The organism is Runella sp. MFBS21 (assembly GCF_029433105.1).
In the GTDB taxonomy this organism is placed as follows: Bacteria; Bacteroidota; Bacteroidia; order Cytophagales; family Spirosomataceae; genus Runella.
In genome coordinates this window covers 1-57,671 of sequence record NZ_JARNTW010000026.1, presented here as the reverse complement: position 1 = coordinate 57,671, position 57,671 = coordinate 1, and the positions used below count along the sequence as shown (strand labels likewise).

Annotated in this window: 44 protein-coding genes and 3 tRNA genes (1 of these 47 running past the window's edge); 24 read left to right on the top strand and 23 right to left on the bottom strand. The window is 40.1% G+C overall.

Going from position 1 to position 57,671, the window contains the following annotated elements; translation table 11 throughout:
- Positions 1-257 carry the final stretch of an aspartate carbamoyltransferase catalytic subunit gene (locus P1X15_RS29080; RefSeq protein ID WP_277341643.1) on the top strand. It extends 664 nt beyond the left edge of the window, so 257 of the gene's 921 nt are visible here — the last part of the coding sequence; the start codon falls outside the window, past its left edge; its stop codon occupies positions 255-257.
- 61 nt (positions 258-318) lie between these two features.
- On the opposite strand, the gene P1X15_RS29075 is transcribed toward P1X15_RS29080, so the two are convergent.
- Positions 319-2,892, bottom strand: a complete 2,574-nt coding sequence (locus tag P1X15_RS29075) for a phosphoenolpyruvate carboxylase (protein WP_277341642.1) — start codon at positions 2,890-2,892, stop codon at positions 319-321.
- 209 nt (positions 2,893-3,101) lie between these two features.
- Between P1X15_RS29075 and P1X15_RS29070 the strand changes: the two genes are divergently transcribed.
- The 3 genes from P1X15_RS29070 to mraY all read left to right on the top strand — a co-directional run bounded on the left by P1X15_RS29070 (position 3,102) and on the right by mraY (position 7,160).
- Positions 3,102-5,207 carry a helix-hairpin-helix domain-containing protein gene (locus tag P1X15_RS29070; protein ID WP_277341641.1) on the top strand — a complete coding sequence of 702 codons (2,106 nt, stop codon included), beginning with the start codon at positions 3,102-3,104 and terminating at the stop codon, positions 5,205-5,207.
- A gap of 117 nt (positions 5,208-5,324) precedes the next feature.
- Positions 5,325-5,840, top strand: coding sequence for a hypothetical protein (locus P1X15_RS29065; RefSeq protein ID WP_277341640.1), 516 nt, complete (start codon positions 5,325-5,327; stop codon positions 5,838-5,840).
- 105 nt (positions 5,841-5,945) lie between these two features.
- On the top strand, positions 5,946-7,160 hold the full coding sequence (gene mraY / locus P1X15_RS29060) for a phospho-N-acetylmuramoyl-pentapeptide-transferase (RefSeq protein ID WP_277341639.1): 1,215 nt from the start codon (positions 5,946-5,948) through the stop codon (positions 7,158-7,160).
- A gap of 1 nt (position 7,161) precedes the next feature.
- On the opposite strand, the gene P1X15_RS29055 is transcribed toward mraY, so the two are convergent.
- From P1X15_RS29055 to murD, 15 genes are all read right to left on the bottom strand, one after another.
- Complete coding sequence (locus tag P1X15_RS29055) at positions 7,162-7,686, bottom strand: phosphoglycerate mutase family protein (protein ID WP_277341638.1); 525 nt, start codon at positions 7,684-7,686, stop codon at positions 7,162-7,164.
- Positions 7,687-7,694: 8 nt separating this feature from the next.
- Positions 7,695-9,533: a tetratricopeptide repeat protein gene (locus tag P1X15_RS29050; RefSeq protein WP_277341637.1), complete on the bottom strand. Its 1,839-nt coding sequence runs from the start codon at positions 9,531-9,533 to the stop codon at positions 7,695-7,697.
- Positions 9,534-10,093: 560 nt separating this feature from the next.
- Entirely contained in the window at positions 10,094-11,761 is a 1,668-nt protein-coding gene (locus P1X15_RS29045; RefSeq protein ID WP_277341636.1) for an Ig-like domain-containing domain, read from the bottom strand.
- Positions 11,762-11,959: 198 nt separating this feature from the next.
- On the bottom strand, positions 11,960-13,822 hold the full coding sequence (mnmG, locus tag P1X15_RS29040) for a tRNA uridine-5-carboxymethylaminomethyl(34) synthesis enzyme MnmG (RefSeq protein ID WP_277341635.1): 1,863 nt from the start codon (positions 13,820-13,822) through the stop codon (positions 11,960-11,962).
- 99 nt (positions 13,823-13,921) lie between these two features.
- Complete coding sequence (gene ybeY / locus P1X15_RS29035) at positions 13,922-14,335, bottom strand: rRNA maturation RNase YbeY (protein ID WP_277341634.1); 414 nt, start codon at positions 14,333-14,335, stop codon at positions 13,922-13,924.
- A gap of 130 nt (positions 14,336-14,465) precedes the next feature.
- Positions 14,466-15,437: a radical SAM protein gene (locus tag P1X15_RS29030; protein WP_277341633.1), complete on the bottom strand. Its 972-nt coding sequence runs from the start codon at positions 15,435-15,437 to the stop codon at positions 14,466-14,468.
- A gap of 70 nt (positions 15,438-15,507) precedes the next feature.
- Positions 15,508-16,350 (bottom strand): acetyl-CoA carboxylase, carboxyltransferase subunit beta, encoded by an 843-nt coding sequence (gene accD, locus P1X15_RS29025; RefSeq protein WP_277341632.1) that lies wholly within the window; start codon positions 16,348-16,350, stop codon positions 15,508-15,510.
- A 123-nt stretch (positions 16,351-16,473) separates the two neighbouring features.
- Positions 16,474-17,178, bottom strand: coding sequence for a DNA alkylation repair protein (locus tag P1X15_RS29020; protein WP_277341631.1), 705 nt, complete (start codon positions 17,176-17,178; stop codon positions 16,474-16,476).
- Positions 17,179-17,181: 3 nt separating this feature from the next.
- Positions 17,182-18,639 carry a cell division protein FtsZ gene (gene ftsZ / locus P1X15_RS29015; protein WP_277341630.1) on the bottom strand — a complete coding sequence of 486 codons (1,458 nt, stop codon included), beginning with the start codon at positions 18,637-18,639 and terminating at the stop codon, positions 17,182-17,184.
- A 98-nt stretch (positions 18,640-18,737) separates the two neighbouring features.
- Positions 18,738-20,099: a cell division protein FtsA gene (gene ftsA, locus P1X15_RS29010; RefSeq protein WP_277341629.1), complete on the bottom strand. Its 1,362-nt coding sequence runs from the start codon at positions 20,097-20,099 to the stop codon at positions 18,738-18,740.
- Between the two features lie 75 nt (positions 20,100-20,174).
- The gene (locus tag P1X15_RS29005) at positions 20,175-20,939 is read right to left on the bottom strand and encodes a cell division protein FtsQ/DivIB (protein WP_277341628.1); all 765 of its coding nucleotides are present in this window, start codon (positions 20,937-20,939) and stop codon (positions 20,175-20,177) included.
- A 13-nt stretch (positions 20,940-20,952) separates the two neighbouring features.
- Positions 20,953-22,368, bottom strand: coding sequence for a UDP-N-acetylmuramate--L-alanine ligase (gene murC / locus P1X15_RS29000; protein WP_277341627.1), 1,416 nt, complete (start codon positions 22,366-22,368; stop codon positions 20,953-20,955).
- A 69-nt stretch (positions 22,369-22,437) separates the two neighbouring features.
- Positions 22,438-23,529, bottom strand: coding sequence for an undecaprenyldiphospho-muramoylpentapeptide beta-N-acetylglucosaminyltransferase (gene murG, locus P1X15_RS28995; protein ID WP_277341626.1), 1,092 nt, complete (start codon positions 23,527-23,529; stop codon positions 22,438-22,440).
- Complete coding sequence (locus P1X15_RS28990; protein ID WP_277341625.1) at positions 23,526-24,701, bottom strand: FtsW/RodA/SpoVE family cell cycle protein; 1,176 nt, start codon at positions 24,699-24,701, stop codon at positions 23,526-23,528. The genes murG and P1X15_RS28990 overlap by 4 nt, the downstream gene beginning before the upstream one ends.
- A 21-nt stretch (positions 24,702-24,722) precedes the next feature.
- Complete coding sequence (gene murD, locus P1X15_RS28985; protein ID WP_277341624.1) at positions 24,723-26,075, bottom strand: UDP-N-acetylmuramoyl-L-alanine--D-glutamate ligase; 1,353 nt, start codon at positions 26,073-26,075, stop codon at positions 24,723-24,725.
- A 240-nt stretch (positions 26,076-26,315) separates the two neighbouring features.
- Here murD and P1X15_RS28980 point away from each other — a divergent pair, with 240 nt between their 5' ends.
- Positions 26,316-27,083 carry a cyclase family protein gene (locus P1X15_RS28980; protein WP_277341623.1) on the top strand — a complete coding sequence of 256 codons (768 nt, stop codon included), beginning with the start codon at positions 26,316-26,318 and terminating at the stop codon, positions 27,081-27,083.
- A gap of 1 nt (position 27,084) precedes the next feature.
- Here P1X15_RS28980 and P1X15_RS28975 read toward each other — a convergent pair whose 3' ends face one another.
- Together P1X15_RS28975 and P1X15_RS28970 are read right to left on the bottom strand one after the other, a co-directional pair.
- Positions 27,085-28,599, bottom strand: coding sequence for a c-type cytochrome domain-containing protein (locus tag P1X15_RS28975; RefSeq protein ID WP_277341622.1), 1,515 nt, complete (start codon positions 28,597-28,599; stop codon positions 27,085-27,087).
- Positions 28,596-30,584: an alpha-L-fucosidase gene (locus P1X15_RS28970; protein ID WP_277341621.1), complete on the bottom strand. Its 1,989-nt coding sequence runs from the start codon at positions 30,582-30,584 to the stop codon at positions 28,596-28,598. Before P1X15_RS28970 ends, P1X15_RS28975 begins: the two co-directional genes overlap by 4 nt.
- 187 nt (positions 30,585-30,771) lie before the next feature.
- Here P1X15_RS28970 and gcvH point away from each other — a divergent pair, with 187 nt between their 5' ends.
- The 5 genes from gcvH to prfB all read left to right on the top strand — a co-directional run bounded on the left by gcvH (position 30,772) and on the right by prfB (position 34,776).
- On the top strand, positions 30,772-31,149 hold the full coding sequence (gene gcvH / locus P1X15_RS28965) for a glycine cleavage system protein GcvH (protein WP_277341620.1): 378 nt from the start codon (positions 30,772-30,774) through the stop codon (positions 31,147-31,149).
- Positions 31,150-31,234: 85 nt separating this feature from the next.
- Complete coding sequence (locus P1X15_RS28960) at positions 31,235-32,506, top strand: dihydroorotase family protein (protein WP_277341619.1); 1,272 nt, start codon at positions 31,235-31,237, stop codon at positions 32,504-32,506.
- Positions 32,507-32,521: 15 nt separating this feature from the next.
- On the top strand, positions 32,522-33,067 hold the full coding sequence (locus P1X15_RS28955; RefSeq protein WP_277341618.1) for a DUF4199 domain-containing protein: 546 nt from the start codon (positions 32,522-32,524) through the stop codon (positions 33,065-33,067).
- A gap of 63 nt (positions 33,068-33,130) precedes the next feature.
- The gene (locus P1X15_RS28950; RefSeq protein ID WP_277341617.1) at positions 33,131-33,583 is read left to right on the top strand and encodes a DUF4920 domain-containing protein; all 453 of its coding nucleotides are present in this window, start codon (positions 33,131-33,133) and stop codon (positions 33,581-33,583) included.
- 112 nt (positions 33,584-33,695) lie between these two features.
- A protein-coding gene (gene prfB / locus P1X15_RS28945; protein ID WP_277341616.1) for a peptide chain release factor 2 occupies positions 33,696-34,776 on the top strand; the annotation gives its coding sequence in 2 pieces (ribosomal slippage) (positions 33,696-33,755 and positions 33,757-34,776; 1,080 coding nt in all).
- A gap of 141 nt (positions 34,777-34,917) precedes the next feature.
- On the opposite strand, the gene P1X15_RS28940 is transcribed toward prfB, so the two are convergent.
- Both P1X15_RS28940 and P1X15_RS28935 read right to left on the bottom strand, forming a co-directional pair.
- The gene (locus P1X15_RS28940; RefSeq protein ID WP_277341615.1) at positions 34,918-36,243 is read right to left on the bottom strand and encodes a RagB/SusD family nutrient uptake outer membrane protein; all 1,326 of its coding nucleotides are present in this window, start codon (positions 36,241-36,243) and stop codon (positions 34,918-34,920) included.
- Between the two features lie 19 nt (positions 36,244-36,262).
- Positions 36,263-39,442 carry a SusC/RagA family TonB-linked outer membrane protein gene (locus P1X15_RS28935; protein WP_277341614.1) on the bottom strand — a complete coding sequence of 1,060 codons (3,180 nt, stop codon included), beginning with the start codon at positions 39,440-39,442 and terminating at the stop codon, positions 36,263-36,265.
- Positions 39,443-39,654: 212 nt separating this feature from the next.
- Between P1X15_RS28935 and P1X15_RS28930 the strand changes: the two genes are divergently transcribed.
- Positions 39,655-40,422: a DeoR/GlpR family DNA-binding transcription regulator gene (locus P1X15_RS28930; RefSeq protein WP_277341613.1), complete on the top strand. Its 768-nt coding sequence runs from the start codon at positions 39,655-39,657 to the stop codon at positions 40,420-40,422.
- Between the two features lie 39 nt (positions 40,423-40,461).
- On the opposite strand, the gene P1X15_RS28925 is transcribed toward P1X15_RS28930, so the two are convergent.
- Positions 40,462-41,700: a tetratricopeptide repeat protein gene (locus tag P1X15_RS28925; RefSeq protein ID WP_277341612.1), complete on the bottom strand. Its 1,239-nt coding sequence runs from the start codon at positions 41,698-41,700 to the stop codon at positions 40,462-40,464.
- A 97-nt stretch (positions 41,701-41,797) separates the two neighbouring features.
- Between P1X15_RS28925 and hpt the strand changes: the two genes are divergently transcribed.
- The 4 genes from hpt to P1X15_RS28905 all read left to right on the top strand — a co-directional run bounded on the left by hpt (position 41,798) and on the right by P1X15_RS28905 (position 46,941).
- Complete coding sequence (gene hpt, locus P1X15_RS28920; RefSeq protein ID WP_277341611.1) at positions 41,798-42,328, top strand: hypoxanthine phosphoribosyltransferase; 531 nt, start codon at positions 41,798-41,800, stop codon at positions 42,326-42,328.
- Positions 42,329-42,382: 54 nt separating this feature from the next.
- Positions 42,383-42,991 (top strand): HupE/UreJ family protein, encoded by a 609-nt coding sequence (locus tag P1X15_RS28915; RefSeq protein ID WP_277341610.1) that lies wholly within the window; start codon positions 42,383-42,385, stop codon positions 42,989-42,991.
- Positions 42,992-43,082: 91 nt separating this feature from the next.
- Positions 43,083-45,467 (top strand): M1 family metallopeptidase, encoded by a 2,385-nt coding sequence (locus P1X15_RS28910; protein WP_277341609.1) that lies wholly within the window; start codon positions 43,083-43,085, stop codon positions 45,465-45,467.
- A gap of 103 nt (positions 45,468-45,570) precedes the next feature.
- Positions 45,571-46,941, top strand: a complete 1,371-nt coding sequence (locus P1X15_RS28905; protein WP_277341608.1) for a thioredoxin-like domain-containing protein — start codon at positions 45,571-45,573, stop codon at positions 46,939-46,941.
- Here the strand turns inward: P1X15_RS28905 and P1X15_RS28900 are convergent.
- Positions 46,926-47,597: a hypothetical protein gene (locus P1X15_RS28900; RefSeq protein WP_277341607.1), complete on the bottom strand. Its 672-nt coding sequence runs from the start codon at positions 47,595-47,597 to the stop codon at positions 46,926-46,928. The two genes, P1X15_RS28905 and P1X15_RS28900, sit on opposite strands and share 16 nt — an antisense overlap.
- 120 nt (positions 47,598-47,717) lie before the next feature.
- Between P1X15_RS28900 and P1X15_RS28895 the strand changes: the two genes are divergently transcribed.
- The gene (locus P1X15_RS28895; RefSeq protein ID WP_277341606.1) at positions 47,718-49,739 is read left to right on the top strand and encodes an FAD-dependent oxidoreductase; all 2,022 of its coding nucleotides are present in this window, start codon (positions 47,718-47,720) and stop codon (positions 49,737-49,739) included.
- Between the two features lie 57 nt (positions 49,740-49,796).
- Here the strand turns inward: P1X15_RS28895 and P1X15_RS28890 are convergent, their stop codons facing one another.
- A complete protein-coding gene (locus P1X15_RS28890) occupies positions 49,797-51,014 on the bottom strand; it encodes a serpin family protein (protein WP_277341605.1) in 1,218 nt (405 codons plus the stop codon).
- Between the two features lie 166 nt (positions 51,015-51,180).
- On the opposite strand from P1X15_RS28890, the gene P1X15_RS28885 reads away from it, so the two are divergent.
- The 8 genes from P1X15_RS28885 to P1X15_RS28850 all read left to right on the top strand — a co-directional run bounded on the left by P1X15_RS28885 (position 51,181) and on the right by P1X15_RS28850 (position 57,525).
- Positions 51,181-51,774, top strand: a complete 594-nt coding sequence (locus P1X15_RS28885; protein ID WP_277341604.1) for an RNA polymerase sigma factor — start codon at positions 51,181-51,183, stop codon at positions 51,772-51,774.
- 6 nt (positions 51,775-51,780) lie between these two features.
- Entirely contained in the window at positions 51,781-52,650 is an 870-nt protein-coding gene (locus tag P1X15_RS28880) for a hypothetical protein (protein ID WP_277341603.1), read from the top strand.
- Between the two features lie 39 nt (positions 52,651-52,689).
- A complete protein-coding gene (locus P1X15_RS28875; RefSeq protein ID WP_277341602.1) occupies positions 52,690-53,718 on the top strand; it encodes an outer membrane beta-barrel protein in 1,029 nt (342 codons plus the stop codon).
- Between the two features lie 180 nt (positions 53,719-53,898).
- Positions 53,899-53,981 (top strand) — tRNA-Tyr (locus P1X15_RS28870).
- Between the two features lie 71 nt (positions 53,982-54,052).
- Positions 54,053-54,125: transfer RNA gene (locus P1X15_RS28865), tRNA-Gly, on the top strand.
- Between the two features lie 99 nt (positions 54,126-54,224).
- A tRNA-Thr gene (locus tag P1X15_RS28860) sits at positions 54,225-54,296 on the top strand.
- A gap of 67 nt (positions 54,297-54,363) precedes the next feature.
- Complete coding sequence (gene tuf, locus P1X15_RS28855) at positions 54,364-55,551, top strand: elongation factor Tu (RefSeq protein ID WP_028664239.1); 1,188 nt, start codon at positions 54,364-54,366, stop codon at positions 55,549-55,551.
- 96 nt (positions 55,552-55,647) lie between these two features.
- Complete coding sequence (locus tag P1X15_RS28850) at positions 55,648-57,525, top strand: 7TM diverse intracellular signaling domain-containing protein (protein ID WP_277341601.1); 1,878 nt, start codon at positions 55,648-55,650, stop codon at positions 57,523-57,525.
- The last annotated feature ends 146 nt before the right edge of the window (positions 57,526-57,671 follow it).

Here is a 57,671-nt window from a genome sequence, read left to right as displayed (position 1 = left end):
TACTTCGTATTCAGCTTGAACGCCTCCAAGTCAAATACTTCCCAAGCCTAAGGGAGTATTCGCTGTACTTTGGAATCAATAAAAAAATGCTAGATGAGATAGACCACGATATTGTATTGATGCATCCGGGGCCTATCAATCGTGGAGTAGAACTTACTTCAGATGCCGCCGATTCTCGTCAGAGTATCATTCTCAACCAAGTAGAAAATGGCGTAGCAGTGCGTATGGCTGTACTTTATTTATTGGCTCAACAATAATCAGTAATTTTTCTTTAAACAAAAAAGGTAGAGGCTAATCCTCTACCTTTTTTGTGAGGTATTAGGCCGAATTTCGGGCGGCATTAATGATACCAAACATAGCTCGTATCACCAGCTTGCTATATATATCTGCATCTGAAGCCGACAGTTCTCCGCTTTGAAGCTTTTGTAAAGCGTATTGTTGGATTGTCATCAATGGTAATACGATTCGCTCCCGCACTTTGATAGAATCTTTCGTAACAGGATTTTGATTCATTAATTCTTGCTCTCCCGAAAACTCTAGCATGAGCTTAATACTACGCTCGTACTCTTCATACATCATCGTCCAGAGCGTACTAAACTCTGAATTTTCTTTCAAGTACATCGTAGCAGGATAATAGGCTTTCATCAATGATTGCATGGAATTTTCGACAAGGGTACGCACAAATAGCGACCGCTTGTAGAGTTTACGCAATGTTTCCATTTTACCCTCAGCCTTGAGCTTTTCTAGGGCTGAACCAAATCCATAAAATCCCGGAACATTTTGCTTCATTTGTGCCCATGAACCTACAAACGGAATGGCTCGCAAATCTTCAAATCTGAGGCCTCCGCCACTACCTCTTTTATCAGGACGACTTCCGATTTTTGTTTGTCCATAAAAACGCAAAGGGGTGATTTTTTCGAGATAAGGTACAAAGGTAGGGTGATTTTTAAGGCCTAAATAAGCTTCATAAGCCACATCAGCAAGTTCTTCCATAAGAGCCTTGTCAGAATCAGACAGCTGGTCTTTAGCACTTTTAGAAGTAAAGAGGTGATTTTCTAGCCCTGCCGTAAAAAGTCTTTCTAGGTTGTACATCGCCGTCGGAACAGTACCATAGTTTGAGCTGATGGTTTGTCCTTGTACCGTAAGCTGTATTTCTTTATCTTCTATATCCTTCCCTAAGGATGCATAAAAAGCGTGATTGTTTCCACCTCCACGACCTGGAGGCCCTCCACGACCGTCAAAAAACGTAACCTTAACGTCGTATTGTCTTGATATTTTTGTGAGTTGTTCTTTGGCTGTAAAAATAGACCAATTGGCTCTTAGGTACCCGCCGTCTTTTGTACCATCCGAAAAGCCAACCATGATAGTCTGCTGATTGCCTCTTCGCGCCAGATGTTTTCGATAATGAGGATTGTCGTAGAGCTGCTGCATTACTTCAGCTGAGCCTGCTAAATCGTCTACGGTTTCGAACAACGGCACTATATCCACATCAATATCGGCAGTTTTCCACACATTTTTTAGCAAAGCCAACACTTCTATCACGTTCAAAGCACTTGCACAGTTACTAATCACATATCTATGAGCACCTGCTTCGCCATTGCGGCGTTGAATTTCTCTGATAGCCAACATCGACCCATAAATATCCTGAGCAATAGGGTCTTGGAAATCATTTGCATTGATTTCTACTTGGAGCGACAATAGAAAATCTATTTTCTTTTTCTCGTCCCAATTCACATAATCATCATAAGTGAAAACGGGGATTTGTTTCTCTATTTTGGTTAAAACTTCCTGCCAAGCCAAAGTATGCTTGGGGCTTACTTGACGTATATCTAAGCTGGCGAAGAAAAAACCAAATAATTTGATTTTGAGGATAGTATCATCCAAGGAATCGACAAAGAAACTATCGTGATGCTCAACCAATACAGCTCTTGCTTGTTGAAGATCTTCTAAAAGCTCCTCAGCAGAGGCATAATGCTCTTGATCTGGATAATAAATAGCATTATTGGTTTTTAGCTCGGCTCTTGCAATAATCTCCTCTACACCCTCAAAAGTTAAACGTCGTTTAAGATATTTTATATCTCGCCAGTAGCACTTGAGTAGAATTTGCCGAAGGCGGTCAGCTACTTGAAGAGTCACTTCAGAAGTCACAAAGGGATTACCGTCTCTATCTCCTCCAGGCCAAAAACCCAAACGGAAAAGCTGCGTATGAGGCCATTCATTGATAGGGATATTAAGGCCTCTCAGCAATTTTTGTAAGATAGCAGGGATTGCTTGATAAAATACATTTTCGAGAAACCAACCAAGGGTCAATGCTTCATCAAAGGGAGTAGGTTTGTTTTTGTTGATAAAACCTGTCTTTCCAAGTTGTAATAGTAGATTGTTGACCGCTATAAAATCATTATCTCTAATAGCTTCCTCCAAATCAGTGATAATTCCCAGTACTTTCCCAGGATAAAACTGCGTAGGGTGTGCAGTGAGGACAATTCTGACGCAAAAATCATTCAATTTCTTTAATAATTTTTGACGCAAATCTTCACTATCTACTCGGTTGAGAAGCTGTGTGATAGATCCTTCCCCATTCAAATCATGGGTCTGATTAAATCCTGCATCCTCTACAGAATCAAACAAAACGACCTGGCGTTCAATAAATTTAATAAAATGAAAGAGTAAGTCTCTTCTTGCGGGTTCGGTAGCGTGCTCGATATATTCTTCGAAAAAAGACTCAATAATCTGCTGAGGGCTTTTCCCTGCTTCAAATCCCTCTTCACTAGCTTGGGTTAGCAGTGGTAATAAAGTACCAGTCCGAAAAATGTCCTGAAACGGCAGACTCAAAAATAGGCTGTTGAAGATATTGTATTTCGTCACAACAGCATCTTGATATACGTTGGGCATTGTGGGTTGTTAATTTAAAGGTGGGTAATGAAAAGCGAAGAAAAACAAAAAATTGTACATTTTCAAGAAATATCACCAATCATAGTGCATTTTTTTTGATAAAAATTCTAGCCTACATGTGACTTTTTATCCAAAATACATTCCAAATAGAGTTTATCTTCTATTCGTCAAACTTAAGGATGTTTAATGGTTTTCAAACAACTTAGCACATGTGTATACATCCAATTAAATCTCTGGTCATTAATGCTTTATGCCTCACCCTATGTATAGTATTGACTTACACGAAGGGCTATAATCAAGATTTTATTCGCCGTGAAATTGATGTCAATAGCTTTATTCAAAACCTATTACCGATTCAAGGAGATGATATTAACTATAACGAAGTAGCCGAAAATTTAATCCAACTTTACTCTACACCCCTCGACCTAAACACTTGTACTCGCGAAGAGCTTTCGGCGACATTTTTACTCAATGAAAGGCAACTTAATCATTTTTTTGAGTATCGCAGTCAAATTGGCCCATTTATATCAATCTATGAATTACAAGCTATTTCGGATTTTGACTTACCTACTATTTATAAAATATTGCCTTTTGTAGGAATTTCTTCCCCCAATCAAAAAATTTGGAAAGGGATCAACAACCCTTCAGATCATTATTTTTTGTTTCGTACGGAGCAGCTACTCGAAACCAAAAGGGGCTCAACCCTCAATGCGCCCAAGTCTCGCGATGGTACTTTGCAGAAATTTGAAGGAAGTAGTTTACAATGGTATGCACGCTACCGATATAGTCGATCACGAGATTTTAGTTTTGGATTTACATTTGAAAAAGATGAAGGAGAAGCCTTCGAATGGAACCCTTCAAAATACAAATATGGTGCTGACTTTGTTTCGATACATGCCCAAATCCAAAATAGAGGCAAGCTCAAAAATTTAATTATTGGTGATTATCAATTACAGGTTGGCCAAGGGCTAATTTTTGCCGCTGGGTTTTCTCTAGGAAAAGGGATGGAAACAGTATATACCGTTCGACGGCCAACTGTGGGTGCTAAACCCTACACTTCTGTTACAGAAGCAGGGTATTTGAGAGGCATTTCTGCTACTTATGCGCTGCACAAAAAATTCTCTCTCACTTTGGTATATTCTCGTACAAGGCGTAGTGGTAATCTTAGTGCGGTGCAAGACGATTCTACTGTTCAAACTGTTGTCAGTTCTTTACAAATAGATGGTCTTCACCGAATTCCTAATGAATTACAATACCGTGCCAATACAGTAGAACAAAATACGGGTGCCCATTTGTGGTACAACTCTACCCGTGGACAATTAGGGGTTAGCTTTTTGTATACTCACTTTGATATCCCCCTTAAAAGAGCCTCTGCTATTCGTAATGACTATGAATTTTCTGGAAAAGACAACCTTGTAGTAGGGTGCCATGGAAATTATTTATGGCAAAATTTTAATTTTTTTGGCGAAATAGCACGTTCAAAAAGCAGTGGTATTGGGGCTGTAGCGGGAATGCTTGCAAGTCTGAGCAAACGTTGGGACGCAACAACTGTATTTAGGCACTATGATAAGAATTTTCATAGCTTTTATGCCAATAGTTTTGGTGAAAATAGTCGCAATATCAATGAGACAGGTCTCTATGTAGGACTAAAATATACTATTCACAAAAAACTAAAAATAGGTACGTATATAGATATTTACAAGTTCAGTTGGTATAAATATTTGGTTGATAAACAAAACAGTAGCGGATATGATGTACTTTTTCAAACCACTTGGACGCCTTCTAAAAAATGGACCTTATATGGGATAATTAGACATGAAAGAAAAGAAAAAAATATACCATCTAGTCTATCCAAACAAAGATTTGTCAGTCATACTCTTCGCCAAAATCTTATTTTAAATGCCGAATATACCCCCCATAAAATAATATCGCTTCGCACTCGCATCCAAGGGAGCTTATTTAGCTATCAAGACTTTCCTGTTGATAAGGGATGGCTTATTTTTCAAGAGGTTGCTATAACTTGGCGTAAGATTTCGATTAGTAGTAGGGTTTCATCTTACAATACCGATAGTTATGATGCTCGGCAGTACGCCGTAGAGAAAGATGTGCTCTATGCAATTTCCATGCCTGTTTATTACGAACGTGGTTTTAGAAATTATATACTATTACGATATACGCCTTACCGCAAGTTAGATTTATGGTTAAGGATAGCACGTACAACCATGCCCGAAAGAGACAAAATAGGCTCATACGTAGACGAAATAGACAGTTCTCATCGTACAGAGTTAAAATTCCAATTGAGATATAAATTATAAAAAAGTATATTATTTCTCACTTATTATCAATGATTTATCTCTATTATCATTTTGGCATAAATTTTGTAAATATGAACCCTAGTACCCCGTTATAGGTCAATATTACATTGTGTGCTTATGAGAAGATTTTACTCCTTTGGATTATTAAGTGTAGTAGTGTTTTTTCTTTTGGGCTGGATGCTCAATTGTACAGGCTTAGCCGTTCCTAAAACCTCTCAGCCATTTCTAGATTTAAATACTACGGATGTGGTTGCTTCTGACTGGATTCCTGTAGAGCACTGGGTAAGTACTAGTGTGTTTGGATTGCCGGCTCGTTCTTACGAAATCAATCAAATCAAAATTAATAGTAATACGCTAGAAAACAATCAACTTTATGTTTACTCAAAAATTGATAACGATATACATACCCTTCCATTTACATTAAATACGGATAGCTCCGAACAGCGTTTTGATTATACATTACCCAACTCTTCCTCTCTGCGAATCGTGACGATAGGTTTGAAAGGTAGGTTTAATCCTACCAAAAAACAGCAGTATCGTTATATACTGATTCCTAATTCGTTAGTAAAAAAATCACCCGTCAATATGAGTGATTACGAGGAAGTAAAGATGGCATTCCATTTGGCTGAGTAATTCCTTTACATAGATTTTTCTGAATTTTACTAAAAATGCCTATACTTGCCCCCTTGTGTGCAAAGTATAGGCGTTTTTTAGTTTAGCCTAACCTCATCTTTCATTATGCTTTACTACTTATTTTCATTTCTTGACAAAGAATTCAACTTTCCTGGTGCAGGAGTATTTCAATATATTTCTTTCAGGGCTTTAGGTGCTACTGTTACGTCTCTTCTTATTGCAGCAATATTTGGTAGTCGCATCATTGATTTTCTCCGTCGTCAACAAATCGGCGAAACTATTCGTGATTTGGGATTACAGGGGCAAATGGAGAAAAAAGGGACTCCAACTATGGGGGGATTTATTATCATAGCGTCTTTACTCATTCCAGTACTTCTTTTTGCAAAATTATCCAATGTCTATATCGTCTTATTGATTATTACGACTGTTTGGACGGGATTAATTGGATTTATAGATGATTATATAAAGAAGTTTAAAAATAATAAAGAAGGGCTCCAAGGTAAGTTTAAGATTGTGGGGCAAGTAGGTTTGGGACTGATTGTGGGGCTTACATTGTCTTTTAACCAGCACGTTAAGATTCGGGTATATGACAAACCTATCATCAGCACTGCCATTGGGGAAATTCAAAGATATAGCGATGTCATTAACCCTACTACTACCACAGTTCCTTTTATTAAAAACAACGAATTCGATTATTCCAATCTACTTTTTGGATTATTACCAGATAGTTATACATGGATAATTTACACCATAATGGCTGTGTTTATCATTACAGCTGTCTCTAATGGTGCCAATATCACCGACGGCATAGACGGCTTAGCGGCTGGGACATCCATTATTATAGCTCTTACACTGGGTGTATTGGCTTATATATCAGGTAATACTCGCTTTTCACAATATCTCAACGTCATGTATATTCCTAATTCGGGCGAATTAGTAATATTTATTGCTGCTTTTGTAGGAGCTTGTATTGGATTTTTATGGTATAATTCTTACCCTGCTCAGGTTTTTATGGGAGATACAGGAAGTCTAATGCTAGGAGGGGTGATTGCGGTTATCTCTTTGGCTATCAGAAAAGAACTCCTCATCCCTATCATGTGTGGTATTTTCTTTGCCGAACTTCTCTCGGTAATTATGCAGGTCAGCTACTTCAAATACACAAAACGAAAATATGGCGAAGGAAAACGTATTTTTTTGATGTCACCTCTACACCACCATTTCCAAAAGAAAGGCTATCACGAAGCCAAAATAGTAGCTCGTTTCTGGATTATTGGGATTATTTTAGCGATAGCCACTTTAGTTACCCTCAAATTACGATAGTTTATGGCAATGTTTTTTGGCCATAAGTAGTTTCAGTGAGGCTTACTCTTTCCCAAAAAAACCGTCTTTTTATCTTGACTATCAAAAGATTGTCATAATCAGTATGCTCAATGCTCTTAAGGGTAGGTTTTGCCCCTAATGCTACTGCGGTTTCGATGACATTGTTGTTATGTCCCACCATCAGTGCATTTTTACCTTTCAGTTTTTTTAAACGATTTGCGATTATCGTGACTGGTTTGGTTTCATAAACGCCCGTTTTTTGGTTTAGCTCATTAAGCAGTGGCTGTGCCGTTTGTAAGGTTCTTTGGTATTTACTCACAAAAACGGAATCAATCTGTTTATCTTTTAATAGTAGCGCTAAGTCTTCTCCTCTTTTTTTTCCTGCTTCGGAGAGGGGTGTATCTTCAGTTTGATCTAGCCGCTCTGCGTGGCGTACTAGATAGAAAGTAGAGCTATAGCAACTACTTATTAGTATCTGTGCTGATATAAGTATAGAAAGATGGAGTTTTAAAGTTTTTTTAGTCATAACGAATTTTATAAAGAATCTCCTCTCAAAAGTCGGAACTGTTTTCTGGCTTCCGCCCCATAAATACTCGCAGGATGTTTTTCAAGGATAGTTTGGTAAAGTTCCATTGCTTTTTCTTTATCCTTAAAACGATTTTGGTAAAGCTCGGCCATCATAAACAAGGCATCATCCGCTAATATATCAGCAGAGAACTTTTCCACAATTTGCTGTAAGTTATCCACCGCCTTCTGATGATCACCCATTTTGGCATAGGTCCGTGCTTTGAGCCACAATATTTCGTCGGCTAAGGAATGATCTTTATATTTTTTAAAGAGCTCGTCTAAGGCCGCTAACGCCTCCGTAGTTTGATTTTGATAAAGTAATAGGTCTATTGCTGCGTATTCTCTCATCGCAGCTTCTGACGTATCTAAACCCGTATTATCTTGAATCAACAAACTCAATGAGCCGGCATCATTGGCAATTTCCCGAGAAGTTGCCATTTTTAGAATATCTAAGATGTCTTTTGCCAACGCAAAATCACCTTTATAATAGTTGAGTCGGGCATTTCTTAACTTAGCTTCGTAGCCTAGTGGGGTTTCTTTTTGAGACTTTTCGACTTGAGAGTATAATAGTGTCGATTCCCAAGGTTCGTTTTTAAGCAAAAAGATATCCCCCAAATCCAATTTGCACTTATCTATAAAGTCACTTTCTGCTCTGCCAATTTTTATCGCATTTTGTAAGATGACTGTGGCCGTATCTTTTTCGTTGAGATAAAAAGCGTATAGATTGGCCATACTTCTCATTGCATCAAGGGTACGATTATTTTGACCCAATTCTCCCAATAGTTTTTTGTAATCTTCTATCAGTTTTCTTACAGCGGCTTGCTCAATAGGAAAAGTATTTTTGACTTGTTCTTCTCTTGCCACGATGACCATGCGCCTTGCATAAGGATATAGCTGTCCTTGCGGATACTCTTTGATGATGTACTCAAACGATTGTATAGAAGCTCCATAGTCTTTATTTTGTAAAGCTAGATTTCCAAGATCAAATATTTTTGCGCCGTTATATTTGAGTCGTCTATCTAGCGCTCTTTCTTGTATAAATGCTTTACTGAACTGCTTCTTTTGGGTCAAAAACCAAATGAGCATTTCAGCATAGAAAGTTTCATTAGGTTGTCTTTGAATTTTTTCATAAAGAATTTTTTCAAACTTGGCTTGGTCTTTTTCTTCCCGCAAAAAATCCTGAAAATAGTTTTGAATCACTTCTTTGCTCTGAATAACTACACCTAGGCTTAAAAGCTCCTCAATCATCTGCTCGGTTTTTCCGGTTTGCGCATACAAAGCCGCCAATTCCATTTTAAAGAGATTATCGTTTCCTGCCATGTCTCTGCCTTTGAGCAAGGCATTGATAGCTGCTTCCGTATTGTCTATTTCTCTAAATTCTTCCGAGAGATCTTTATAGGCATTGATATCTTTGGGTGGAGCTTGAGCGATACTTTCTTGGTATTTGAGAGTAGCTGCAGGCACTTGTCCCATTTGCTCAAGCATTCGTCCCCAATACAGTGTGTATAAGTATCCAAACTTTTCGTCAGCTTTCTGCTGACGTTTAAAGAATTTCTCTGCTTCTTCAAAGTTTTTCAATTTGATCATGCAGTTCACATATCTCCTCAAATAAATTTTATTGAAGTCTTTACGCAGCACTTTTTGATAAAGCGTCACCACTTTGTCACATTCTCCTTTTTGGAAATAAGCATCAGCCAAATCTGCATCACTTTGGGCAAGACAACTTGTATAACTCCAAAGTGAAAAAATTCCTAATAAGTACGCTGAGCGATAGAGCGAGGTTATACACACTTTTCTTGCACCCATTTTAATAACTTAAATATTTAATTTTTAAAACTATTAAAGTTCATTACCGCCGTGGATATGTGGACAATAAAGTTATCAACTAGTTTTCCACGTTACTCTAAAACGAACATGTGAATAAATGAGAGGTTTATCCACAGTATTTTATTTTTATCCACAACTGAAATTACTGTTTTTCAGGAATATATGCAAATATTCACAATTACTGGTGGATTGTGGATATTTTTATCAACGATGTGGAAGGTTGTTTATCCACGGTTTTTACTGTTTAAAACACCTTGAAAATATGTGTAAAAAGGGGATGATTACAAACAGTCTGGATGTGTATAACTTTTTATCCACACTTTTGGAAGGTTATCTACAAGTTATGCGAGTACTTATCCACCAACTTACCCACTGCTATGATAGTTATCCACATTATTATTCACATTTTTTCCGCAACTTTTGATTTTTTGTGAAAATGTAGTTTCACAGCCTTATATTAACATTGCTCTTTTTAAACAGTTCACAAATAATGAGCCAAAACCCTAAATAGCTTATCCACACAATGTGATAATTGTGAATTATTTTGTGGATAAGTCTATATCTATACCACTCATTACAAAATTTTTCTTCACTTTGACCTCATCAGGGTGAAAGATGATGGGTTCAGCTAAGGTTTTTTGCTTAATGTCTCCTGAATCCCAACGACCATTGTTGTTTTTATCCACAATGACGCGCAGATAGTATGAGGCGGGTTTTAAATAGGTGAAGCTATAAGACTTTTGCCCTGTGATTGTTTTGACTACTTCATACTTATCATCTAGAAGTTCCACAATAAGATTATCATCGCTTCCTTTTATTTCGCCTTCTAGTGTTCCGTAGTCTTCTTCGTCCATGATAGGTAGTTTGTATGTTTTAGCCGGGATAGTATCGTTTTCAACACTGATAAAGGTGTTTTTTGGAATGATAATTTTAAATTCTCTTCGTGCGCTAATAGGCCTTGAAAGCGAAAGAATAGTATTATTATTTTCCCATTTATAGTCGGTAAGTGCTACTTTTTCAGTTCTGGTGCTATCACTATAAAACTCTAGTTGCTCTGGTTTTGCTATTTGAAGGGGCTTCGTAAATGTAAACTTTAGATTTACCAAACGTGGTTCTATTTCTTCACCTTCTTTAAAATTCGTTTTCATTTCGAAGGGGTCTCGGTTACTGTCTGCATTTTTACCTCCTCCCCTACTCTCTCTGAATTTGATTTTTTGGACATGTTCAAACGGGATACCGAGAGAGTCTTTAATGATTATCTTGGTAAGTATAGTGTCCTTCTTATTTTTGGTATTATAGAACTTTAGTTCATTGGTTCCTGCCTGAAAATGCGGAATAGAGTCTTCTGGATTGTCAAATTTTACTTTGTAATCCACAAATCCTTTATCATAATTGATGGAGTAATAATTGGCTCTAGGCTGCGTATTTCGCACTTTTGAGGGGGTCGTATTGGCTAAAAATAGCTTCATTGAAACGTCTGAGATTTGCGTAGAATCAAAAACTCTGATACTATCCCTTAAATATGCTATTCTCTCAGCCTTAGAATTGTAGGTCAAAGAGCGGTTTTTGTCATCGATAGCGATTAGTTTATAAAAATTGGGGTGTATGTTTTCAATACTAAACCTACCCGAACTATCAGAGCGAGTAAAGTAGTTGGGTTTCATTTTCTCAATATTGAGCGTGTCGGTATTGGGGTAAAGGCCTACCAAAACATCCAACATGGGTTTATTAGTAAACAAATCCTTGACGGTTCCTGAGACCGAAGCGGAATCTAATATCGGACCTGTACTAAAAACAAGTCGGAGATTTTTGGCTGGATTTTTTTCGCTAAAATCTTTGACAGCATCGCCAAATGCCAAAGAATAGGTAGTAGCAGAATCGAGGGGTTGCTTAAATGTAATTCGCAATCCAGTGGGTTTTACTTTGGAGTTGTACTCTCCTGCATCTGGAGTAATGAGAAGTTTTTGTTGTAAATTCTCCACCACTATATATTCATCAAACTCCAGTTCTACGGTTTGTTGGCGGTAGTTGGTTTGTTTATGGATAGGATTACTTTTTATAAGACTAGGAGGAATTATATCTTTTTTACCGCCCGTAGGAGAAACCGATTGGGCACAAGATTGAAGTAGAAAGTAGAGAGCCGTATATGTAAAAAAAGTTCTTAGGTAAGATAGACAAGAATTTGGACGGTTGTATGGTGCTATCATAAGATATGAATGGCTTGATTTTTTTTGACAAAAATAAAAGGGGCTTCGTAAAGCCCCTGCAAATTAACATCTTTTAAAGACGGATTATTATAATCGCTTTTTCTCCTTTGGTATACTTAACTTTATAGAGTGTGGTTTTGTCTAATCTTAAAGTATGTAAAAGCTAAACATGCGACGAGATTATTCTTCAAGTTTAGTTTATCTTCCTAAGTATACCATCAAAATAGAAACATCGGAAGGGCTTACACCGCTTATTCGGGAGGCTTGCCCCAAGGTACGCGGACGAATAGTTTTGAGTTTTTGACGACCTTCAAACGACAATGCAGAAACCCTATCATAGTCAAATTCTGAAATAATTTCGAGGTCTTCGAGTTTATTCATTTTTTCGACCATGAGTCTTTCTTTCTCGATATAGCTCTCATACTTGACCGTTATCATGGCTTGTTCTAGGGTTTCTTCATCGTATTTGTTGAGGAATTCTGATACTGAGCCTTTGATTTTCTTTAGGTCTTCTATCTCGATATTGGGCCTTTTGAGCAAATGATAAAGTGGTTGTTTCTCTTTGATTGTGGTCGTCCCCAACTCTTCCAAAAGACTATTTACTTCTTCTGGATTTGCTTTTGTAGTTTTTAGTTCGTTGAGAATAAACTCCGTATTGGCAACCTTCTCTTTTACTCTTTGATAGCGGGCTTCATCTGCTAGACCTATTTGATACCCTTTCTCGGTAAGTCGAATATCGGCATTATCTTGTCTTAATAAGGTGCGATATTCGGCCCTTGAAGTAAACATTCGATAGGGCTCTTCTGTGCCTTTATTGACTAGGTCATCTACCAATACTCCTATGTATGCTTCCGACCGTTTCAGAATAAAAGGCTCAAGTTCGTGGGCATTTTGGTGCGCATTTATTCCGGCAATTAATCCTTGGCAAGCCGCCTCTTCGTAGCCAGTTGTACCGTTGATTTGACCTGCAAAAAATAAGTTTTTAATCAGATGTGTTTCTAGCGTGAGCTGTAATTGAGTCGGAGGAAAGTAATCGTATTCAATAGCGTAACCTGGTCTAAACATTCGTGCATTTTCAAATCCTGGAATCAACCGTAAGGCTTTGTATTGTATATCTTCTGGTAGCGATGTCGAAAAGCCATTTACATATATTTCCACCGTATTCCATCCTTCTGGTTCTACGAATATTTGATGACGGTCTTTATCGGCAAATCGGTTGATTTTATCTTCTACTGAAGGGCAATAACGAGGCCCTAGTCCTTTTATCCTTCCCGTAAACATTGGCGATTTATCGAATCCTGTTCTTAATACCGCATGTACGTCTTCATTGGTATAGGTAATCCAACAACTTCTTTGTTGGGATAGTTGGGGTGTATCGGTATAAGAAAAATTCGCTGGATTCTCATCTCCGGGTTGTTCCTCCATTCTTTCGTAGTTCAATGAACGCCCGTCAATTCTAGGAGGAGTGCCGGTTTTCATCCGACCTGATTCAAATCCCAATGTCATTAATTGTTCTGTAATACCAGTCGCGGCTTTCTCTCCTACTCTTCCTCCACCAAAGTTTTTTTCACCGATATGGATAAGACCATTCAAAAATGTCCCATTTGTAAGTACAACTGTAGTACTTTGAATTTCGATGCCGAGGCTTGTTTTTATGCCGATTACCTGTTTGTTTTTTATGAGTAATTCTTTTGCGGTATCTTGCCAAAAATCAATATTCAGAGTTTGCTCCAAAGTCATGCGCCATTCTTCTGCGAATCTCATCCGATCGCTTTGGCATCTCGGTGACCACATCGCTGGACCTTTAGAGCGGTTTAGCATTCTGAATTGAATCATTGTTTTGTCACTAATGATTCCTGACTGCCCTCCTAGTGCGTCTATCTCTCTAACGATTTGCCCTTTTGCCACTCCTCCCATTGCGGGGTTGCATGACATTTGTGCTATCGTTTGCATATTCATTGTGACAAGGAGGACTCTCGAACCCATCTTTGCCGCCGCCGCCGCCGCTTCGCATCCTGCATGTCCTGCTCCTACGACTATTACATCATATTTTGGAAACATCTCTTGTTTGTGGTTGAGTTGTACTAAAAAAGTGTTTTTTGTGAAAATGATTAAAATGTTCCACGTGAAGCACTTTGTATGTTGTTGATTTAAAGTTACTTATAGCTTAGATAAATAGTGGTCTTCTTTCGCTCTCATTTGAAGTTCTTGCTCATCTTCAAGGTCGTCATATCCAACTAAGTGAAGTACTCCATGTGCTAACACCCGTAGCAATTCTTCTTCAAAAGTTTTTTGATGTAAAGTGGCATTTTCTTTCACTCTATCTATGCTTATAAAAATGTCTCCTTCAATATGATTGTCTTCTTCACTATTGTCGAAAGTGATAATATCAGTGTAAAAGTCATGTTCAAGATATTGTTGATTTATCTTGAGAAGGTACTCATCAGAACAAAATATGTAGTTGAGTTGGTTCAGATGAAACCCCTCCGCTTCAATTATGTTTAATAACCATTTTTTTGTGATGCGTGATTGAGGTACTTTGAAGTCTATATCCTCATTGAAAAACTGAATCATATAAGAGTTGGTGATTGATACTACAATGTGAGCAAAATCGATAGAAGATTCTGTAAGATAAATAACTCACCCAATAAAGTTTGAGGAAGTTATAAATAGGATACAAAATTAGATAACAATCACCAAAGTGTCAAAACAACTGCTTCCAAGTACCTTTGATGAAGTTATATTTCATTGTACTAGGAAGTGCTTTCCACCAATATTTGTTGATTTTAACGGCAAAAGAAGGCTGCATATAGCAATTGATCGCACAACCTTCACAGGCAGGAAGACGACCTTCTAATGCCACTAGCTGTTGAATTTCGGGGGATTGATAAAGCTCGAAAAGATTGTTTTCGATGGCATATTCTTTCAAGCCAAGATGATAGCAAGGCAGGATAATTTTATTCTCGGGCGAAATCACAATGGTTGTACTACCTGCTAAACACACAGGATCAGAGGTATGATTACCGCCGTCTAAACGAAGTTGGATAAAGGCATCATTCAGATATACATTCTTTCTTTTGCCCCATTCTCTTAATTCTTGAAGGGCTTTGGTCGAAAGCTGAGCACCTACTTGATTATATTCAAAAACCGGATTTAAAATCAAAACCAAATCGTTGGGTAGGCATATTTCATCCCAGAGTTGTTGAATCTGGTGGATGTTGGTTTCAAACACCGTAAACAAAATATCGGGGCGTTCATTATATGATTTAGCAATTTGGATAGACTCCATTACTTTATCAAAACATTTGACGCCACGTGATTGATCGTGCTCGTCTCTGTTAGGCGAATCAAGTGAAAAATGAAGCATGTCCACTAAACCTCTCAGACGAGATGCGTATTTAGGATAGAGAAGACCGTTGGTAGTGATTGTGGTAATGAGACCCGCTTTTTTTGCTTCTCTGAGCAATTCGTCAATTTGGCGGTGTAAAAGAGGTTCACCGCCCGTGAAATCAACAACTTTAACTCCTAATTTTTTTAGCGCTTTAAAATTTGATTTAGCATTCTCAAGCGTAATGTAGGGTGAAGGCCTCTCCCATATGTCACAAAAACCACAAGTAGCATTGCAGCGATAAGTCACGTAGTAATTGCACAATACTGGATGAGATACTAAACGCATAAGAAGAAGGATTTAAAAAATAAAGCCGCAATGACAAAATGAAATTGCGGCTTTATGCTTAAATATAGCACTATTGAAGCATGCGAAGTAAGCTCGCTAATTTGTCTTTCAAGTCTTTGCGATCGACAATGAAATCTAAAAAGCCATGCTCTAATACAAACTCTGCACTTTGAAAACCTTTAGGTAAATCTTTGCCTATGGTCTCTCTAATAACTCTTGGCCCTGCAAAACCGATCAAAGCACCAGGTTCGGCAATATTGAAATCTCCTAACATTGCATAAGAAGCTGTAACACCGCCAGTTGTAGGATCTGTGAGTAAAGATACATATGGAATACCTGCTTCTGATAATAAAGCCAACTTAGCAGAGGTTTTAGCCATTTGCATAAGTGAATATCCTGCTTCCATCATGCGGGCTCCTCCTGAGCGTGAAATCATCAAGAAAGGTTTTTTGTGCTTGAGAGCATGATCAATTCCTCTCGCAATTTTTTCACCCACTACCGAACCCATAGAGCCGCCGATAAAATTAAAATCCATGCAACTTACTACAATATCGATTTCATCCATTTTGCCATAAGCGGTGCGTACAGCATCTTTGAGTCCTGTTTTTTTTATGGTATCACGAATTCTATCAGGGTATTTTTTTGTGTCTTCAAATTGAAGGGGGTCTCCAGAGGTCATGTTGGAGTCAAGTTCGGTGTAATCAGTATTATCAAACAAGATTCCAAAATATGCTTCTGACCCAATTTTTTCGTGATAACTACACTTTATACAAGTATAAGCGTTGAGTTTGTGCTCCCGAGTATGCATCACATGCTTACAGCTGGGACATTGATACCAAAGCCCATCAGGGGCTTCTCGTTTCATTTCAGTAGGTGTTTGAATACCTCTTTCTTTTCTAGTAAACCAAGACATAAAAGTCAACAGTTAACAGTTTATAGATGAGTTGCCGAGATTTGAAAAATACTTTTAGGTGGAACGTATTTTAGCCCTCAACGGCGAAGTGGGCTCAAAGATACTAAGTTTTTTATCTAAGCATCAAAGAGAGAGATAATACTTGCGTTTAGATTCTGGAAAACGCTCTATGGCATAGCGCAGAGCTGTGCGAGGCATTTGGTGAATATGTGTATCTAAAAACTCTTCTAAAACCAGCTCATCGCGTTTTCCTGCTTCTCTAAGCATCCAGCCTACAGCTTTGTGAATAAGGTCGTGAGAATGAGAAAGGAGCAACTCGGAAATTTGGAGAGTATCAATAAACTGCCCGTGTTTGATAAAATACCAAGTAGATACAATTGCGGTTCGTTGAGCCCATAAAATGCTTTGGGTAGCTAATTGATAAAGAACAGCTCGATCTCGTCGAAACAAATAGGCTCCCACTATATCACGACAGGTGACATCCACTAAGTCCCAATTGTTGATGAATTCGAAGTTGGTTATATATATATCAAAAATAATCTTTTGTACTACTTCATCTTTTTTTGATTTTTGGAATCGAAACATCAACCCAAGTAAAGCAGCCATTCTGAATTCGTGATAAGGGCTATGAAGAAGTTGAACCCAATCTTCAATAGGCAAATCTGAATATTTCTTTACAAGAAGACGTATTTGAGGCATTGTAACTCCTAGAAAAACATCGCCTTCTCCGTATTGCCCTTTTCCTGTTTTAAAAAAATGAGAAAGAAAGGCAGCCTTTTTGGGGCTGCCTTTACTTATTAGTTCGTTTTGTATTTTTTCTAAAGCCACGATTTATCGTTTATGTTTATCAAGTTTAACCATTATAAACGCTTCTTCGGGCAAGTTTGGTTTGGAGTATAAGACTACGTTTTGGCGCAAATATGCGGGCTTTTCTAAGTCACTTGCGCTATATCTGCCATTAGTAATGTCTTTGACCAATTTATCCAAAATGGCAGGATCTTCTTGAGGCTCGGGAGTAGTGTATGGCTTTGAAGAAGAATGTTTATCTGCTGGTTGAGCCGCTTCACTCTCAATTTTTGGAGGCTGAGGGGGCTCTGTATTGTTGGGCGTTTGGGTATACTCTACGGTGATTGTTGGTGGCTTCGCTGCTTCAGATGGGACCGGAACAGGATTTGTCGTAGGGGTTGTTTCACCTACTTCTTTGACTATAGATGGCTTGGTCTGAGATTGAGGAGTGGTAGTTGATGGTTCTACAGAACTCCCATTTGCGTCTTTTTTTATGGGTTTTACACCAGTAGAATCATAATGGAAAGGTAAATGTGAATCTTCAAATCCAGCTGCAATAACTGTCACCAAGAGTTTTTCTTGAAGAGAATCATCAAAAATAACCCCTACTTTGCACATATCTGCTTCATCGCCAATCAAACTTTCGATGTAGTTTGTAATAGCCATTTGTTCGTCAAGCGTTGCCATGTACTCTTCTTGAGTGCTCGAAGCAAGAGTAATCAAGATTTTTTGGGCACCTCTAATATCTCTATTGTTGAGAAGTGGCGAATTTAACGCTGCTTCTATGGCTAATTCTGCGCGGTTTTCTCCCGAAGCAGATGCCGAACTCATCACCGAAGTACCCGCATTTTCTAGTACTTTTTTGACGTCCATAAAGTCAGAGTTGACACTACCGTGTACGGTAATAATCTCTGCAATACTTTTCACGGCATTGGATAACACGTTATCGGCGTGTTCATAGGCCCTCAAAATAGGAAGTTTACCATAAAGCTTGGCCAATTCGTCGTTTAGGATGACCAACACCGTATCGCAGTGATCTTTGAGAGCATTGATACCTTCTAAGGCTTGATTTTTCTTGGTTCGACCTTCGTGGCTGTAGGGGGCAGTCACCACAGCTACCGTCAACATTCCCATTTCTTTGGCTACTTGAGCTATCACAGGGGCAGCTCCAGTACCCGTACCTCCTCCCATACCGGCCGTAATAAAAACCATTTGGGTGGGAGGTTGCATAAGCTGCCTGATATACTCAATACTTTCTTCTGCGGCTTTTCTTCCAGTGGCAGAGTCAGTTCCAGCTCCGAGACCTTTCAACATTTCGGCTCCTAGCTGAATTTTATTTTCGATAGGACTTCTCAATAATGCCTGCTTGTCGGTATTAGAAACGACAAACACCACATCTTTGATGCCCTTTTTATACATGTGGTTGACGGCATTGCTACCTCCCCCTCCTACCCCGATTACTTTTATAATGGGAGCCTCTTCCGAATGTTGTGAATTTTCCATGACGAACTCGTAGTCGTGGTCAAAATAGTTTTTTCTTGCAAAAACCATATTTTTTTAAATATAAACAATTGGTGAGAAAGATTTTAGTTTGAATAGGGCTAATATTTATCTTTTCCCTCCATATCATCGTGCATAAGACCTTTCCAGATATAAGATCCTACTTCTTTGATTTTAATATCTCTAATCCCAAAATTTCCCCAAATGCTGCTGTTTGTTTTTTTCTTCTCCTGCTCTTTCTCTTGTTTTGATTTTTTTTCAACACGCTTATCAAGTGGTTTGATACTTGACCATGCAAGCCCAAGAGCTGTAGCATAAGAGGGATCATTCACAAGAGAGTCATGAATAGGTGCATTGAATCGTTCTAAGTTTTGAGGTTTCCCAATTTGAACATGCATTTTCGTAACATCTCTAAAAATCGAATCGATACCATTTATCTTAGAAGTACCGCCCGTAAGGATCACACCTGCTCTAAGCTTATGTTCATAACCTGCTTTTTTGATTTCGGCAAAAACCAATGCTGCAATTTCACGCAGACGAGCGCGAGCTATCAAAACAATGTTACGAGCTACAATCTCAATTGGAGGAATGCCATCAGCCGTGGGTACCATCAAAATGGTATTGAGACTACAAGCATCAGGATTGGTTTCTCCCAAGGTGGTTTTTGCTTCTTCGGCACTTTCGTGAGTAAGATTACAACCTTCTTTGATGTCGTTGGTGATGTGATTTCCTCCAAAAGGAAGTACAGCAGCATGCCTTAGCAAGCCTTCGTGATAGATAGCAATATCGGTGGTGCCTCCGCCAATATCTACCAAAACCACTCCTAAGTTTTTATGGTCTTCTGACAAAACAGCAAGCCCCGAAGCTAAAGGAGAAGCTGCAAAGCCATCTTCTTCATCTACTTGAATATTAGCTTTTTGTAACGAATCCCTGATTTGGTGAATCGCTGATTTTTTTGCGGTTACTATTTGGAAGTTTCCGCTCAGTTTAAGACCCGTATGCCCTACAGGGTCTTTGATGTCATGTTGGTCTCCTACCGCAAATTTTAGCGGCAATAAATGAATGATTTGATTGGTATCAGAATCAAAAGTTTGTTGCATATCAGCCAATAATGCCGCTACATCATCCCCTTGTACAAAAGTTGATTTACAAGTAATGGATCCAGTTTCGGAGGTAGTTTCTAAATGCGTACCACTTACATTGACAGTTGCAGTGAGTGGGTAGTGCAACAAATCCGCCATTTGAGCTTTTTTTGCGGCCAGCTCCAATGCCTGACGAATAGCATCTTTGGTTTTGATAGGATTGTTAATAATTCCCCTATAAACTCCCTCGTTACGAGCGGAGCCAAGGCCTATCACTTCTAACATTGAATGGTTATTGTGCTTTTTTAATTTAGCCAAAACCGCTGCGACCTTGGTACTACCAATGTCAATTCCTAGGTGAAATACATTATTTTCTGACATGATTATATGGTGTTAGGGTGTAAAGTGTTTCCACACAAAATCCTCATCAGTTTGTTTTAGTAATAGAAAAAGGGGTTATTCACACACAATCTGGTTTTTAAACTTCACACTGACTTTTTTATATCTATCCCAGCCTTTGAGAGGTAATATAGTTTTGTAAAAAACTTTTAATTTATCAAACTTAATGTTTGCATCCTCGGGTAGCCCAAAGTCGATTTGATGATGACCTACTTGGGGAATAAGCGTCAATTCACTATCGTCATCTATTACTACTTCAGCTACTTGAGCTTTCCAAAATGAGTTTTGTTGCAACTCTTTCAGGAAGCTTACCACTTTTTGCCCTTTACTCGATTTTATGTTTTGTTGTTTACTAAAAAATCCTCCGGATAAAATAACCGTACGTGCGGCAAACTTGCTCGACAACGGGACAAAATCTCCGGTCTCGGTCAAGTATCCGCCATTTTGGGCCGATAAAATTTGGTTTTCTGCTGTTTGGATACCTAAAAGGCGCCCGATAGGTCTATGTTGTTCTATAGATACGACCAAATTTCCAGATAAATCTCGAAATACTTGACAATTTTTTATCAAACGGTTTTTTAGGACTCTTTTTTCGAGGCCTTTTAGTTTTATATCAGAGAAAGACATGCCTTTTATCTCGTCTACACCTTTTAAGGTGACAAGGTCTTTTATGTCTTGTTCGCTAAAGAAAGGGTATTCCGCATTTGGGTCTAATTTGACAATTATTCCCTTGCAGAGCTTGTGTGATTGCTGTATTTCTACAAAAATCACAAGCGCTAAAACCACAAGAGCTCCGAGTATATACCAAATCCAGCGTTTCATAATAAATTTGACTTTACTGACTTTCTGAGTGAAAGCCAGAGAAAGGAATAGAATCTTGAATTAGTTGTTTTAGAGGTTCGATATATGTATCTATATCGCCTGCGCCAATTGTAGCTATGACATCGGTTGAACGGTTTTTTATAACGTTTATTAAGTCAGACTTAAAACACAGCATTTTGTCACATGTAATGTGCTTAAAAATTAAATCTGAAGAGACGCCCTCTATAGGAAGCTCTCGAGCAGGATAAATCTCTAACAACACTACGCTGTCGGCTATGGATAAACTTTGGGCAAATTCAAGCGCAAAATCTCTAGTGCGGCTATACAAATGAGGTTGAAAAATCGCCGTTACGTGCCGGTCAGGATATAAAGCCTTCAATGATGATAGAAATGCCGCCACTTCTGCTGGATGGTGGGCATAATCATCAATTAACACATGAGAATCTGTTTTTAAGTAGTATTCAAATCTACGTTTTACTCCTCCAAAAGTAGCAATGGCCTCTCGGATTTGATCATCAGTGAGTCCTATCGTTAGACCAATAGCAATAGCAGCAATCGCATTTTCGACATTATGAAACCCTGGTACTTTTAGCTCTAGTTCTTTTATAATTCCACTAGGATGTACGACATCAAAAATAAAACAGGCATTTTCGATACGAATATTTTGTGCATGGTAATCTCCTTCGTTTAGGGAGTATTCCCACACTTTTGCTTGAGTTTTTTGGGCGAGTGCTAGCCCTTTTTTCATGAATAGCTGCCCCGTAGGTTTAATTTGACTTACATAAGCAGAAAAAGAATCCAAAACAGCGTGGTGGTCACCATAAATATCCAAGTGGTCGGCGTCAGTTGAGGTAACTACGGCAATCTCTGGAAACAGGGTTAGAAATGAACGGTCAAATTCATCAGCTTCTACTACGCAAGGAACGGAACTCAAATCTTCACTGGGTTTATTGAGAAGCATATTGGTTCCGTAATTCTGGGTAATTCCTCCCAAAAAAGCCGCGCAGTTGACATTTGAATGTCTTAGCAAATGGGCTGTCATGGAAGATGTAGTAGTTTTTCCGTGCGTACCAGCGATTCCGATAGTGTACATTTCGTTGGCAATCAACCCTAAAACTTTTGAACGCTTAAGTAAAGGAAAATGATTGTTGATGAGATAGTTGTATTCTTGATGGTCTTTGGGAATAGCGGGCGTAAAAACTACCAAAGTTTGAGTCGGATTTTCTAAGAAAGCCGAAGGAATTAAATCAATAGAATCATCAAAATGAACAGATATTCCTTCTTGTTGGAGAGTGTCGGTGAGAGTTGTCGCTGTACGGTCATATCCTGCTACTTGAAAGCCATTGATATTGAACCATCGAGCTAGCGCACTCATGCCAATACCTCCGATACCCAGAAAATAAATATTTTTATAATCAGAAATCTGCATGGTTTTGAGGTTTTGTGTAGATGAAATATCTACAACGTATATTAACGAGATTCACCGACCAAAATATCATTAAAGCTGTAGAATAGCTTGAGCAATATCCATGGCGGCATCAGGTTTTGCTAATTTTTTGATGTTAATACTTAATTCACGTTGTTTGGCAGTATCTTGTAAGAGCCTCAACGCCGTCTGAACAAGTTCTTCTTTGGCGTCTTTGTCTTTTACAAGTAAAGCTGCATTTTGTTCTACGAGGCTCATCGCGTTTTTGGTTTGATGATCCTCAGAGGCAAATGGAAAAGGGACTAAAATGGCTGGTTTTGCTACCAAGCATAGCTCTGACACAGACAAAGCTCCTGCCCTCGATACTACTACATCAGCCGACGCATAAGCCAAATCCATTTCATAGATAAAATCCGATGCCTTTACATAAGGAGTTTTTAGATTGTCTACTGCTGATTTAGCCTTGTCGGCATAAGGTTTGCCCGTCTGCCAAAGTATTTGATAACCCGACTCTATGATTAACCTCAAGCCAGCTTCAATGCTTTCATTGATTGTTTTTGCACCTAAGCTTCCTCCTATTACTAGTAGTGTTTTGCGGTTGGGTTGAAGTCCAAAATGCTCATAAGCTCGTTGGTGTTTATGTTCTACATTCAGAATATCACTTCTGACGGGATTGCCTGTAAGTTTTAGTTTATTTTTTGGAAAAAAAGCTTCCATGTGGGGATAGGCTACACAGATAGCTTTCGCTCTTTTAGCTAATAATTTGTTGGTAATACCAGCATACGAATTTTGTTCTTGTATCAATGTCGGGATTCCCATCAAAGAAGCAATCATCAGAAGAGGACCACTTGCAAACCCCCCTACTCCAATCGCTACATCAGGCTTGAAGCTATTGATAATACTTCGGGCTTTTAGCAAACTCCTTGTGAGCTTGATAGGAAAAGACAGATTATCTAGCGACAACTCTCGCTTGATTCCTGAAATAGGCAATCCAATAATTTCATAGCCAGCTTTGGGTACTTTTTCCATTTCCATTTTTCCTAAAGCACCTACAAACAAAATCTCAATGGAAGGATTGGTGGCTTTGAGGGCATTGGCAATAGCAATAGCTGGGTAGATATGTCCACCTGTACCACCACCGCTTATGATAACTTTTTTTATCATTCTCTTAACATTTTACTTTCGTCGACTTCTCCTCTGCTTACACTTAGGATAATACCGAGAGATATACACGTAAATAAGACGGAGGTACCGCCCATACTGAGCAAAGGAAGCGGCTGTCCTGTCACTGGAAATATACCAACGGCTACTGCCATATTTGTAAAAGCTTGTAAGCCAATACTTAGTGTGAGTCCAGCTGAAAGCAGACCACCAAAAGCTCTATTTGTTTCATTAATATTTTGAACTCCTCTTACTAGCAAAACAGTGTATAAAAGCATAATAAAAATCCCACCCAACAAGCCATATTCTTCCACGATAATGGCATAAATAAAATCAGAATAAGCTTGAGTTAGGTAATTTCGCTGATGACTATTGCCAAGACCTTGGCCTATGGTACCGCCATTGGCGATAGCGATAAAGCCCTGCTTTGCCTGATATTCGTCTTGCTTGACAAATCGCTCAATGCGTCCTTTGGCGGTTTCGAATCGCTGACCAACTATAAGCCCTAAGGCACCTACTGCCGCTAAAGCGATGAGCATTGCTATGAGGTATTTGGCAGGAACCCTACCTACATAAAACATCAAGAAACATGTAAAACCTAACAGAAAAGCGGTAGAGGTACTAGTGAGTGCAATAAAAAAACAAATAATGACCACCCAAGCGATCATTTTGCCAAGCACCCCCCAGTCGTATTGTACCCGCTGACGTTTGGCTAGCATGGCCGCCAAATTGGCAATAAGGGCTAAACGGGCAAAATCTGCGGGTTGAAAAGTAAGTCCAGTTCCGGGGATAGCTAGCCAACGAGTGGCTCCATTGATGGTAACGCCAGCTACTTTTACTAAGATGAGTAGAGGGATAGAAATCAGCAAGGCCGCCCGTGATAAGCGCGAAAAATAGGTATAATTGACAAGATGTATACGCCACATCACTAGTAGTCCAATACCTGTAAAAAATACATGCTTAAATAGAAAAATCTCGGGGTATCCACCGCCTCGTTGATAGGCCAAAGTACCTGTAGCACTGTATACAATAAGCATACTAACCAATGAAAGTAATGCCACAATGACCCAAATGACCGTATCGCCTTTTAGATTGCGACGCAGCCATTGTTTGATAATTTGCCAACGATTTTGCGGGGCGTGTAAGGTACCTTCTTGGGATTCAAAAGCATTCATCTCTATATTCGTTTTTATGGATTAGGGTACAAAACTCATCACAGCCGCTTTGAATTGTTCGCCGCGGTCTTCATAGTTTTTGAACAAGTCAAAACTGGCACAAGCAGGTGAGAGCAACACCACATCACCAGCAGTGGCTAATGACAAAGCGTGTTGTACTGCCTCCTTAACGTCCTGTGTCTCAATAACAAATGGAACGATAGGGGTAAAAAACGAGAGAAGTTTGCTATTTTCTTTGCCCAGACAGATAAGGGCTTTTACTTTTTGACGGGCCAAAGCCTCGACTTGGGTATAGTCGTTGCCTTTGTCGATTCCGCCAGCTATCCATATGATTGGGGTATCGTAACTGTTGAGAGCATAGAACACCGAATCAACATTGGTGGCTTTTGAATCATTAACAAATAAAACATTATTGATATTTGCAATCGGCTCCAGCCGGTGAGCCGCATTTCGAAAACTCAATAATCCGTGTTTTATTTGTTCATCACTCAATCCCACTGCCATCGCTGCCAAGGTAGCTGCCATTGCATTGATAGCATTGTGAGGACCTTTGATGGGAAGCTCATCTGCTCTTATGTCAAAAGTACGAGTATGATACATTACTTCCAATACCCCATTGCTAAAAAATCCACCATTAGTTTCCTTTTTTAAGAAAGAAATTGGTAAGTGGTTGACATTGAAATGTTTGTGTTGAAGCTCTTTGGTGATAGCCTCATTGTCTATAAAATAAATGAAGTCATCTTGAGGTTGCATATTTTGCAACAGACGAAATTTGGAATTGATATAGTTTTGGAAAGAATACTCATAGCGGTCAAGATGATCGGGTGTGATGTTTAACAAAATACCCACATCCGCTTTAAAATTAAACATGTTGTCGAGCTGAAAACTGCTGAGTTCCAGCACAAACCAATCAAATTTGTCGTCAATGACTTGTTTTGCAAAACTCTCTCCGATATTACCTGCCAGTCCTACATTGATTCCGGCAGATTTCAGTAAATGATAAGTAAGAAGGGTAGTGGTAGTTTTTCCGTTGCTGCCAGTGATTGCGATTGTCTTTGCTTTTGTATAGCGAGCCGCAAATTCTATTTCAGAAATAATGGGTGTTCCCTGCGCGAGCAGTTGCTGTATCAAAGGTACTTTGTCGGGGATACCAGGGCTTTTGATAATTTCATCAGCAGCAAGTATGCGTTGTATGTCGTGCTGACCTTCTTCAAAAGAAATCTGATTGGAATGAAGAATAGCCCTATAATCGTCTGATAAAACGCCTTTATCCGAAAGAAAAACATCAAATCCTTTGGCTTTCGCCAATAAAGCAGCACCTACGCCACTTTCACCTCCGCCTAATACGACGATTTTGAAGGCACTTATAGACATTTTTATTATATATGGGGTAAAAGCAGAAAAAGAAACTTACAGCCAAAATAAGGCTTTTTTAGAAGAAATTGCAAAGAAATGAAAAGCTCTAAAGGTATATAATTAAAGAAATATGTTTAATATAATAGTGCTGTTTTTGAGCTTATGAGTTTATTGTTAGGCACTTTACTGCCACCTAATAAACTCATAAACGTAAAAATATGAAATGGGAAATAAGGGATAATATTTTTTTGAAAAGCTATGACAAAAATTATTGATTTATCTAAACCTATTCGTTATAACCAACAAGACCCATGGTTTATGAGAGTAAAAATAAAACATAAACCTCATCGAGCGGCAAAGTGGTTGATTCGTTTTTTGGGTCTACCTTTTCGCTTATACCCCAAAGGCTTTGAGGGTTGGGCTGATGATACTATCAAGCATATGGGGGTTCATGCTACTACACATATTGATGCTCCTTGGCATTATTATCCGACGGTAGCGGGCAAACCTGCCAAAACCATTGATGAGATTCCGCTAGAATGGTGCTATGGAGACGGTGTGGTAGTAGATATGAGTCACAAGGCTGACTTTGAGGTTATTACGGTGGATGATATCAGGCAAGATTTAGTTAAAATAGGTATCTCTTTAAAAGAAGGTATGATTGTGCTTATCAAGACAGGAAGGGATAAATACAACGGAACAAAGCAATTTGCAGATGTAGGAACGGGTATGAGTAAAGAAGCCACCGAATGGCTTATTGATCAAGGGATTAAGGTAATGGGTATAGATCAATGGGGGTGGGATTTGCCGATGCGCTACATGATTCAGAAAGCCAAAGAAACAAATGATTCGGAATTGTTTTGGCAAGCTCATTTGGTAGGGAGAGACAAAGAATACTGTCATATTGAGCAGCTTGTCAATCTTGATCAATTACCACCTTTTGGGTTTAAAATTTGTGTATTTCCACTAAAAATTGTGGGGGCATCAGCTGCCCCCGCCCGTGTAGTTGCTATTTTGGAAGACTGAATTATTTTTTCTTGGCCTCTTCTGCTTTTTGTGCTGCTTCACCTGCCTTGATAAACTCGGCCATCTGTTGCTGTGTGATACCCACAGTGATGTCAATATTAGGTTTGGTTTGTTTTAATACGGCTACCCCTGCCTCTGTAGCTTTTGATTGCCATAAGTGAAGGCTACGCAAGTTTGGTAGAGAGCTGAGTTCTTTAAGGCCAGCATCGGTCACTTGGGTATTTACAAGGTTGAGATATTCAAGATAAGGCAACATCTTGATTTGGCGAAGGGTCGCATCGCTAACAGCCGTATTTTCTAAATTAAGTTTTTGTAAGTTTTTTAGTTTGGCAAAAGTAGCGGCAGCTTGGTCGGTGATTTTGGTATCACCCAGTTTTAACCAAACGATTTGCTCTTTGAGGGGTTCAAGAAGTGCGATTTGGGCGTCGGTAAGAGAGTTTACATTGACGGCGTTTACTTCCAATAGATTGCTTTCACTAGCAACAGGAATCACCAATAACCCTACTTTTTTTAAGGCTTCTATAGCCTTAGGATCCCCTGCTGGTATTTTAGCCGAAAAAACGGGAGACTCAGGAGCTGGGCCGCTTGCTGAAGAGCTAGATGCGGTAGAAGTAGCTCCTGTACTCAACGAAGCTAGGGCAGGTTTTATATCATCTGGTGTTTTTAAGTCGGCTACTTTTTTGTCAAAGGGCGCTCCTTGGTCTATCCACCACGACAAAATGGCTATTTGGGTATCGTTCAGCTGCGTTTTTCCTTTGGGGGGCATGTGGTTGTCGTCTTCAAGCGGCAAAAGACAGCGTTTGATTAGCTCACTTTCTTGGCCTTTGCCATTCACAATGATAGGACCATTTTCTCCGCCTTTTTTCAGGAATTCAATACCATCCATGCGCAAATCTCCTTTTGATTTGGAGGCATTGTGACATTGAACACAACGAGCCTTCAGAATAGGATTAACCACATCTTGAAATACCATAGCATTGTTTATATCAGCAATGGGTTTGATTTCGTCGGTTCCTTTTTCTGGTTTAGGTTCCATGCCAAGCCATCCTCTGAAAGGTTCGGGGGTTTCTTGGGTCAAAAAACCTTCGCCATGGGTAAGGGAGCCACCATGATGCCCCGCAGAAAGTGTAAAGAAGCTTCCAATGGCCAATGCAGGTAAATACAGAAGACTTCCAAAAGGGATTTTGTTGACAAAAAAATCGGCTTTAGATGCCCATGCTATCCATGAAGCTACTGCCACCCAAATCCCTTGCCATTGATGTTCATTTAAAAGGCTTTCTTCATAACCTCCACCCAATGAAAGCAAATAACCTGCGATACAAGAAAGGGTAGCTCCAATAGCTGACCAAAACAAAACAAATGAAACTGTAGATTCTTTTACATCAATTTTATGGGTCAATCGACCTATTTCGAGCAATACTGCTAAAATCAAAAAACCAATGGGTAAATGAACTAAAACGGGGTGAAATCGCCCAAAAAACGCCGCCCAATCAGAAAAAGCTTGCAACAAAATCATAGTTTGATTTCGACTATCGAGTGAATATTTAATTTACTTATTATAAAGACTACCTCTCCATTTTTATACGCAAAGTCTAGGGGCTTATTTTCTGGCTGGAGCACTACCTTTTGGGGGCGCTGGGAGGATTTAACCATAACTTTCAGATTAGACAAAGGCGGTATGTCGTCACTAGCATGGATTGCTTTGTTGGCATGGTTGCCTGCCATATTGATGAGATTGGCATAAAGCGTTCCATTTTTTTGATTCAATGCCACATTTACAAATTTAGAGCCGCTCACAGTTATCTTGGGTTGGAAAAGTTGATGAGCCATTTGTCTCAAAAAATCTCGTCCAATATAGGTTTCGCGTTTGAAGTGTTGTTCCCCCAAATTAAAATAAATAGCTCCTATTTTACCTTTTCCAAAAGAAGCAATCGACGCAATAGGACCTTCGTTATACCGAGTATCTCCCTGCGAAAACCACTGACCAAAGGTCTGAGTGCTAGGAAGTGGCTCAAAGGGCTGAAAAGTAGCTTTTGTCCCGGTGAGCAAATTGCCGAAGCCCCAATTCGGAATCACTTGAGTCGTCGGGTTTAAGCGAACGCCCAATTGTGATTCAAACATTTTGACTGTTTGAGCCCCAATCACCAGTAGATTTCCGCCTTGTTGAACATATTCAATCAGTTCTTTATGGAGGTCAGTATTTATTGTTTTCCACTCAGGAATCACAATAAGTGGATATTCTCTGGTATGTCCTTTGAGATGATGTTCTTGTAATATTTCGGTCGAAAACTGACTATACAAAAGCGCATTAAGGACTCCAATCATGGGCTCTAGTTTGCGGTCGCCTGTATTGTAGACAGTGGTGATTTCGCTTTTATAGCCTTCGTTGGAATACAAGATAGCGACTTGTGGTACAGGCTTGGTATTTTGACAAAACGGTTGCCGCTGACGGCAAAATTTAGCCAAGTCAGCCATGGTTCCATAAGCATAAGTGGGAAGACTACCATCGTGGTTTTGAGTCCAATAAGCCTGATAACCACCCCCCATCGAAATCACCTGGGCTGCTTCTTGCGAGAGTTGGGCGGCATTTTTGGGAGATTTGACTTGGTCTTCCCAGCCATACCCAAAACTCCACGACATCAAATCCCAAGGTTTGCCTTGCGGTGCTAGACACCGTGCCTGAAAACCAGATTGATTGGCTCCGTTGAGCGGCTCAGTATCGCCAGATAAAAAATCAACGTTGATATCTACCTTTTCGGGCATCATGGCCGAAAACGACCAGTTGCTTGCTACCTGAAATTTGGGATTATAAGCATGGAGGGCGTCGGTATATTTACGCACATATCGCCGAAAAGCCACTCGGTGAAATTCGAGCCACTTATCGTAATTAGGATCTGTTTTTTTACGTGGAATCTCTTGAATACCAGTAGTATTTCGAAATTCTTCAATCGCTTTGGGCGAATAATCGGGGTTGGTAGCCCAGCAGTCTCCATCTACCCATACGCCATCTATACCATAATCGCTGATTTCTTTTAGTTGAGGAATCAAAAGGCTGTCGGAGTAAGCACCCCAAAACGATATTTTTTGTGAATCGGCCTTTCCGTCTGCGCCAACTCTAGCCCACTGTGGATGATTTTTAGCAGCTTCATCGTCCCAAACGCCCGAATAATGAACATACAATGCTACTCCATTGCGGCGTGTTACTTCTCTAAAAAGCTTCAAAATATCTTTCTCAAAATGCTTGGGTTTATGCCCCACCTTTGTAGGGTAGCTCGTCACACCAGGGTGTCCTTTACAATCTACTTGAATAAAATCAGGCTTTACTTTTTTGAGAAGAGAGTCAATCATTTTGTCGGTGAGGGTTTTGCCGATAAGCGTATCTTTAAGACCTGCGTGGAAATCAAAATGAAGACCAAAAAAACTCTCAGAGCGCCGCAGAGGGGTTTGGGAAGAAGCTTTTAGGACTACAAAAAATAGGAAAAAGAGGCGTAAAATTTTCATAGAGATTTAGGAGTTTACTTATCGGTTAAAAAGTGTTTTATGACGAGATTCTCCTTAAGAAAGCACTCTAGGATTAGATTAGGAAAATGAAAGCATTTTAGAAAAACAGGTAAAGTAGTAAAGGGATTTCGCATAATTTATCTTTTCGTATTATCTTGCACGCCCAAATATAAAGCCTCAACAAACCATGACATTCCCAGCAGAGCTTAAATACACAAAAGACCACGAATGGATTCGCCTAGAAGGTGACGATACTGCCGTAGTAGGAATTACAGATTTTGCCCAAAGAGAATTGGGTGATATTGTGTACGTCGACATTACGACTGTTGGTCAAACCATTGAAGAAGGTGAGATTTTTGGAACCGTAGAAGCGGTTAAAACAGTTTCAGACTTGTTTATACCAGTCACTGGCGAAATCCTAGAATTCAATGAAGAATTGGAGTCATCTCCCGAATTAGTCAACGAAGATCCCTATGGACAAGGTTGGATGATTCGTGTCAAAATCACTGGTTCTGTTGCAAGTTTACTCTCAGTAGAAGCATATAAAGAATTGATTGGCGAATAAATAGAAGCTCCGAAAGGGGCTTTTTTTTTGAAGAAGTTGTTTGTTGGAACAACAACAACAGCAACTGTAATGATAAACGAACTCTATGCTACTGATTCGTTCTGTTAAAATAGTGGATAGCCGCTCTCCCTATCATGGGCAAACCAAGGATATTTTGATTGATAATGGAAACATCGTTCAAATCGAAGATTCTCTGGAAGTTGCAGAAGCGGAAATATTAAGTGGATCCAATTGGCACATATCACCAGGCTGGGTAGATATGCGTGTATCGGCTTATGACCCAGGTTATGAGCATAAAGAAGACTTATCAAGCGCCTGTGACGCAGCCCAAGCGGGAGGATTTACGGAGATAGCAATATTGCCAAATACCAAACCAGCTCTCGACTCAAAGGATACTTTGATATATGTAAAGCACAAAGCACGTGGAAAAATCGTAAATGTGCATCCAATTGGAGCGGTTACAAAAAGCTGTGAGGGTAAAGACTTTACCGAAATGATTGACCTAGCTCATGCGGGGGCTGTTGCTTTTTCAGACGGTATACATTCTTTGTACAATACCCACATATTTTTAAAATCACTCCAGTACTTACAGCAAGTCAATCGAGTATTGATGAATCGCCCCGAAGATCATGACTTAACCGTTTTTGGTCAAATGAACGAAGGCGAATCAAGCACTTTATTAGGCTTGAGGGGCATCCCTTCTATCGCAGAAGAGTTGACGATTATGCGAGATTTGAAGTTGCTTGAGTATGTGGGAGTCAATAGTAATGTACCTATTTTACATATTTCTACTATTTCTACTGCCAATTCAGTAGCCCTTATAAGAGAAGCCAAGAGAAAAGGATTGCCAGTCTCATGTGATATTGCAGCCCATCAGATTGCGTTTGATGACACAGTTTTAGGTGATTTTGATACACATTACAAAGTCAACCCGCCTTTCCGTGCGCAACAGGATATAGATGCCCTGTGGGAAGGACTAGCCGACGGAACCATTGATGCGGTGGTTTCGGATCATAATCCCCAAGATGAAGAATCAAAAAACTTAGAATTTGATTTAGCCGAATTTGGTATTACGGGGCTTGAAACCGCTTTTGCTTTGCTCAACACTTATCGTCAAAAAGTAGAGTTAGAGCAAATTGTGGATAAATTCACCCACCAACCTCGTGAGATTTTAAGACTTCCTGAAGTAAGTATTGTGGAAGGAAACAAAGCTAATTTGACGATTTTTGACCCAGAATTGGATTGGATATTTACCGAAACCCGTTCCCAATCTAAAAACACTCCATTTTTAGGAAAACCATTAAAAGGCAAAGCGCTGTATGTGCTAAATCGAAATATGGTCGAGAAATGTGGATAACTATGTGGATAACTTATGAAAAGTGTGATTAACTTTTTCAACAAACCTTTACTCAAGATTCCTCTCTTATTTGGACTAGTGGCGGGATTGGTTTGCTTTTTGTTTTTTTTGGTAGTGCAAAACCTCGATAAATTTTCTAGCACTAGCCGATTATTAGACGTTGGATTCTTTAGTATTCTGATTGCGGCGGCGTGTTGGTATTATCGAAAAAATATTGGCAAAGGCTATATGCATATGTGGGAAGGGATTTCGATTGGGTATGTAGTGTGGTTGACGGGGGCATTGTTTTGTGGGTACCTTACGAGTTTGTTTTTTTATTTTTTCCCAAATTCCCTTTTACACTATAAAAACATCCTTCGCCAATCTCTCCTGACCAATAAGGAAGAGGCTGTCAAAGTATGGGGTAAAGAGCTCTATGATCAAAAAATAGCCGATATTGATCTGCTTGAACCTTCAAGTTTTATCTTTGATGAATTCCGTTTTACATTACTTTTGATTGTGATGGCGGTATTGTTGATAGCCCTTATATTTCGCAAACAGCATCCCTCGGGAGCCGCTTAATAGATGAGTATACTTGTAGACTTTATTTTTTCTTAATTTTGTAAAAACACAATGACTAAAACCATGAAAAAAGTAATCTTAACGTCTTTGATGACGATACTTACATTAGGCGTTTTTGCACAATCAGAAGGGTATTTTGGAAAAAAAATAAACGACAAAGGAGCAATCGCTTCTGCTGAGCTACCCAAAAAACTAGGCGCTAAAGAAAAAATGAGTACCAAAGTAACAGGTACTGTCGAATCAGTTTGCCAAGCAAAGGGCTGCTGGATGAAGGTCAAAACTACGGACGGTCAAACGATGCGCGTGACTTTCAAAGACTATGGTTTTTTTGTGCCTAAAGACATCGCTGGCAAAACAGTAGTGTTTGAAGGAGAGGCAAAAATGAAAACCACTCCTGTGGCCGAATTGCAGCATTATGCCGAAGATGCTGGCAAGAGTAAAGAAGAAATTGCTAAAATCACCGAGCCTAAGCATGAACTCACTTTTGTTGCTGATGGCGTAATTGTGAAAAAATAAAGAACACAAAGTCGCAGGCGGTCGGTCGGTTTAATCCTGACCGACCGCTTTTTATTTGTACTTTTGTCGTTTCTTCAAAAAAGAATAATAAATAAAATAACATTTTAATACCATGACCACAGAACAGTTGAAAGACTTGAAAGCCCGTGTTTCGGCTTTGAGGGGGTATCTTTGACTACGATACCAAGAAAGAAAGACTAACAGAACTGGAACAAGTACAAAGTCAGCCCGAATTTTGGAATGATAATACCAAAGCTGAGCAGACTATGAAAGAAGTGCGAGCCCTAAAAGGTTGGACCGAGGGCTACGAAAAAGTCGAGGAGCGTTTGGGAGATTTAGAAACCTTGCAGGAGTTTTGGGAGCTAGGCGAAGCTACAGAAGCCGAAGTACAAGCCGAATACCAAGCGCTCTTGAAAGTGTTGGAAGAAGTGGAGCTTAAAAAAATGCTCTCCAACGAAGAAGACCAACTCAATGCTGTTTTGGAGATTAACTCTGGGGCGGGTGGTACCGAAAGTCAAGATTGGGCGGATATGTTGTATCGGATGTATGTGCGTTGGGCCGAAAAACACGGCTACAAAGTAACCCAAATCGACTATCAAGAAGGAGACGGGGCAGGTATAAAATCGGCTTCTATTCAAATAGACGGTCCACAAGCTTACGGTTATTTGCAGTCCGAAAATGGGGTACACCGTTTAGTGCGTATTTCGCCTTTTGACTCTAATGCTCGTCGCCATACTTCCTTTGCGTCGGTATATGCCTATCCCTTGATTGACGACAGTATTGAAATTGAAGTCAATCCCGCTGATATTGAATGGGATACCTACCGTTCGGGAGGTGCTGGAGGCCAAAACGTAAACAAAGTAGAAACGGCAGTACGTCTTCGACACCGTCCGTCGGGCTTGATGATTGAGTGTCAGCAAGAACGAAGCCAACACCTCAACCGCGATTTGGCGATGCGTTTATTAAAATCAAAACTATATCAAATCGAGGTTGAAAAGCGAAACGCTGCCCGGGCCGAAGTAGAAGCCTCCAAGAAAAAAATTGAGTGGGGTTCACAAATTCGTAACTACGTCATGCACCCTTACAAATTGGTAAAAGACGTTCGGACAGGTGTAGAAACTTCTGATGTTCAGGGGGTAATGGATGGCGACTTGGACGAATTTATCAAAGCCTATTTGATGTTGCAGCAGTAGAACAGTTATCTCAAATAATACAAAAAGCCCTGATGATGAGTCAGGGCTTTTTTATGGAGTAGGTTGCTTACAACCCAAAAAATCTAAAAATCTGTTAATTTTCTGTAAATCAGCGAATAACAATTAACAGCCTTGCCAACACTAAATAGCAGGGTCGGCGGGTGTATTGGCGGTATTGTTAGCTCTTTCGGTCAATGGATAAGGATACCATGTACGACTCCGCTCTACTTGTGAAGCGGCATTTCCTGAAACAGGAGCTGTACGATTAAAGCGGCGATTATCTTCTAGGCGCATGCCTGATAAATACAATTCAATCGTCCGCTGACGATATATTTCTGTCAACAAAGCTGTTGCAGTGTTTTCGCCACTGTAAGCCGGAAGCCCTGCTCCTATCCCCCAAGCATCAGTAGTTTTTGTCAATACTGAATTGAGTGCTGCTGTAGCACCCGCCAAGTCGTTGGTACGCGCCGCTGCTTCTGCTTTGATAAGCAAAATTTCGCCAGGCAAATACACCGGAATCGCAGCGTTGTTAGCCGTAAAGAAGCTTGCTCGTCCTAGATTTACTCCGCCTGCTGCAACTCCCGTAGGATTAGACAAATAAAAGGTCAGGCGTTTGTCTGTCGCTACAGGACGTAAGCCCTCTGGCAGACCTAAGGTAGCATTGAGTGGTTCGGTAACGTTTCTGTTACCAAAAGTATTGAAAAACATAGGGTTCTGGGTGGCGTCGTCAAAGTTAAAAGACGATTTTTTGGTTAAATCCACCTTGTTGGCTGCCGCAAGTGCTTTGGCATTATCACCCACCATAAGACTATACCGCGCAATCAACGCCTGAAGGGTATTAGTAAGATCTATCCCTACTACAATACGGCTCGTAAATGTGGATGAAACAGGAGTAGCAGCAAGAGTCGTAGCGGCTGATTCGAGGGTTTTGATCGCTTCTTTCAGGGCGTCTTCGCGCGTTACGAAAGGAGCATTAGTACCACTTACGATAGGCAGTTTTTCCCAAAATTGAGCCATTGTCCCCAATGCTAATGCTCTGAAAATAGAAGCATAGACAGTGATACCACTTTTGGTACCTGCATCACCGGCTACATTGCCTACATTTTTCAAAATCAAATCCGCATTTGCTTTTACCAATTGATTTTGAGCCCACAGGTTGCGTATGATGCCATTGTTAGTAGTGATACCAATCCCCCCAATACGGAGTTGTTCTTCATCACCATTTCCGGCATTCAAAACAGTCAATTCTTTGGTAGTAAGACCGTTGGCTGTAATGGAGGTATAAATAACCCCCGCACGAGTGCTGGTATAACGATACTGTAATCCGTTGCAAAGAGTAATCAACCCATTGATATCGGTAGTTACTTGGGTTTCACTGGCGGCACTAGGGTTGAGGTACTCTTGGTTACAAGAAGTAGCAGTCAGCAAAAATCCAGCTAAAATTGAATATATGATGGTCTTTTTCATATGAAAATCAAAGTTTTAATTAAAATGAAAGGTTCAGCTGCACTTGGTAAGTACGTGGGATAGGCACGTTTCCGAAGTCAACTCCGCGCAAAATATCGCTGTTATTACCGGCGTTTGTTTCAGGGTCAAAACCGTTGTATTTATCCCAAGAAATCAAATTGCGACCTACCAACGAAACACTCCAATTGCTGATACCTTTTACTTGGGGTAATTGATATGTCAAGGCCACCTCTCTTAGTTTAGTAAATGCTCCATTATCTACGCGGTATTCTTCGATGTTCACCAAAGAAAATACATAACCACGTGGTACTGTACCGAGCATCTCGGCTTCTGCCAAATCGCCGATACCTACGTTGTTGCGGGTACGTTTGTCGGCATTAAAGACTTGAACACCTTGAACAGCATCCAACAAAAACCGTAAACCTACTTTTTTATAAGTAAGATTTCCGCTAAAGGAACCTGTCCACTTAGGGTTTGGATTACCAATTACAGCCGTGATGAAGCTTCCCGAAGGTTGGCCATCAGCTCCGCGTTGAGCGGTATAACTAGTCGGACTATTTTGAGTACCACGTTCACGCTGTGGAAGGTTTTGAGAAGTTAGAAGAAGTGAACCATCGGCATTGCGGGCATAGGGGAAGCCGTAAAATACACTCGCAGGTTGTCCTTCAATCAAAAATACGGGCGCACCTGCTGAGTTTGAAATAGTAAGTGTCCCGATTCCTGGGTTTCCTTGGTCAATATCTAATACTTTATTACGGTTTTGGTTATAGAGCACGGTAAAATCTGCTGAGAAGTCTTTTTTCTTGACGGCAAGTGCATTCAAGCTGATTTCAAAGCCTTTGTTTTCCATGGTTCCTACGTTGTTTACGATACTTGTACCACCCGTAGAAGGTGCCAATTCGCGGTTTACAACTAAGTCTTTGATTTGCTGATTATAGACAGACACCCCTACATTTACTCTGCTTTTCAAGAGAGAAAGATCGGCCCCTACTTCTAATTCATCCATTCTTTCGGGGCGTACACGCGGATTGGCAAGAGCGCTACCCGGTACAATGGTATTTTTTCCTAAGAACGGAACAGGCGAAAATTGCCAAAAACGGCTATAGCTACCAATACCTGTGAGGTTACCGGCTTGCCCGTAAGAAGCACGAAGTTTGAGGCCATCCCAAATTCCCGCCAAACCGCTATTTTTCCAGAATTCTAGGTCAGATACCACAAAGCTACCGCTGATTTTGGGATAAGTTTGGTTGGTTTCAGAAGGTGAGAATTTAGAAGAACGGTCGCGGCGAATCGCAGCGGTCAAGAAGGCTAAGTTTTTGTAACCCACCGTAGCTTGGGCAAAGAATCCACTCAAATTATAACGGTCTAAGCCATAGCCCGCCGTAACGGTAGTACTAGCTGCACCACTTACAGTTTCGATAAAAGGTGCTGTGTTTAAGCCACTTGCACGGGTAAAATCTGACTGATAAAATTGGTAGTTGAAGCCAGCCGCCGCATTGAGTTTGAGGTCGTTGGTAATGTCAATTTCGTAAGTGGCGTTGATGTCGCTATTAAATTGCGTTACGTTGTTGGTGGCATTCGCAGCAAATCCATCAGGATAGCGTTCGGCAGGTAGCCCTGCTACGGCTTGATAAGGATAAGGAGGAATGTAGTTTTTACCCAACTGTGAGTAATTATCTACCCCCACAATCCAGTCAATGCCTAGACCTTTGATAGGGGTTAGATTGAGCTGAGCATCTGCGATAGTGCGGTTTACGGCTTGCGTAAACTGCATAGCCTCAACCGTAGTAAGTGGATTGACACGCGTTGGCTCTACCGCTAGCAAATTCCCTGCTGCGTCGCGTTGGGTAATATCGTAGATGTTGTTAGTGATAGTGACGGAGTTGATAGGGCTGTAGAAGACGTTACCGTTGGGTTTTTCGTTGGAAAAACTATTAGAATAATTTAAGCCTGCCGATAATTTTGCCCAATTGGTCAAACGTTGGTCAACCCGAGCGCGCAAACTAGCACGACGGAAATCTACACCTTTGACAATCCCTTCATTTTTCATGTAAGAAGCTGATACAAAGTACTGAGTACGGTCAGTTCCGCCTGAGATAGAGAGCGTATTGTCATTTCCATAACCAGTACGGAAAATTTCGTCAAAATAATTGTAGCGAGTCACATCAACTAGATTAGAAGCTAGCTGAGAAGTAGCGCCGTCTCTTACGATACCCACGGTGGTAGTTCCTGGGTTGGCGGCGATTTGCGCGGATGAAATCACACCGATAGTATGTAATCTTAAATCTTTGAATCCAAACTGCTTACCGAGAGTAGAAATAAATACCCCTTTACGAAGCTCATTGACCGAGAAGTTGGTCGAAAAATTGATTTTTGGCGTTCCTGCTTTGCCTCGTTTGGTAGTGATAATGACCACGCCATTGGCAGCTCTGGAGCCATATTGTGCGGCGGCAGCGGCACCATTAATTACGTTGAGGCTTTCGATGTCGTTAGGGTTAATATCAGCCAAACGGTTGGTACCCAAAGCGGCATTGGGAGCTTGGCCGCCCAAGCTAAGGGCAAGTTGAGATACAGAAGATGTTTCGTTGTTGACAATCACACCATCGATGACATACAGCGGGTCAGAGCTTCCTAAGATAGATTTTACCCCGCGCAACCGCACCGTAATCCCACCGGCAGGGTCTCCAGAGTTTTGGGTAATTTGGGCGCCGGGTACTTTTCCTTGTAAAGCACTTACAAGGTTTGGAGTACCGGTTTTTTCAAGATTGTCGGCCTTGATAGTAGTGATAGCATTACCTAACTGGCGTCTTTCTGCACGGAGTGTCGAGCCTGTTACTACCACTTCATCAAGATTCATTTGGTCTTCTTTTAAAGACACATTAACGACCGATTGGCTGGAAGTTACATTTTGGCTTGCAGAACTAAACCCAATAGCACTAAAGGTTAGTTTTGCATTTCCATTCAGTGATAAGGAGTAGTCTCCTTCGATGTTGGCAGTAGTACCTACTGTAGTACCTACTACCTGAATAGTAGCCCCTGGTATAGGCTGCCCATTGGCATCTGTAACTTTACCTTTTACGGTAAATGACTGCGCCCAACTACTTAATGTAATCAGCATCGCAACGATAGTGCCAAGGATTTGCTTCCATGAAAACTGAAGCCGTAGGGGTAAAAAATGAACGTAGCTGTTTTGGCTCATAGTTATTGAAATAGGTTATTGTTGAAATCGGCATAAAACCGCATGAAATAAATAAAAAAACGGCAAAGTCCGACAAATAATTGCGGAGTTTTTCGTTTTTTTGGTAAAATATTCTAAAAAAAAACGATTTAGGCCAATAAAAAGATTTGTGCCGCATAGGTTATTTGATTTATTTGCGCCTTTATGCGGGTTTATCTTCAATTGAAAAAAATATGCATCAAGTTCAAACGCATTTGTTAAAAAGAGAACGACAGGCTTTTATTATGAAGCAGATAAACCTACACAACAGGGTTTTATCGGCTGATTTAGGATTGATGCTCAATGTATCAGAAGATACAATTCGGAGAGACTTGAACGAGTTGGCGGAGCTTGGAGAGCTTGTAAAAGTTCATGGAGGAGCCTTATCAAAATCTTACCATTACGATTATGCTTCCAATACTACTTATGCGCTTCCCGAAAAAACCATCATTGCGCAGAAAGCTGTTACTTTGATAGAAGAAGGTATGTATGTAATGGTAGGAGGAGGAACTACCGTTCGTGAATTGGTGCGATTGCTCCCTCAAGATTTGAAAGCAACGTTTTTTACAGTAAGCCTAACTACAGCTTTACAACTTTGTGATCATCCCAGTGTGGAAGTCATTTTTTTGGGCGGAAAGCTTATCAAAAACTCTCAAATAAGCGTGGGTGGAGAAGTCATAAGCCGAGTCAATGACATCAATGCTGATTTGTGTATTTTGGGCACTAACGCTATTGATGTGACGGAAGGAATAACGGATTCGGATTTAGAAGCGGTACAAGTTAAAAAAGCAATGATGAAAGCCTCAAAACGTACGGCGATTGTGACTATTAGCGAAAAATTGGGCAGTATGCAGCGGTTGCGGGTTTGTGATTTGAGTGATATAGATTTTTTAATTACTGAACTTATCCCCACAGACCCTGTCTTTAGCAATTATGACCAAAACGGACTCATCATTTTATAATAACAAGAGAAGGGCAGAATCACTTCTGCCCTTCTCTTGTTAATCCCGCCTTTTACGTCTTTCTTCTCTGCGTGTCTTATTGAGTTTGCTAATTGCATCTTTAGCTTCTTTTACTTGGCTCGATTTTTTTTCGCCTCTATCTACGACCGTCTTATAGTACTCCAAGGCGGCGGTAAAATCTTTTTCATTTTCGGCTATTTTTCCTAAACTTATCAAAGAAGATAGATAATAGCCCGAAGTGAATGATTTGGTTTTAGTAGAAAAATCAATCGTTTTTTGATAATACTCTTTGGCTTTAGGTATATCACGGTGGTAATTGTTGTAATAATACGCCAAAGCGTAAGCGGCATTTCGACCACTTACGGCCTCATAACCAGGCATTCCTTTGTCAATTTTAGTTAAAATACTATTGGCTATTTTTTCGGCTTCAGCAGCTTGTCCTCGTACAAACGCTGACCTCAAATAGTAGCGTTCAAAGTAAGGATTATCGGGGTAGGTTTCCCAAGAGTATTTGGCCAAATCGTACGATTTAGCATACTGATTTTCGTAGCCATAAATTTGAAGAAGGAAATAGCGCGCCTCCGTCCGCGTATAAAAGGCATTATTACCTACTTTTTCTAATTGCTGCATACCGAGTTGTTTGTTGCCTTTCGGGAAAAGCCATAAAATAGGCTTTAACAGCGGATAATTGTCGGGAATCCACTCGGCAAAATAATTAAACAAACCATCTCCAAATAGCAGTTCAGGACTAAGTTCACTTTTCCCTTGGCATTTCTCCATGTATTTGAGAGCACTTTTTCCGGCCAAGGTAGCGCGTGTCCAGTGTTTACGCTCAGAGTGGATACGACCTTTGAATGCATACGCAGCTGCTAGAAAAAACGCAGGTTCGATTTTATTTTCTCGAATGTCATAGAGCTTTTCGGCCAGCGAAATGCATGTGTCCATGAGTGCAATACAGCTTGCATCATAGCGGGTGTCGTCGGTATTAGGTACCATTTTCCACCATTCGGCCAAGCCCATCAAAAAATAAGGCATTGGATGATTGGGATAGCGGTATTTCAACCAGCGAAACTCCGCATCTGCTTCGGCAAATTTAAAATTATACAGTTTGTTGATTGCCTCGGTAGCCTCAATTTGTACCCCTGGGTTCGACAAAAGCATTTCGTATTTACTATCAAAATCGGCAGAAGCGTATAATTGAGCGTGTAGGGGGCTTTGACAAACCACAAACAACCCTATTAAGCTGAATAACCAATATTTTAAGTGGTTCTTTTTCATGGTGTATTATCTTTGCTGTGTCATACTAACGAACAATTCTTGAGAACAGTTTGTGTGCCTTCTGTTTTTTTAAGGATTTTTTAATATTTTTCAAATCATGCTGACGGTCAAAGACAAAAAATTTGTTTTGTTTATCGACAAACACCAAATAGAAACGCGAATAGCTCAACTTAGTCGCGAAATTAGTGAAGATTACCGACATAAAAACCCTTTATTCATTGTAGTCCTCAATGGTGCTTTTATGTTTGCATCAGACCTTATGAAAAACGTTTCAATCCCATGTGAAATTACGTTTGTGCGGGTTTCTTCTTACTCCAAAACTACTTCTACGGGTGAGCTTACTGAAGTGCTGGGATTAAAAGAACCAATCCAGAATCGACACGTGATTATTGTAGAAGACATTGTCGATACGGGATTGACAATGAATAAGTTATTGTTTCAGCTGTCTATTCACAAACCAGACTCTATTCAGGTTGCGACTTTACTTTTTAAACCCGCTGCCCTCAAAACCCCTCTTAGCGTTAAATACGTAGGTTTTGAAATAGAAAATCGTTTTGTGGTAGGCTATGGGCTTGATTATGACGGCTATGGCCGCAATACCGATAGTATTTATGTTTTGGCTGATTAAGGCGTTCTATTTTGATAATAATTAAGAAAATTCACCTCACCTCTCTCCCACTCCATGTCTGAATTTCAAGCGTATTTACAACTTGGTTTTGAACACATCACCGATCCGAATGGTTATGACCACATTTTGTTTGTAGTTGCACTTTGCGCCATTTATGCTTTTCGTGATTGGAAAAAAGTGCTGATTCTGATTACGGCCTTTACATTAGGGCATTCGGTCACGCTTGCGTTGGCTACGCTCAAGCTTATCACTTACAGTTCGGATGTAATAGAGTTGTTGATTCCTATAACTATTTTTATTACAGCGCTTTCTAATTTTTCCGAAACTAATCAAGGAGAAGCAAAATCCCCCAAATTGCGGTACATACTAGCGGTATCTTTTGGTTTAATTCACGGAATGGGCTTTTCCAATTACTTGCGGAGTTTATTGGGCGAACAAGAAAGTATCGTAATGCCTTTGTTTGCGTTTAATCTGGGTTTGGAATTGGGACAGTTGCTAATTGTTGCCATTGCCTTGGGGATTGCCTCGCTTTTTGTGGAGGTTTTAAGAGTAAAACGTCTCACTTGGAATCATCTTATATCGGGTATCGTGGCAGGAATGGCACTTTCGCTTATCTTAAACAATGAGCTTTTCCGTACTATGATGGGGATGTCGGTAGAATGACGTCGCTAAAAAAGTGCTAAATGTCGCGCCTTAAAAGGTCTTTATTTATTATTAAAGTATTTTTACACCAATCCAACAAACCAAATATCAAATGAGAAAACAGTTTATCTTTTATTGGCTCATGCTTACAGGAGGCGGCCTGCTAGCACAGCCTCCAGCAGGTAACTATCATGCCAACGACCGCTTTGAACAACTTGGAGCGACCCTGCCTACTCCCAACACGACGCGTACAGCATCGGGTGCTCCTGGGAAAGACTTTTGGCAGCAACGTGCTGACTATGATATCAAAGCAGAACTAGATGACGAACAACGTAAAATCACCGGAAGCGAAACCATTACTTATCATAATTATTCGCCCGATGAGCTGAAATATGTATGGTTGCAGCTTGACCAAAACTTGTTTGCGAAGGGTTCTATTAATGCGCTTTCACAGCACAATAGCATCCAGCCCCAAATGTCGTCCAATGCCGTGCGTGGTCTAAACGCACCAAGCTCGGTACGTAGTAGCATTACGGGAGATAAAGACTATGATTTTAAAATTACTTCGGTCAAAGATGCTAAAACAGGCAAACCACTCCCTTATACCATCAACAATACCATGATGAGAGTGGAGCTACCGGTAGGTATCAAAACAGGGCAATCATATGCTTTTTCGGTAGATTGGAATTATTTCATCAACGAATATTATGGACGTGCAGGGTATGAGTTTTTCCCAAAAGATGGCAACACCAATTACTTCATTGCGCACTGGTTTCCGCGTATGTGTGTGTATGATGATGTAAACGGATGGCAGCATAAGCAGTTTTTAGGGCAAGGGGAGTTTACCTTGACTTTTGGAAATTATAAAGTTGCTATTACCGTCCCCAATGACCATATCGTGGGGGCAACGGGCGAAATTCAAAATATGGCACAAGTGCTGACGCCTGAGCAGCAAAAGCGCATGGAGAAAGCAAAAACCGCTACTCGTCCAGTATTAATTGTGAGCCAAGAAGAAGCAGAAAAAGCGGAGAAGGGCAAGCCTACGGGCAAGAAAACGTGGATTTTCAAAGCTGATAATGTCCGTGACTTTGCATTTGCTAGTAGCCGCAAATTTATCTGGGATGCGATGCAAGTAGAGCAGGCTGGCAAGAAAGTGATGTGTATGTCGCTTTATTCTAAAGAGGGAAATCCGCTATGGGGACAATATTCGACAATGGTCATTGCTCATACCATTAAAACATACTCTAAATTTTCTATTGATTATCCCTATCCTGTATGCTACTCTTGCCATGTCAATGGTGGGATGGAATATCCAATGATTTCGTTTAATGGTGGCCGTCCCGACCCTGACGGGACTTATTCGGAAGGCACGAAATTTGGAATGATTGGGGTGATTATTCACGAAGTGGGCCACAATTTCTTCCCTATGATTGTCAATTCTGATGAACGTCAATGGGGCTGGATGGATGAAGGATTAAATACTTTTGTACAATATCTCACCGAAAAAGAGTGGGATAGAGATTTCCCAGCGCGCCGTGGTGAACCTCAAGATATTGTGGAATACATGAAGCAAGACACCAAAAACCTGGTGCCTATCATGACAAGTTCCGACAATATCATGATGTATGGCCCCAATGCCTACGCAAAACCTGCCACTGCGTTGAATATTCTACGCGAAACAGTAATGGGGCGTGAATTGTTTGACTATGCTTTCAAAGAATATAGCCGCCGTTGGGCTTTCAAAAATCCTACTCCTGCTGATTTCTTCCGTACTATGGAAGATGCCTCTGGAGTGGATTTGGATTGGTTCTGGAAAGGTTGGTTTTATGGAGTGGAGCCCGTGGACCAAGACTTAGTGGAAGTAGAATGGTTTGCGGTAGATACCCAAAATCCTGACCTCAACAAAGCCGAAGCTAAAAAACAAGCTGACGAAAAACGCAACACCGTGGCTCGTCAGCGCGACAAAGATTACATCAAAGAGTCGGTGGTAGAAAAAAATCCTGACATGAAAGATTTTTATAATACCTACGACCCTTACAAAGTAACCGACACCGACAAAAAGAAATACGAAGCTTATCTGGCAAGTCTTTCGCCCGACGAGCGTAAATTGGTAGAATCAGGCTTGAATTTTTATACTTTGAAAGTCAAAAACAAAGGTGGTTTGCCCATGCCTGTGATAGTGAAGATGCAGTTTGAAGACGGAACGGATTCGGTGGCTCGTTTTCCAGCGGAGATATGGCGTTTGAACGACCAGCAGGTATCGAAGGTGGTGACGACGAAGAAGAAAGTAGTGCAATGGACCTTGGATCCTTATCGCGAAATCGCTGATATTGATGAGGAGAGCAATCATTTCCCACGTCAGCCAGCACAGCCTACGCGTTTTCAGTTGTTTAAAGGAGGCGGTTTTCAGCGAGGTGGTGGCAGCAATCCCATGCGTGAAGCCCAACAAAACCAACAGACCCGTCCTGCTCAGCAAGGAGGCGCCAATAAAAACTAAGAAATTATCTTAATGATTTTTTTACCCCTATCATGGTTTTGCGCCTGATAGGGGTTTTTTATGGCATGAGATTTGCCCCTGCCTTTTGAAAAGGCAAAATAGCATGTTTAAAGCGATACACTTTGTGGGGTTTCTCCTAATGATTCTTGTGAAATCTGCCCTAGCACAAAACGGTTTTCGGATAGAAGGAAAATTGCATAATGCTACTCCTATGAGGCTTATTTTGGCACAGCATTTTGGCGGAGAATTGATGCCTATAGATACGGCAGTAGTAGGACAAGATGGTCGCTTTGTCTGGGAAGATACACATACTATACCTGCTGGAATGTGTCGTATAATAGGAATTGGACGAGGGCTTGACATAGTGGTGGCCGATTCGCAACGTTTTTCGTTTGAAGCTGATATAAAAGATGTTATTGGGACAATCCGCTTTCAAAACTCTACCGAAAATACTCAGTTTTTTGACTATCAACGTCAAGTTCGAGTACGCTATCAAAAAGCGCTAATTTTTCGTAAACAAACCAATATCAAAGATGATAATGACCCGCGTTGGAAAGCTCGCTTTGAAGAGTTAAACGAAGAAATAAAATATTACGTGGACTCATTGTATGTTAAACAGCCCGAATCGTTTGTGATACGCTTCCTTAAAAGTTATCAAGAACCTAAACGTCCTATTTTGCCCATAAAAAAATGGACCGCCAAAGATTCCTTGTATTTACAGTCCTATATTCGAGCACATTATTTTGAAAATTCTTTTTTATCAGACGAAAGAATGATTTATACCCCTACGGTGCCAGCTCGGATTACGCGTTTTTGGAAAAATATAGAAAAATTACCTTCTTCAGAACTTATAAAAACCATTGAAAACGTCATTGGGCAAACTCAAGGTACGGTCGAGTTGAGGAAGTTTGTAGTTGGAAAAGTTGCTAATGATACAGAATTTGCTTCTACGGCTGCCTTGGATTCTCTTTACAGTTACATCATAGAGAAATATGTAACCCATGAGCCATCACTTTGGGATGCAAGTACACTTCAAAAAGTAAAGGAAATAAAGCAAATAAAGGATAGAGTGAGTCTCAATAAGACTTTTCCCGAATTGATTTTAGTAGATACCCTCAATCGCCAAATTGCGTTGAATGAAATAAATAGTGACTACACTCTTTTATTTTTTTATGATCCAGGCTGTAGTCATTGTAGAGAACAAACGCCCAAACTGACAAAATTGGCAAAACAATATCCTGAAAAATTAAAAGTATTTGCCGTCAGTTTGGACGCCGAAGAAAAGACTTGGAAGGAATTTATCAAAGATTTTAGAACCGAAACGTTTGTCAATGTACGAGATGCTTCTCGAAAGATTGAATTCGACAAACTCGGTGTTTATCATTATCCTACGCTATATCTGCTCGACCGCCAAAAGAAAATTGTGGCAAGATGGCTGAGTCTTTCGCAGCTAGAAAGTTATTTGCTCAATTGATAAGCCGCCGTAAGTTGTAAAACTCCAAACTTTTGAAAAAATCGACTATCTCTCAATTGTGGATCGCCTGGTACATTATAGGCAATGTACATATCGCTTACTCCCTGGATACTGCCTAAATATCTCAATCCCAATTTTAATTTGTTGGCTTTAAATCCTACTCCTCCTTGGTATCCTAAAGTGAAAGGACGATAAGGTGAAAAAGTAAGGGGAGAGTTAGAATATTGAGAAAGAAATTCTTTGAGGTTCCCATCATCAAATGCTTTGAATGAAAGCATGGGTCCAGCACTGATTTCAAAACGATTTTTTTGATAACCAATTGACAAAGGAATGTCTATTTGGCCATACTGAAGGTTGGTTAGGTTACTGCTATTTGAACTTTCTAGTTCGGCTCCTTTTACGGATAGCAACAATTCTCCTTGTAAAAATACATCTTCTAATGTACGAACATAGCCTCCTACCGCATACCCAAATGTCATTTTGCCACTAGAACGAATGGTTTCTGGTGTAGACAAACTAGAGACACTTCGGCGGGCCAAAAAATCTTCTCCTCTAAATTGGGAAAGCTGCAGTCCCGCTTTTAATCCCCATTCTACTCTTTGCGCATTGGCTGTGATGACACAAAGACACAAAAAACATACAAATCGTATTTTCATAAATCAACTTTATAGTTTGCATTAACTAAAACGCAAATCTACGGAAGATGTTGCTTGAGTTATGTAGCCATATCGTATTTTTGAAAGAATATAACTTGGTTATTAGAAACCCCTTATACAATGAAAAAATATGCCTTAGGAGTTGTCCTTTTATTAGCCACGCCATTCTTGACTTTGGCGCAAGTCTATGATATATGTGTATATGGAGGAACATCTGCTGGAGTAATAACTGCTTACACCGCCAAAAAAGCTGGCAAATCTGTACTTCTGATAGAGCCTAGCAAACATTTGGGAGGGCTGAGTGCAGGCGGATTGGGCCAAACAGATATTGGTAATAAATATGCCATTACGGGAATCGCTAGAGAGTTTTATCGAAAGATTGGGCGGCATTATGGCAAGTTTGAACAATGGACTTTTGAGCCTCATGTGGCCGAAAACTTATTTAAGAATTATGTAAAAGAGGCCGGGATTGTGGTTTGGTACGAACACCGTTTGCTGTCGGTCAACAAAAAACAGGGCGTCATTCAAGAAATTGCTGTTGAATCCTCCAATAACATAGGTGCTAGAAAACTAGTAAAAGCTAAGATGTATATTGATTGTACTTACGAAGGAGATTTAATGGCCAAAGCGGGGGTTAGTTATATCGTAGGGCGAGAAGCCAATAGTGAGTATAATGAAACATGGAATGGGGTACAGCTCCTCGACAAACATCAATTTCCAGACGGAATCGATCCCTATAAAACCCCCAATGACCCCTCAAGCGGATTGCTTTGGGGGATTTCTACTGATGCTTTAGCTCCTAATGGAACGGGTGATAAACTGGTTCAAGCCTATAATTTTAGACTGTGTCTTACCAACAACCCCACTAATCGTATTCCGATTACTCGCCCAGCCCATTATGATTCAACAAAATACGAATTATTGCTGAGGCAAATTGCTATTGAAAAGCCTACTCATATCAATTGGGGGGTAATGCATATTGCGGATATGCCTAATTCTAAAACAGACATTAACAACAAAGGTGGCTTATCGACCGATATGATTGGCGCTAATCATAACTATGCAGAAGCAGACTATGAGACCCGTAAGAAAATCATTCAAGCACATGAAGACTACACCAAGGGCTTCCTATATTTCGTAGGGCACGACCCTCGTGTACCTAGCCACCTTCGGCAGCAAATGCTCGAATGGGGCTATCCTAAAGACGAATATTTGGACAACGATCATTTTAGCCATCAGTTGTATATAAGAGAAGCCCGTCGATTGGTCGGAGAATATGTAATGACTCAGCACAATTGCGAAGGCCGTGAAGTGGTGCAGGATGGAATCGGGCTTGCTGCTTATACAATGGATTCTCACAACTGCCAACGGATATTAGTGAAAAATCCCAGGACCGGAAAACTAGAAGTAAAAAATGAAGGAGATGTGCAAGTAGGAGGCTTTCCCCCCTACCCCATTAGCTATCGTTCATTAGTGCCCAAAAAAGCAGAATGCCAAAATTTACTTGTGCCAGTTTGCTTGTCAGCGAGTCATATTGCTTATGGTTCTATTCGAATGGAGCCTGTTTTTATGGCTTTGGCGCAAGCGGCGGCGGTAGCCGCCACAATGGCCATTGATAATAAGAAAGCGGTGCAAGAAATAAACATCTCTCAACTCCGAGGTACTTTGCGTACCAATCCGCTCATGGATGGAAGTCAAGCGGAGATTTTGCTTGATAATGACGTAACTCCCCAAAATATTTCTCTACAAGGTAATTGGCAAAAAATCACTACGGGAGGAAAATATGCAGCGTCGCAGTTGATTAATACCCCTAAAACAAAAGACCTAGCCACTGTGCGTTTTACGCCCGATATTTTACAAAGAGCCACCTATGACATATATGTGTATAATCCCAATCCCACAGGCGGTGGAGGAAACCCCGGAGCGGAAGCTGACCAAACCAAAACTGCTAAAACGCTAATCAGAATTAAAGCTGGCAGTAAAGTAACAGAAGAAATGATTGTGTCTCAAAATCAAATCAATGATTGGATAAAGTTGGGCTCTTTTGTGCTGGAGAGAGGGGCTGATAATTTTGTCGAAATTACCAATCTTAAAGCCCATGGAATCGTAGTGGCTGATGCCGTGCTATTTGTTCCGCGCTAAAAAATAAAGGAGGCACTCAAATGCCTCCTTCCATTACTCTATTACTATTTTGAATATTTATGGGTTTACTATTTTTCCCATAAAAAGAACAGTATTAGAGCTTTTTTCATTTATAACAATAACAAAGGGACGGTCTGCATAATAAGTTTGGGGAACAGATGTCAACTCTACTCCAATCGTAGTGACAGCCGCTGCTTCTGTACCTTTTTCATCTACTCCAACATAAGTGTTTTGTTTTACAAATCCTACTTTGAGATTGCCTGCTTTGTTGATTTTTGTTAAATCGGCATCATCCGAAAAAGCCGTAGGCATACCCATTTTTTTTAGGACTTCGTTAAGATAAACTTCATATTCTAAAGTGAAACGCGGAAGACCGATTTGTAGATTATTTACTTCTTTCAAACTTTTTTGCAAATCCGACCATTCCGTAGGTGAAAGTTTTGAGATAAGGCTATTGATATCTGTGTTTCCGGTAGGTACCATCACCGTCATGGCATATTGACCATTGCCATAAGGAAGTTCGTAGGCAAAATATCCCTCACGATTGGCAAACGAAATTTTATCTTTCATCTGCATCATTTTGACTTGCTTTGTTTGGCTTGTGCTAAGCTGAAAAGGATAATCTGACGTTTTTTGGGTATCAAAACTCGTTTTCCAATCTCCTTTGAAATAAAGAGCATTCATCAAAAACAATACCATTTGAGGCTCTATTTTATCCAACACTTTTTTGATTTTGCCGTTGGTTTTATCACTAGCCCAATTATTTAGGGGAGTAGCATCAGAACCGCTAAAAGAAGAAGCTTCGGCTTGGAAAGATTGTTTTAGGATATTGATAAAATCAGTTTCGGGCTGAAACGAATCTCGATTCCACACAGAGTTTGCTAATCCCAGTGTCACTTTGGGATCTGCTTTTGGCAATCCTTCAATTAGTTTTTGATAAGTAGCGTTGGCGTCAGTCAATGATATGCCGTTCAATTTTAAAGTTTGTTGAATTTCTTCCGCAGTTTTGCCATTAGCACCGTTGACAAGCATGCCCAATGCCATATGTAAACTTAAAGGCGAAACAAAAACATTTTTTTCCGGTTTTTCTCCTTCATTAAGTTTCTTAAAAAAATCAAAGGCAAAGTCATCCGTGCGGCTGGCAAAGTCACCAGAAATCGTCACTTCTACACCACTAGGGGCTGGGCCACCAGAACTACACCCTATTGCTGCCCAGAGTAGCAATAAAGTCGCTGCAATGACAAATAAGCTTTGAAAAAAAGAAGAGGTTTTCATGATTGATGCTGTTCTAAAAAGAGTAGTCATAAGGCCGTTTGGTTTGAGTGAAAACTTAACCTATGACGTACTTTGTAAAATAACGGTTGGAACTAGAAAAAATTTTTTTAAATCTATGCAACCTTTGTGCCAATCACTTGCATCTACCTATTGAAACAGCCTAGTTATGGTAAAAATTTTACAACTGTTCACGAGCGAAGCCCAATTGGTCAAATCCTTGCAAAAGGGAGATACCAAAGCACAACGCCATTTGTATGAAAAATACTCGGCGAGGTTGTTGGCGGTTTGTGTCAGGTATATCAATGATAAAATGGAAGCGGAAGATGTAATGATAGAGGGGTTTATGAGAATTTTTGAGAAAATAGACCAATTCAAGGGAGAAGGAAGTTTTGAAGGATGGATGCGGCGGTTGATGACAAACGAAGCCCTGATGTATTTACGCACGAAACGCCACATAGAAATCGATATTGACGCTCCCGAAGCTCAGCAACTTTCCAATTATGATTGGGCGGATGCAAACCTAGAAGCGGATGATTTGATGGCAATCATCGGAAAACTTCCTACTGGATACCGTACCGTATTTAATTTGTATGCCATAGAAGGGTTCTCTCATGCCGAAATCGCTGAGCAACTCGGAATCACAGAAAGTACTTCCAAGTCTCAATTGCACAGGGCAAGGGCTTTGTTGCAGGAAATGGTAAAAGAAGCAGAAAATCTAAGTCGAACCACTACAGAAGTAGTAAATCGCCTAAAAAAATAAAAAAACATGAAAAAGCACCCTACAGACAAGTTTTTTGCTGAAAAGCTAAAAGAAGTCGAAATTAAACCTCGACCTGAGGCTTGGGATAAGCTTCAAATGCGTATGCAGACCAAACAGCGACGCATTGGCGGATGGTGGCAACAAGGCCCTTGGCTGGCTGCTGCTGGCGTGTCGTTAGTGCTTGTGGCTGGCTGGGTGATATGGAGTCTTAATCAATCGCCTGATTTGACAGTAGCTCATAAAGAGACAAATAAGTCAATGCCTCCACAAAAGCAGACTATACCTCTAGGTGAGTCTAACAAAATACCCTCTTCTACCGATACCGACGCTATCGCGGCGTTGGCCGAAATCCCAAAAGAGCCAACGGATAAAGAAGTAGAAAAAAGAAATATTAGGTCTTCTGTTCCCCAGAAAGATGCTCGACAATCTGAACCTACTATCTTAGAATCGTTGGCACTACAATCTTCCCAAGAGGTAGCAGTTAATGAAAATAAGACACCTGAGCGTGAGAATGTTAATATCGCTCCTACCAAAGTTGAACAACCTCAATTAATTGCCCAAAATAGTCCTACTTCTAATCAACCAGTGACGAAAACAGTGGTATTACAGCTTCCAGAACTAAAACAGTCTTTGGTGGCTTCGGCTCAAGTTGAATCAAACGTAGAAAAACAAAGCGCTGATAATGTAGAAAAACAAAAATCTGACAATGAAGATTTTGGTGAAAATCTGTTGAACAAACCTCGTAAGTCAACCCGAATGACAAAAGTATGGCAGCAGCTCAAAAATGCCAAAAATGGTGAAAAAGTAGATTGGGAAGAGGTGGGATTTAATCCAAACAAAGTACTAGCCAAAGCCACTGGCAAAAATGAAAATTAAACAATGAAAAAGTACCATCATAATCAATTAAACACAGCCATGAAAAAGTTAATGCTTACCTTATTCTTTGCCATTTCGGCCTTTGTTGTACACGCCGAAAAATACACACAGCAAGGCGATTCGCTCATTGTACAGTTTGGGAACAATACGCGTCTTATTATTCAAGCTAAAGACAAAGACGGTATTTTGAGCCTACGCCAGTATGACCTTAACAAAATTGTGAGAGATATGGGAGCTGCTCTTGATTCCAGTGATAAAGAGACCTATATCTACATCAATGAACAAAACGGACGCAAATACCTCAAAGATACGGTGTTGGTAATAAGCCGGAAAGATGGCGAAGTAAAGATTACCATCAATGAACCTTCAGCTAGTGTTTCTAAAGAGAAAGAAGATAATAGCTCCAAAAATGATAACAACAATGACGATAATAGTGTAACCCGTAAAGTAACCCGTCGGTATCGAAGTCCTCGTAATGGGTTTGATGTATTAGTGGGGCTTAACACTTATGGACAGAACAATCCTCTGAGCTATCAATCGGCAGACTATGACCTACAGCCTTGGGGTTCGCGCTTTGTGAGTTTGAGTTGGGTAAGAGGTGCTGCTATAAGTCGAGGCAAAGACGCGTCGTTGGGTTTGGACTTGGGAATAGATGTCTCTTGGTATAACTTTATGTTTGATGGCAATAATACTGTCCGCAAAGACATGCAAACGGTAGCCTTTCCAGCTTTGACTAACGACGTATATAAAACAAAACTAACGGCTGCGTACATTGATTTGTCTTTGATGCCTACCCTTGCCATTCACCGTGGTATCATCTCTTATTTAAGTTTTGGCGTCTACGGTGGGTATCGTATTTCTAGCTACACCAAAGTGCAAGAAGCTAGAAAAGGGCGCTCTGAAAGAAATCATTCAAACTATCACCTCAATGATTTTAGATATGGATTAGGTGCCGAGCTAGGCATTAGACACTTCCCTGATCTTTTCATGCAATATGATTTAGGTGAATTATATCAAACCAACAAAGGTCCAGCGGTTCGCGTTTTGAGCTTTGGTATTCGTCTATAATCCTTAAAATTAGTGAGTTAGATAGTAATAGGATCGCCCTTTACTTTTTGACTCACTATTTTTTTTATTATTCTTGAATATTTTTTTCTTTAAAAATTTGAATTATAAACAAAAGCTTGTACATTTGCGACTCCAAAATCTGAACAGATAAGGTTTTGGGCGTTTTTTGAAAAATACAATGGGGGTGTACCAGAGTGGCCAAATGGGGCAGACTGTAAATCTGCTGGTTTATACCTTCGGTGGTTCGAATCCATCCGCCCCCACTTTTAGTAAAAGTTTGCAGTTTAGAGTAAGCATCTTGTTTGACTATTGACTGACAAATAACAACTAAAATGCGGGAGTAGCTCATTTGGTAGAGCGGTAGCCTTCCAAGCTTCAGGTGGCGGGTTCGAGCCCCGTCTCCCGCTCTCTTTCAAGTTAATTGTTACTTGTTGATGGTTATTTAGAAAACATTTTTTTAAAACTAATAACTATTGACTGTTAGCAATTAACTTTTTTGTTGAAAAGCCGTTATAGCTCAGTGGTAGAGCACTTCCTTGGTAAGGAAGAGGTCCGGGGTTCAAATCCCCGTAACGGCTCTGGATGTGCAAGTTTTTCTCTGTAATTCCATAATAAATAAAAAACCAATTTTTAGTTAATAAAGCAATGGCAAAAGAACAATTCGACCGGTCAAAACCCCACGTAAACGTAGGTACTATCGGTCACGTTGACCACGGTAAAACGACATTGACTGCTGCTATCACAAAGGTACTCGCAGAAAAAGGTTTGGCAGAAAAGAAAGATTTCTCTCAAATTGATAACGCACCTGAAGAAAAAGAGCGCGGTATTACTATTAACACGGCTCACGTAGAATATCAAACTACTAACCGTCACTATGCTCACGTAGACTGTCCTGGTCACGCTGACTACGTTAAAAACATGGTAACGGGTGCTGCCCAAATGGACGGTGCCATCCTTGTTGTAGCTGCTACTGATGGTCCTATGCCTCAAACTCGCGAGCACATCCTTTTGGCTCGTCAGGTAGGTGTACCTCAATTGGTGGTTTTCATGAACAAAGTAGACATGGTAGACGACCCAGAGTTGTTGGAGCTTGTTGAAATGGAAATTCGTGAATTGTTGTCTTTCTATGAGTTTGACGGTGATAATATCCCAGTAATTCAAGGTTCTGCTCTTGGTGGTTTGAACGGCGATGCTAAATGGGTAAAAACTATCGAAGAATTGATGGACGCTGTTGATAGCTGGATTCCTACTCCTGCTCGTGATACAGATAAGCCATTCTTGATGCCTGTTGAAGACGTATTCACTATCACTGGTCGTGGTACTGTAGCCACTGGTCGTATCGAGCGTGGTATCATCAACTCAGGTGAGCCTGTTGAAATCCTTGGTATGGGTGCTGAGAACCTCAAATCTACCGTAACAGGGGTTGAGATGTTCCGCAAAATCCTTGACCGTGGTGAAGCAGGTGACAACGTTGGTTTGTTGCTCCGTGGTATTGAAAAATCAGATATCCGTCGTGGTATGGTTATTTGTAAGCCAGGTTCAGTAAAACCACACGCTAAATTCAAAGCTGAGGTTTATATCTTGTCAAAAGAAGAAGGTGGTCGTCACACTCCATTCTTTAACAACTATCGCCCTCAATTCTATTTCCGTACTACTGACGTAACAGGTATTATTACTTTGCCTGCAGGTGTGGAAATGGTTATGCCTGGTGATAACTTGACTATCGAAGTTGATCTTATCAACCAAATCGCAATGGAAAAAGGTCTTCGTTTCGCGATTCGTGAAGGTGGCCGTACTGTTGGTGCTGGTCAGGTGACTGAAATTCTTGACTAATTTATATATAGTCATATACTAAAAAAGGGCACTCCTACGAGTGCCCTTTTTATTTTTGTAATTAAACCGTTATTTTGGCGTGTTTTTCCTCGTACAATGCAAAATTTCGGAGTCAGATTCATTACTATTATTGTTTTTGGGATATGTTTTAGCCTCATAGGATTGGCTCAAACTAACTCAGTAATCTATCTTGATGAAAACACGAAAAAGATAAATATTTGGGGAAATGACAAAATTCAATATTTAGAAGATACTACCCAACAACTGCAGCTCAAAAATATACTGCTGGATACCACCTTGGCTTTCCAAAGTGCGGCAAGCCATTCCCCCGATTTTGGTTTTGTAGAAAGTTTGTTCTGGATTAAGTTTAAAGTTTGCAAAAAAACCAATCAATCTGTCAGTTGGGTTTTGCATAATAGCTACCCTATGGTAGATGAGCTCAGAGTTTATTTATTGAATGAGACTTCAGGAGTCGTAACACGCAAGACGTTGAAGGAAACATTTCCAGGGTATCAGCGAAATATAAATGTTCATCAATGCGCTTTTCCTTTAGACCTCATACCTGGTCAAGTATATACAGTATATATCCACTTCTATAGCGCAGATGCTAAAAAACTTCAATTTGAAATTTTAGAAACCCATCTTTTTTACGAATCTTATTTTGATGAACTCTGGTTTTGGAGCTGGCATTTGGGGTTTGTAATCTGTATGATTATAGTACAACTAATTTTTTTGTTGGTTACTAAAGAGCGAAATTTTCTATTATATGTACTATTCTTAACAGGCTACCTGCTGGTTGCTGTGGTGGGAGGCTATGGAATCATTGACTCTCTCTTATGGGAACACAACGATTGGATAAAAAGATATAGCATCATAATAGCCGTCGCTTTAAGTTGTGTATTGGGAGCACTGTTTTATGCGCATGCTTTGCGTCTAAGGGCCTTAGCTCCTATTCTTTATAGATTGTTGATGTTGGATGGGATTTTATCTATTGTATTAAGTTTTTGGATTGTTATAAAACCTGACTTAATGAGCCCAAACGTTTACTCTTGCGCTCTCATTGTCATCTTTTTTTGTTTAGTATCTATTGCCTGCATTGTAAGTTATAAAAGAGGAAATCATTCGGCGATTTATTACCTATTTGGTACACTCGCCTATTTTATAGGTATAATGGTCATATTGCTATGGACCTTGAGCTATCTATCTCCTAATGTATTTGTGGCTAATGCAATGCACATAGGCAGTATGCTCGAAATGATGTTTTTTACTTGGGCTTTAGCAGATGATTACCGCCGTACACGAGAAGAAAAAGTTCAAACTCAGGAGGAACTAATTTTTACCCTCAAATCACAAAATAAGGAAATTTCTGAAGCACTATTGCGCGGACAAACCTTGGAGCGAAAAAGAGTTGCCGCAGATTTACATGATTCCCTAGGCGGAACCCTCTCTGCTATGCGTTGGACGCTTTCTTCTTTCAATCCCGAAGGATTGACACCGCAAGAGAGACAAGTTTATGAGGGGCTAGTCGAAATGACCAAAGATGCCCATCAGAGAGTCAGATTTTTGAGCCACAATTTGGTACCGGAAGATTTAGAAAAAGATGGACTAGGGCTGAGTTTACAAAAACTTGTTGACAAGCTAAACCGCAACAATAGAACCACCTTTTACCTAGACATTGGTCTTGAAGAAAGATTAAACCATAAAACGGAGTTTGAGTTTTATAGCATATGTCTAGAATTAATAAACAACGTAATCAAACATGCCAATGCCACCGAAGCTCGAATAAAGCTTCAAAGAAGCGGCGGTTATGTTCATCTTGAAATATTTGATAATGGGAAAGGAATCAATCCGCACACTACCCAAGGGAAAGGGATGCAAAATATTCAAGATAGGATTTCTTCGCTCAAAGGGACATGGCAAATAGAATCAAATACAAGAGGCACTTTTGTGTCGGCTCAAGTACCCATTAGTTGACTCTTTATTTTATATAGTAATGCGAATCAAGAGTTGGGTTTAACAGCCAACTATTTATTAACGAGATACTTATATGTAGATAGTGGGGTAAAAGTTTTCCCAGAAACATAAAAAGTAGTAAGATTGGGTTCTCACATCTAATCAAA

Coding starts and splice junctions, on each gene's coding strand:
- gcvH (WP_277341620.1), top strand. CDS start 30,772: ATGACATTCCCAGCAGAGCTTAAATACACAAAAGACCACGAATGGATT.
- P1X15_RS28925 (WP_277341612.1), bottom strand. CDS start 41,700: ATGAAAAAGAACCACTTAAAATATTGGTTATTCAGCTTAATAGGGTTG.
- P1X15_RS28880 (WP_277341603.1), top strand. CDS start 51,781: ATGAAAAAGCACCCTACAGACAAGTTTTTTGCTGAAAAGCTAAAAGAA.
- ftsA (WP_277341629.1), bottom strand. CDS start 20,099: ATGTCAGAAAATAATGTATTTCACCTAGGAATTGACATTGGTAGTACC.
- P1X15_RS28850 (WP_277341601.1), top strand. CDS start 55,648: ATGCAAAATTTCGGAGTCAGATTCATTACTATTATTGTTTTTGGGATA.
- P1X15_RS28950 (WP_277341617.1), top strand. CDS start 33,131: ATGAAAAAAGTAATCTTAACGTCTTTGATGACGATACTTACATTAGGC.
- P1X15_RS28935 (WP_277341614.1), bottom strand. CDS start 39,442: ATGAGCCAAAACAGCTACGTTCATTTTTTACCCCTACGGCTTCAGTTT.
- P1X15_RS28905 (WP_277341608.1), top strand. CDS start 45,571: ATGTTTAAAGCGATACACTTTGTGGGGTTTCTCCTAATGATTCTTGTG.
- P1X15_RS29075 (WP_277341642.1), bottom strand. CDS start 2,892: ATGCCCAACGTATATCAAGATGCTGTTGTGACGAAATACAATATCTTC.
- P1X15_RS28940 (WP_277341615.1), bottom strand. CDS start 36,243: ATGAAAAAGACCATCATATATTCAATTTTAGCTGGATTTTTGCTGACT.
- mnmG (WP_277341635.1), bottom strand. CDS start 13,822: ATGTTTCCAAAATATGATGTAATAGTCGTAGGAGCAGGACATGCAGGA.
- P1X15_RS28990 (WP_277341625.1), bottom strand. CDS start 24,701: ATGAATGCTTTTGAATCCCAAGAAGGTACCTTACACGCCCCGCAAAAT.
- P1X15_RS29045 (WP_277341636.1), bottom strand. CDS start 11,761: ATGATAGCACCATACAACCGTCCAAATTCTTGTCTATCTTACCTAAGA.
- P1X15_RS28885 (WP_277341604.1), top strand. CDS start 51,181: ATGGTAAAAATTTTACAACTGTTCACGAGCGAAGCCCAATTGGTCAAA.
- P1X15_RS29005 (WP_277341628.1), bottom strand. CDS start 20,939: ATGAAACGCTGGATTTGGTATATACTCGGAGCTCTTGTGGTTTTAGCG.
- P1X15_RS29065 (WP_277341640.1), top strand. CDS start 5,325: ATGAGAAGATTTTACTCCTTTGGATTATTAAGTGTAGTAGTGTTTTTT.
- P1X15_RS28900 (WP_277341607.1), bottom strand. CDS start 47,597: ATGAAAATACGATTTGTATGTTTTTTGTGTCTTTGTGTCATCACAGCC.
- P1X15_RS28980 (WP_277341623.1), top strand. CDS start 26,316: ATGACAAAAATTATTGATTTATCTAAACCTATTCGTTATAACCAACAA.
- tuf (WP_028664239.1), top strand. CDS start 54,364: ATGGCAAAAGAACAATTCGACCGGTCAAAACCCCACGTAAACGTAGGT.
- P1X15_RS29070 (WP_277341641.1), top strand. CDS start 3,102: ATGTGTATACATCCAATTAAATCTCTGGTCATTAATGCTTTATGCCTC.
- P1X15_RS28960 (WP_277341619.1), top strand. CDS start 31,235: ATGCTACTGATTCGTTCTGTTAAAATAGTGGATAGCCGCTCTCCCTAT.
- ybeY (WP_277341634.1), bottom strand. CDS start 14,335: ATGATTCAGTTTTTCAATGAGGATATAGACTTCAAAGTACCTCAATCA.
- P1X15_RS28975 (WP_277341622.1), bottom strand. CDS start 28,599: ATGATTTTGTTGCAAGCTTTTTCTGATTGGGCGGCGTTTTTTGGGCGA.
- P1X15_RS28910 (WP_277341609.1), top strand. CDS start 43,083: ATGAGAAAACAGTTTATCTTTTATTGGCTCATGCTTACAGGAGGCGGC.
- murG (WP_277341626.1), bottom strand. CDS start 23,529: ATGATAAAAAAAGTTATCATAAGCGGTGGTGGTACAGGTGGACATATC.
- P1X15_RS28875 (WP_277341602.1), top strand. CDS start 52,690: ATGAAAAAGTTAATGCTTACCTTATTCTTTGCCATTTCGGCCTTTGTT.
- P1X15_RS29050 (WP_277341637.1), bottom strand. CDS start 9,533: ATGGGTGCAAGAAAAGTGTGTATAACCTCGCTCTATCGCTCAGCGTAC.
- accD (WP_277341632.1), bottom strand. CDS start 16,350: ATGTCTTGGTTTACTAGAAAAGAAAGAGGTATTCAAACACCTACTGAA.
- P1X15_RS28890 (WP_277341605.1), bottom strand. CDS start 51,014: ATGAAAACCTCTTCTTTTTTTCAAAGCTTATTTGTCATTGCAGCGACT.
- ftsZ (WP_277341630.1), bottom strand. CDS start 18,639: ATGGAAAATTCACAACATTCGGAAGAGGCTCCCATTATAAAAGTAATC.
- P1X15_RS28970 (WP_277341621.1), bottom strand. CDS start 30,584: ATGAAAATTTTACGCCTCTTTTTCCTATTTTTTGTAGTCCTAAAAGCT.
- P1X15_RS28895 (WP_277341606.1), top strand. CDS start 47,718: ATGAAAAAATATGCCTTAGGAGTTGTCCTTTTATTAGCCACGCCATTC.
- mraY (WP_277341639.1), top strand. CDS start 5,946: ATGCTTTACTACTTATTTTCATTTCTTGACAAAGAATTCAACTTTCCT.
- P1X15_RS28930 (WP_277341613.1), top strand. CDS start 39,655: ATGCATCAAGTTCAAACGCATTTGTTAAAAAGAGAACGACAGGCTTTT.
- P1X15_RS28955 (WP_277341618.1), top strand. CDS start 32,522: ATGAAAAGTGTGATTAACTTTTTCAACAAACCTTTACTCAAGATTCCT.
- P1X15_RS29055 (WP_277341638.1), bottom strand. CDS start 7,686: ATGACTAAAAAAACTTTAAAACTCCATCTTTCTATACTTATATCAGCA.
- murC (WP_277341627.1), bottom strand. CDS start 22,368: ATGCAGATTTCTGATTATAAAAATATTTATTTTCTGGGTATCGGAGGT.
- hpt (WP_277341611.1), top strand. CDS start 41,798: ATGCTGACGGTCAAAGACAAAAAATTTGTTTTGTTTATCGACAAACAC.
- P1X15_RS29030 (WP_277341633.1), bottom strand. CDS start 15,437: ATGCGTTTAGTATCTCATCCAGTATTGTGCAATTACTACGTGACTTAT.
- P1X15_RS28915 (WP_277341610.1), top strand. CDS start 42,383: ATGTCTGAATTTCAAGCGTATTTACAACTTGGTTTTGAACACATCACC.
- murD (WP_277341624.1), bottom strand. CDS start 26,075: ATGTCTATAAGTGCCTTCAAAATCGTCGTATTAGGCGGAGGTGAAAGT.